At 68.4% G+C, this 55,843-nt stretch carries 51 protein-coding genes and 1 pseudogene; 21 read left to right on the forward strand and 31 right to left on the reverse strand.

All coding sequences use genetic code 11. From position 1 onward, the window contains the following. Positions 1-215: 215 nt before the first annotated feature. The 6 genes from AC1DYK_RS21905 to purT all read right to left on the reverse strand — a co-directional run bounded on the left by AC1DYK_RS21905 (position 216) and on the right by purT (position 6,186). Positions 216-1,028, reverse strand: a complete 813-nt coding sequence (locus tag AC1DYK_RS21905) for an ABC transporter ATP-binding protein (protein ID WP_478090746.1) — start codon at positions 1,026-1,028, stop codon at positions 216-218. Beyond that, positions 1,025-2,101: a branched-chain amino acid ABC transporter permease gene (locus AC1DYK_RS21910; RefSeq protein ID WP_478168236.1), complete on the reverse strand. Its 1,077-nt coding sequence runs from the start codon at positions 2,099-2,101 to the stop codon at positions 1,025-1,027. The genes AC1DYK_RS21905 and AC1DYK_RS21910 overlap by 4 nt, the downstream gene beginning before the upstream one ends. Positions 2,102-2,117: 16 nt before the next feature. Next, positions 2,118-2,993: a branched-chain amino acid ABC transporter permease gene (locus tag AC1DYK_RS21915; RefSeq protein ID WP_478090748.1), complete on the reverse strand. Its 876-nt coding sequence runs from the start codon at positions 2,991-2,993 to the stop codon at positions 2,118-2,120. A 98-nt stretch (positions 2,994-3,091) separates the two neighbouring features. Beyond that, a complete protein-coding gene (locus AC1DYK_RS21920) occupies positions 3,092-3,835 on the reverse strand; it encodes a helix-turn-helix domain-containing protein (protein ID WP_478168401.1) in 744 nt (247 codons plus the stop codon). A 165-nt stretch (positions 3,836-4,000) separates the two neighbouring features. Beyond that, the gene (locus AC1DYK_RS21925; protein ID WP_478168237.1) at positions 4,001-4,948 is read right to left on the reverse strand and encodes an alpha/beta hydrolase; all 948 of its coding nucleotides are present in this window, start codon (positions 4,946-4,948) and stop codon (positions 4,001-4,003) included. Positions 4,949-4,971: 23 nt separating this feature from the next. Then, positions 4,972-6,186 carry a formate-dependent phosphoribosylglycinamide formyltransferase gene (gene purT / locus AC1DYK_RS21930; protein WP_478168238.1) on the reverse strand — a complete coding sequence of 405 codons (1,215 nt, stop codon included), beginning with the start codon at positions 6,184-6,186 and terminating at the stop codon, positions 4,972-4,974. A 175-nt stretch (positions 6,187-6,361) separates the two neighbouring features. Here purT and AC1DYK_RS21935 point away from each other — a divergent pair, with 175 nt between their 5' ends. The 6 genes from AC1DYK_RS21935 (at position 6,362) to AC1DYK_RS21960 (ending at position 11,738) form a co-directional block, all read left to right on the forward strand. Next, positions 6,362-7,210: a 3-hydroxybutyryl-CoA dehydrogenase gene (locus AC1DYK_RS21935; protein WP_478168239.1), complete on the forward strand. Its 849-nt coding sequence runs from the start codon at positions 6,362-6,364 to the stop codon at positions 7,208-7,210. Positions 7,211-7,344: 134 nt separating this feature from the next. After that, positions 7,345-8,160 carry a crotonase/enoyl-CoA hydratase family protein gene (locus tag AC1DYK_RS21940; protein ID WP_478168240.1) on the forward strand — a complete coding sequence of 272 codons (816 nt, stop codon included), beginning with the start codon at positions 7,345-7,347 and terminating at the stop codon, positions 8,158-8,160. Between the two features lie 22 nt (positions 8,161-8,182). Beyond that, a complete protein-coding gene (locus AC1DYK_RS21945) occupies positions 8,183-9,379 on the forward strand; it encodes a serine hydrolase domain-containing protein (RefSeq protein ID WP_478168241.1) in 1,197 nt (398 codons plus the stop codon). 203 nt (positions 9,380-9,582) lie between these two features. Continuing rightward, positions 9,583-10,038 (forward strand): MarR family winged helix-turn-helix transcriptional regulator, encoded by a 456-nt coding sequence (locus tag AC1DYK_RS21950; RefSeq protein ID WP_478168242.1) that lies wholly within the window; start codon positions 9,583-9,585, stop codon positions 10,036-10,038. Positions 10,039-10,094: 56 nt separating this feature from the next. Continuing rightward, complete coding sequence (locus tag AC1DYK_RS21955; protein WP_478168243.1) at positions 10,095-10,520, forward strand: organic hydroperoxide resistance protein; 426 nt, start codon at positions 10,095-10,097, stop codon at positions 10,518-10,520. A gap of 114 nt (positions 10,521-10,634) precedes the next feature. Then, entirely contained in the window at positions 10,635-11,738 is a 1,104-nt protein-coding gene (locus AC1DYK_RS21960) for a DUF2855 family protein (protein WP_478168244.1), read from the forward strand. A 33-nt stretch (positions 11,739-11,771) separates the two neighbouring features. Here the strand turns inward: AC1DYK_RS21960 and dhaL are convergent, their stop codons facing one another. Next, complete coding sequence (gene dhaL / locus AC1DYK_RS21965; protein WP_478168245.1) at positions 11,772-13,532, reverse strand: dihydroxyacetone kinase subunit DhaL; 1,761 nt, start codon at positions 13,530-13,532, stop codon at positions 11,772-11,774. A 285-nt stretch (positions 13,533-13,817) separates the two neighbouring features. Here dhaL and AC1DYK_RS21970 point away from each other — a divergent pair, with 285 nt between their 5' ends. The 7 genes from AC1DYK_RS21970 to AC1DYK_RS22000 are packed head-to-tail and all read left to right on the forward strand — an operon-like array spanning position 13,818 to position 20,730. Beyond that, positions 13,818-14,324 carry an RpiB/LacA/LacB family sugar-phosphate isomerase gene (locus AC1DYK_RS21970; protein ID WP_478168246.1) on the forward strand — a complete coding sequence of 169 codons (507 nt, stop codon included), beginning with the start codon at positions 13,818-13,820 and terminating at the stop codon, positions 14,322-14,324. A gap of 12 nt (positions 14,325-14,336) precedes the next feature. Further along, a complete protein-coding gene (locus tag AC1DYK_RS21975) occupies positions 14,337-15,815 on the forward strand; it encodes a sugar ABC transporter ATP-binding protein (protein ID WP_478168247.1) in 1,479 nt (492 codons plus the stop codon). Beyond that, the gene (locus tag AC1DYK_RS21980; protein ID WP_478168248.1) at positions 15,815-16,801 is read left to right on the forward strand and encodes an ABC transporter permease; all 987 of its coding nucleotides are present in this window, start codon (positions 15,815-15,817) and stop codon (positions 16,799-16,801) included. Before AC1DYK_RS21975 ends, AC1DYK_RS21980 begins: the two co-directional genes overlap by 1 nt. A gap of 25 nt (positions 16,802-16,826) precedes the next feature. Continuing rightward, the gene (locus AC1DYK_RS21985) at positions 16,827-17,825 is read left to right on the forward strand and encodes a substrate-binding domain-containing protein (RefSeq protein WP_478168249.1); all 999 of its coding nucleotides are present in this window, start codon (positions 16,827-16,829) and stop codon (positions 17,823-17,825) included. Beyond that, entirely contained in the window at positions 17,822-18,610 is a 789-nt protein-coding gene (locus AC1DYK_RS21990; protein ID WP_478168250.1) for a GolD/DthD family dehydrogenase, read from the forward strand. The genes AC1DYK_RS21985 and AC1DYK_RS21990 overlap by 4 nt, the downstream gene beginning before the upstream one ends. Before the next feature lie 25 nt (positions 18,611-18,635). Continuing rightward, complete coding sequence (locus AC1DYK_RS21995) at positions 18,636-19,730, forward strand: alcohol dehydrogenase catalytic domain-containing protein (RefSeq protein WP_478168251.1); 1,095 nt, start codon at positions 18,636-18,638, stop codon at positions 19,728-19,730. 43 nt (positions 19,731-19,773) lie between these two features. Further along, entirely contained in the window at positions 19,774-20,730 is a 957-nt protein-coding gene (locus AC1DYK_RS22000) for a sugar-binding transcriptional regulator (protein ID WP_478168252.1), read from the forward strand. A 19-nt stretch (positions 20,731-20,749) separates the two neighbouring features. Here AC1DYK_RS22000 and AC1DYK_RS22005 read toward each other — a convergent pair whose 3' ends face one another. After that, the gene (locus tag AC1DYK_RS22005; RefSeq protein WP_478168253.1) at positions 20,750-21,733 is read right to left on the reverse strand and encodes an ABC transporter substrate-binding protein; all 984 of its coding nucleotides are present in this window, start codon (positions 21,731-21,733) and stop codon (positions 20,750-20,752) included. A 152-nt stretch (positions 21,734-21,885) separates the two neighbouring features. Between AC1DYK_RS22005 and AC1DYK_RS22010 the strand changes: the two genes are divergently transcribed. Then, positions 21,886-24,363, forward strand: coding sequence for a sensor histidine kinase (locus AC1DYK_RS22010; protein ID WP_478168254.1), 2,478 nt, complete (start codon positions 21,886-21,888; stop codon positions 24,361-24,363). A gap of 67 nt (positions 24,364-24,430) precedes the next feature. Continuing rightward, positions 24,431-25,555, forward strand: a complete 1,125-nt coding sequence (locus tag AC1DYK_RS22015; RefSeq protein WP_478168255.1) for an adenylate/guanylate cyclase domain-containing protein — start codon at positions 24,431-24,433, stop codon at positions 25,553-25,555. Here the strand turns inward: AC1DYK_RS22015 and AC1DYK_RS22020 are convergent. The 12 genes from AC1DYK_RS22020 to coxB form a co-directional block, all read right to left on the reverse strand. Continuing rightward, positions 25,503-26,495: a winged helix-turn-helix transcriptional regulator gene (locus AC1DYK_RS22020; RefSeq protein WP_478168256.1), complete on the reverse strand. Its 993-nt coding sequence runs from the start codon at positions 26,493-26,495 to the stop codon at positions 25,503-25,505. The two genes, AC1DYK_RS22015 and AC1DYK_RS22020, sit on opposite strands and share 53 nt — an antisense overlap. A 51-nt stretch (positions 26,496-26,546) precedes the next feature. After that, entirely contained in the window at positions 26,547-27,590 is a 1,044-nt protein-coding gene (locus AC1DYK_RS22025; RefSeq protein WP_478168257.1) for an NAD(P)H-dependent flavin oxidoreductase, read from the reverse strand. 11 nt (positions 27,591-27,601) lie between these two features. Next, complete coding sequence (locus tag AC1DYK_RS22030) at positions 27,602-28,588, reverse strand: Bug family tripartite tricarboxylate transporter substrate binding protein (RefSeq protein ID WP_478168258.1); 987 nt, start codon at positions 28,586-28,588, stop codon at positions 27,602-27,604. Continuing rightward, positions 28,585-29,310 (reverse strand): alpha/beta fold hydrolase, encoded by a 726-nt coding sequence (locus AC1DYK_RS22035; protein WP_478168259.1) that lies wholly within the window; start codon positions 29,308-29,310, stop codon positions 28,585-28,587. Before AC1DYK_RS22035 ends, AC1DYK_RS22030 begins: the two co-directional genes overlap by 4 nt. Next, a complete protein-coding gene (locus AC1DYK_RS22040) occupies positions 29,307-31,058 on the reverse strand; it encodes a class I adenylate-forming enzyme family protein (RefSeq protein WP_478168260.1) in 1,752 nt (583 codons plus the stop codon). The genes AC1DYK_RS22035 and AC1DYK_RS22040 overlap by 4 nt, the downstream gene beginning before the upstream one ends. Before the next feature lie 15 nt (positions 31,059-31,073). Next, positions 31,074-32,519 carry a carotenoid oxygenase family protein gene (locus tag AC1DYK_RS22045; protein ID WP_478168261.1) on the reverse strand — a complete coding sequence of 482 codons (1,446 nt, stop codon included), beginning with the start codon at positions 32,517-32,519 and terminating at the stop codon, positions 31,074-31,076. Positions 32,520-32,530: 11 nt separating this feature from the next. Then, complete coding sequence (gene paaN / locus AC1DYK_RS22050) at positions 32,531-34,246, reverse strand: phenylacetic acid degradation protein PaaN (RefSeq protein WP_478168262.1); 1,716 nt, start codon at positions 34,244-34,246, stop codon at positions 32,531-32,533. Further along, on the reverse strand, positions 34,243-34,698 hold the full coding sequence (locus AC1DYK_RS22055; protein WP_478168263.1) for a lipocalin-like domain-containing protein: 456 nt from the start codon (positions 34,696-34,698) through the stop codon (positions 34,243-34,245). Before AC1DYK_RS22055 ends, paaN begins: the two co-directional genes overlap by 4 nt. A 209-nt stretch (positions 34,699-34,907) precedes the next feature. Then, the gene (locus AC1DYK_RS22060) at positions 34,908-36,245 is read right to left on the reverse strand and encodes a ferredoxin reductase family protein (protein WP_478168264.1); all 1,338 of its coding nucleotides are present in this window, start codon (positions 36,243-36,245) and stop codon (positions 34,908-34,910) included. Next, positions 36,236-36,583: a hypothetical protein gene (locus tag AC1DYK_RS22065; RefSeq protein WP_478168265.1), complete on the reverse strand. Its 348-nt coding sequence runs from the start codon at positions 36,581-36,583 to the stop codon at positions 36,236-36,238. Before AC1DYK_RS22065 ends, AC1DYK_RS22060 begins: the two co-directional genes overlap by 10 nt. Beyond that, positions 36,580-39,120 carry a cytochrome c oxidase subunit I gene (ctaD, locus tag AC1DYK_RS22070; RefSeq protein WP_478168266.1) on the reverse strand — a complete coding sequence of 847 codons (2,541 nt, stop codon included), beginning with the start codon at positions 39,118-39,120 and terminating at the stop codon, positions 36,580-36,582. The genes AC1DYK_RS22065 and ctaD overlap by 4 nt, the downstream gene beginning before the upstream one ends. Then, entirely contained in the window at positions 39,117-39,827 is a 711-nt protein-coding gene (gene coxB / locus AC1DYK_RS22075) for a cytochrome c oxidase subunit II (protein ID WP_478168267.1), read from the reverse strand. Before coxB ends, ctaD begins: the two co-directional genes overlap by 4 nt. A 33-nt stretch (positions 39,828-39,860) precedes the next feature. Between coxB and AC1DYK_RS22080 the strand changes: the two genes are divergently transcribed. Continuing rightward, positions 39,861-40,370, forward strand: a complete 510-nt coding sequence (locus tag AC1DYK_RS22080) for a DUF2231 domain-containing protein (protein ID WP_478087610.1) — start codon at positions 39,861-39,863, stop codon at positions 40,368-40,370. Here AC1DYK_RS22080 and AC1DYK_RS22085 read toward each other — a convergent pair. Together AC1DYK_RS22085 and AC1DYK_RS22090 are read right to left on the reverse strand one after the other, a co-directional pair. Then, positions 40,334-40,846, reverse strand: a complete 513-nt coding sequence (locus AC1DYK_RS22085; RefSeq protein ID WP_478168268.1) for a CopD family protein — start codon at positions 40,844-40,846, stop codon at positions 40,334-40,336. The genes AC1DYK_RS22080 and AC1DYK_RS22085 overlap by 37 nt on opposite strands. Continuing rightward, positions 40,843-41,565 carry a cytochrome c oxidase assembly protein gene (locus AC1DYK_RS22090; RefSeq protein ID WP_478168269.1) on the reverse strand — a complete coding sequence of 241 codons (723 nt, stop codon included), beginning with the start codon at positions 41,563-41,565 and terminating at the stop codon, positions 40,843-40,845. Before AC1DYK_RS22090 ends, AC1DYK_RS22085 begins: the two co-directional genes overlap by 4 nt. Positions 41,566-41,800: 235 nt before the next feature. Here AC1DYK_RS22090 and AC1DYK_RS22095 point away from each other — a divergent pair, with 235 nt between their 5' ends. After that, on the forward strand, positions 41,801-42,892 hold the full coding sequence (locus tag AC1DYK_RS22095; protein ID WP_478168270.1) for a serine/threonine protein kinase: 1,092 nt from the start codon (positions 41,801-41,803) through the stop codon (positions 42,890-42,892). A 111-nt stretch (positions 42,893-43,003) separates the two neighbouring features. Here the strand turns inward: AC1DYK_RS22095 and AC1DYK_RS22100 are convergent, their stop codons facing one another. Next, a complete protein-coding gene (locus AC1DYK_RS22100) occupies positions 43,004-43,897 on the reverse strand; it encodes a LysR family transcriptional regulator (protein ID WP_478168271.1) in 894 nt (297 codons plus the stop codon). 105 nt (positions 43,898-44,002) lie between these two features. Here AC1DYK_RS22100 and AC1DYK_RS22105 point away from each other — a divergent pair, with 105 nt between their 5' ends. The 3 genes from AC1DYK_RS22105 (at position 44,003) to AC1DYK_RS22115 (ending at position 47,950) form a co-directional block, all read left to right on the forward strand. Then, positions 44,003-45,718: an acyl-CoA dehydrogenase family protein gene (locus tag AC1DYK_RS22105; RefSeq protein WP_478168272.1), complete on the forward strand. Its 1,716-nt coding sequence runs from the start codon at positions 44,003-44,005 to the stop codon at positions 45,716-45,718. A 33-nt stretch (positions 45,719-45,751) separates the two neighbouring features. After that, entirely contained in the window at positions 45,752-46,738 is a 987-nt protein-coding gene (locus AC1DYK_RS22110) for a Bug family tripartite tricarboxylate transporter substrate binding protein (protein WP_478168273.1), read from the forward strand. A gap of 90 nt (positions 46,739-46,828) precedes the next feature. Next, positions 46,829-47,950 (forward strand): CaiB/BaiF CoA transferase family protein, encoded by a 1,122-nt coding sequence (locus AC1DYK_RS22115; RefSeq protein WP_478168274.1) that lies wholly within the window; start codon positions 46,829-46,831, stop codon positions 47,948-47,950. 152 nt (positions 47,951-48,102) lie between these two features. Here the strand turns inward: AC1DYK_RS22115 and AC1DYK_RS22120 are convergent. Next, positions 48,103-48,378, reverse strand: a pseudogene (locus AC1DYK_RS22120) (metal/formaldehyde-sensitive transcriptional repressor); the annotation flags it as partial. On the opposite strand from AC1DYK_RS22120, the gene AC1DYK_RS22125 reads away from it, so the two are divergent. Beyond that, positions 48,336-48,629 carry a hypothetical protein gene (locus tag AC1DYK_RS22125; protein WP_478168275.1) on the forward strand — a complete coding sequence of 98 codons (294 nt, stop codon included), beginning with the start codon at positions 48,336-48,338 and terminating at the stop codon, positions 48,627-48,629. The pseudogene AC1DYK_RS22120 and the gene AC1DYK_RS22125 overlap by 43 nt on opposite strands. On the opposite strand, the gene AC1DYK_RS22130 is transcribed toward AC1DYK_RS22125, so the two are convergent. The 7 genes from AC1DYK_RS22130 to AC1DYK_RS22160 form a co-directional block, all read right to left on the reverse strand. Next, positions 48,574-49,038, reverse strand: coding sequence for an EVE domain-containing protein (locus AC1DYK_RS22130; protein ID WP_478168276.1), 465 nt, complete (start codon positions 49,036-49,038; stop codon positions 48,574-48,576). The two genes, AC1DYK_RS22125 and AC1DYK_RS22130, sit on opposite strands and share 56 nt — an antisense overlap. 23 nt (positions 49,039-49,061) lie before the next feature. Continuing rightward, positions 49,062-51,104, reverse strand: a complete 2,043-nt coding sequence (gene htpG / locus AC1DYK_RS22135; protein WP_478168277.1) for a molecular chaperone HtpG — start codon at positions 51,102-51,104, stop codon at positions 49,062-49,064. 120 nt (positions 51,105-51,224) lie between these two features. Beyond that, positions 51,225-52,259 (reverse strand): ABC transporter substrate-binding protein, encoded by a 1,035-nt coding sequence (locus AC1DYK_RS22140; protein WP_478168278.1) that lies wholly within the window; start codon positions 52,257-52,259, stop codon positions 51,225-51,227. Between the two features lie 55 nt (positions 52,260-52,314). Beyond that, positions 52,315-52,653 carry a hypothetical protein gene (locus AC1DYK_RS22145; protein WP_478168279.1) on the reverse strand — a complete coding sequence of 113 codons (339 nt, stop codon included), beginning with the start codon at positions 52,651-52,653 and terminating at the stop codon, positions 52,315-52,317. Positions 52,654-52,768: 115 nt separating this feature from the next. Further along, a complete protein-coding gene (locus AC1DYK_RS22150; RefSeq protein WP_478168280.1) occupies positions 52,769-54,121 on the reverse strand; it encodes a sensor histidine kinase in 1,353 nt (450 codons plus the stop codon). After that, positions 54,118-54,777 carry a response regulator gene (locus AC1DYK_RS22155; protein ID WP_478168281.1) on the reverse strand — a complete coding sequence of 220 codons (660 nt, stop codon included), beginning with the start codon at positions 54,775-54,777 and terminating at the stop codon, positions 54,118-54,120. The genes AC1DYK_RS22150 and AC1DYK_RS22155 overlap by 4 nt, the downstream gene beginning before the upstream one ends. A 99-nt stretch (positions 54,778-54,876) precedes the next feature. After that, complete coding sequence (locus tag AC1DYK_RS22160; protein ID WP_478168282.1) at positions 54,877-55,803, reverse strand: LysR family transcriptional regulator; 927 nt, start codon at positions 55,801-55,803, stop codon at positions 54,877-54,879. Positions 55,804-55,843 lie beyond the last annotated feature (40 nt).

The raw sequence follows: 55,843 nt of genomic DNA on the forward strand, positions 1-55,843 counted from the left end.
ATGCGGTGCGGGACGGGCGATCCCCTCTGCGCCGCTGAGCAGCGCAGCCTTTCGCGGATCAGGGCTCGCGACTGTCTGAGCCGAAGGCGAGTTTGAGCGAGACCCCGCGAAAGGCGAGCAGCGCAAGGCAGCCCGAAGGGCCGGCGCAGAGGGGTCGCTCGGCCCGTACCGCGTGCCGGGCGCGCTTCCAACGCCAACGAAAGACAACGAGAACATCAAGCCACCCTCCGCAAGCTGCTCACGTCATCGACAGTCCCGAGGTACGCCTCGATCACCCGCGCATCCGACTGCACCTGCGAAGGCGTCCCCGAAGCCAGCGCCTCCCCCATGTTCATCGCCAGCACCCGATCCGACACCTTCGACACCAGCGACATGTCGTGCTCCACCATCAGCACCGAGATGCCAAGCTCTTGCTGGATGTCCTGGATCCAGAACGCCATGTCGGCGGTCTCCTCCACGTTCAATCCGGACGACGGTTCGTCCAGCAGCAGCAGCTTGGGCTCGGTGCACAGCGCCCGCGCCAGCTCCACCACCTTGCGCACGCCATAGGGCAGCCCCGCGACCATCGAATCGCGGTGATGCTGCAGGTCGAGCAAGTCGATCACCTGCTCGGCCTTCTCGCGCGCCTGGATCTCGGCGCGGCGCGTGGCGGGGGTGAAGAACAGCTCGCTCCAGAAGCCGGTCTGGCGGTGCGTGTGGCGACCGATCAGCAGGTTGTGCAGCACGGTCGCGTGCTCGAACAGCTCGATGTTCTGGAAGGTGCGCGCAATGCCGAGCGCCGCGATCTCGTGCGGCGCCTGCTGCGTCAGCGCCAGCGGTTCGGCGCCACCGTGCCAGACGATCTCGCCGGTGGTCGGCGTGTAGATGCGGCTGATCAGGTTGAACACCGTGGTCTTGCCCGCGCCATTCGGACCGATCAGCGTGAAGACCTCGCCCCGCCGGACCTCGAAGCTGACCTTGTTGACCGCCAGCACGCCGCCGAAGCGCACGCTCAGGTCCTTGGCGGAAAGCAGGATGTCGGCGCTCATCTCAAGCGGTCCGATTTGGTGAACGACTTCTGCCGCTTGAAGAGGCCACGGCGATAGAACGGGAACAGCTGCAGCCAGGTGCGCACCTTGAGCCAGCGCCCGTAGAGGCCGAGCGGCTCGAACAGGACGAAGGCGATCAGCACCAGGCCGTAGACCAGGCCCTGCAGGCCCGGCGCCTGGCCGATGGCGGGGGGCAGCCAGTCCTTGGCCGATGCGATCAGCTGCGGCATCGCGATCAGGAAGATCGCGCCCAGGAAGGCGCCGTGCACCGAACCGAGGCCGCCGATCACCACCAGCAGCAGCAGGTCGATGGACTGCAGGATGTTGAACTGGTCCGGCGCGATGAAGCTCAGCTTGTGGGCGTACAGCGCGCCGCCGAGTCCGGCCAGCGCGGCCGAGATCGCGAAAGACATCGTCTTGTAGCGCGCCAGGTGGATGCCCATGCTCTGGGCCGAGATCTCGGAATCCCGGATCGCGACGAAGGCGCGGCCGGTGGCCGAGCGCAACAGGTTCAGGATCGCCAGCGTGCACAGCACGGCGATGACCAGGCACACCAGGTAGAAGCTCTCGCTCGAGTTCAGCTCCCAGCCGAGCAGGCTGGCCGACTTCACGTGCAGCCCCGAGTTGCCGCCGGTGACGCTCTCCCAGCGCGCGAACACCTCCTCGACGATGAAGCCGAAGGCCAGCGTCGCGATGCCGAGGTAGATGCCCTTCACGCGCAGCGCCGGCAGCGCCACCACCACGCCGACCGCGGCCGACAGCGCCGCGGCGGCAACCAGCGCGATCGGGAACGGCACCCCCATGTTGCTCAACACCGCCTGCGTGTAGGCCCCGGTGCCGAGGAAGGCCGCGTGCCCGATCGAGAACTGTCCGGTGAAGCCGGCCAGCAGCATCAGGCCGAGGCCGACGATGCCGTAGATCAGCACGAAGGTCAGCTGTGCCAGCCAGTACTCGGGCACCACCCACGGCGCCGCGATCAGCGCCACGCCGAGAAGGCTGTACCAGAACACCTGGCCGCCATGCTTGGCGAGATCGATGTCCTGGGCGTAGCTGGTCTTGAAGATGAAGCGCATGGGAAGTGATCGACCTTCAGACTTTCTTGCGCAGCTTCTCGCCGAACAGGCCATTGGGTTTGACCATCAGCATCACCAGCACCACGATGTACGGCGCCGTGTCCTTGAAGCCGTCGGGCAGGTAGAAGCCCGCGAAGGACTCGACGATGCCGATCACCAGCCCGCCGACGATCGCGCCCGGCAGGCTGCCGAAGCCGCCCACCACCGCGGCCGGGAAGGCCTTGAGGCCGATGAAGCCCATGTTGGCGTGCACGAAGGTGATCGGCGCCAGCAGCATGCCGGCGATCGCCGCCACCGCCGCGGCCAGCCCCCACACCAGGCCGTTGAGCCGCTTGACCGGGATGCCCATGTAGTAGGCCGCCAGCTGGTTCTGCGACGAGGCCTGCATCGCGATGCCGAGCTTGCTGTAGCGGAACATCGCGAACAGCAGGCCGCACAGCACCGCGGTGGCGACGATGATGGCCAGCTGCTCGAGGTTGACCACCAGCTCGCCCAGCTTCCAGATCTGGTCCTTGTAGGGCACCGGCAGCGTGTGGGTGTCGGTGCCGATGCCCGGGATCATCGTGACCAGCCCGCGCGCCACGTAGCCGATGCCGATCGTCAGCATCACGATCGAGAACTGCGGCTGGCCCAGGATCGGCCGGATCACCACCAGCTCGAGCAGCACGCCGAAGGCGACCATGGCGGCCACCGCCAGCAGCGCCGCGAGCCAGAACGGCAGCCCGAACAGCGACATGCCGGCGAAGGCGCAGAAGGCGCCGACCATCATCAGCTCGCCCTGCGCGAAGCTCACGGTCTCGGTGGCCTTGTAGATCAGCACGAAGCCCAGCGCGATCAGGCCGTAGATGCAGCCTTGAGCGATGCCTGAGAGCAGGAGCTGGAGTATTTGCAAGAGGGGGTCTCGTCCGGGTTTCGCGGTTTATAGCGGGGACTCGTGCGCGCGACGCAGAGGGTTGTCCCGCATCAGCGCCTCGCGGGCGGTCGCGCGCCTCATTGGTGCACGGCGAGCCGCCGCGATCCCGCGAGGATGTCGCTGGGTCGCAGGCCGTACACCTGGCGGATCGAATGGCTGAAATGGGTCGAGTCCGGATAGCCGGTGTCGAGCGCGATGTCGGTCAGCGTGGCGCTCTGCCGCACGTGGCGCAGCAGGCTGCGGGCGCGCTTCCAGGCCCGGAAGGCGCGGAAGGTCAGGCCGGTCTCCTGCTTGAAGAGGTGCAGGAAGCGCGAGAAAGAGAGCTTGACGGCGGCCGCGCATTCGTCGGCCGAGGTCGGCGCCGCGGGATCGGCGTTGATGCGCTCGATCACCCTGCGGATGCGCGCATCGAGCGGCCGCGGCGCGAGCGGGCCGCCGAAGAAGAGCGCGTCGAAGTCGAAGCGATCGAAGCTCTCGCGCCCCGAGGCTTCGGCCAGCTGCGCATGCACGTCGCGCACCCGCCGCACGAAGGCCGGCGCTTCCACCGGGCCGCAGCGCTGCAGGAAGTCCGGCATCTGCGCCGGATCGACGAATTCGGATTCGATCAGCAGGCTGAGGATGGTCCGGTGTTCGGTCTCCACCTGGTGCGGCACCTGCGGCGGCACCACGATCAGCTCGCCGCTCTGCCAGGCACCGCCGCCGATGCGGATGCGCAGCGGTGCGCCGGTGGGCGAGAGGTAGATGCCGTGGCCGCCCATGGTGCGTTCCGTCGCCGCGCCCAGAAGCCCGGCGTAGAAGACGCGCTGCGGTGTGATCCACATGAGGCGCTCGTCGCGGTGCTCGCCGCGCGGCGCATGCTTCGGTTGCCTGCTGACCAATGCCGTCTCCTCCGCTCGGCGACGGACGGCCCGGTGGCCGGCGTCGCCATCGGCTGATCGTAGCGGGGGACGCCGGCCCGGTGCCGGCGATTGCGCGGGGACTTTCCCTTAGCCTCGAGGCTCGAGCGCTCGGCGCAGCTCGGCCGCGCACATCGAAACGGCGGCATTGGCCTCGTCGAGCAGCCGGCCCATGGTGATGAAGCCATGGATCTGGCGCTCGAAGCAGACGTAGCTGGTGCGGTTGCCGGCGGCGCTGAGCGCCCGCGCGTAGTCCAGGCCCTCGTCGCGCAGCGGGTCGTAGCCCGCGGTCAGCACCAGGGCCGGCGGCAGGCCGGCGAGGTCCTCGCGCAGCAGCGGCGAGGCGCGCCAGTCGAGGTCGTGCGCCGCATCGGTGATGTACTGGTCGTGGAAATAGCGGATGGTGTCGCTGGTCAGCAGGTAGCCCTGGCCGTTGCTGGTGTGCGACGGATGGACGCAGCGCATGTCGGTGGCCGGATAGATCAGCAGCTGGAAAGCGACAGGCAGGTCGCCGGCATCGCGCGCCGCGATCGCGACGACGGCCGCCAGGTTGCCGCCTGCGCTGTCGCCGCCGACCGCGAGCCGAGCGGGATCGATGCCGAGCGCGGCGGCTTCCCGGCGAACCCAGCGCGTGGCCGCAAGCACATCGTCGACCGCCGCCGGAAAGCGGTACTCCGGGCCCATGCGGTAGTCGACCGCCACCACCGCGCAGCCCGACAGGTTGCAGAGCTCGCGGCACAGCGTGTCGTGGGTGTCGAGGTCGCCGATGGTCCAGCCGCCGCCGTGGTAGTACACGAGCACCGGCAGCACGCTGGCGGCAGCGGAGCCTCGCGGCCGGTAGAGCCGCATCGGGATCGGTCCGTGCGGCCCGTCGGCCTGCAGCTCCCGCACCTCGGCCACCTCGCCGGGCTCGGGCTGCGTGATGGCGCGCCGCTCGCGGTAGAACTTGCGCGCGTCGGCCGGCGTCAGCGTGTGCGTCGGCGGCACGCCGCGCTGCTCGAGGAGGTCGATGAAGGCCTTGGCTTGGGGATGCAGCATCAGTGGCTCCGAGGTTGAAGGAATCAGGCTTGGCGCGGCTTCACGCGCGACGCGGCTTCGCGGGCGTTGCGGCGCGCCGTGTCGACATCCGACGCGTGCGCCAGCGCCACGCCCATGCGCCGCTTCGTGAAACTCTCGGGCTTGCCGAACAGGCGCAGGTCGACGCCCGGCACCGCGAGCGCCTCGGCCACGCCGTCGAAGACGATGCCGGCGGCGTCGACGCCGCCGTAGACCACGGCGCTGGCGCCCGGGCTCTTGAGCGTGGTGTCCACCGGCAGCCCGAGGATCGCGCGGGCATGCAGCTCGAACTCGTTCTGCCACTGCGTCGCCATGGTCACCATGCCGGTGTCGTGCGGCCGCGGACTGACCTCGCTGAACCAGACCTGGTCGCCCTTCACGAACAGCTCGACGCCGAACAGCCCCTGGCCGCCGAGGTCGGCCGTCACGGCCTGCGCGATCTGCTGCGCCCGCTGCAAGGCGGCCGGCGCCATCGGATGCGGCTGCCAGCTCTCGACATAGTCGCCGCTCACCTGCAGGTGGCCGATCGGCTCGCAGAACTGCGTCTGCACGGTGCCGGTGCCGTCGAGCGCGCGCACCGTCAGCAGCGTGATCTCGTAGTCGAAGTCGATGAAGCCTTCGACGATCACCCGGCCGTGGCTGACGCGGCCGCCGGCCATCGCGTAGTCCCAGGCCTTCTCCACACCGGCCGGGCCGTCGATCTTGCTCTGGCCCTTGCCGGAACTGCTCATCACGGGCTTGACGACGCACGGGTAGCCGATCGCCTCCCCGTTGGCGCCGTCGATCGCCGCCTGCAGCTCGGCCAGCGAATCGCAGAACCTGTAGGGGCTGGTCGGCACGCCCAGCGTCTCGGCGGCCAGGCGGCGGATGCCCTCGCGGTCCATCGTGAGCCGGGCCGCCCGCGCGGTCGGGATCACGCGCACCACGCCGGCGTCCTCCAGCTGCTGCAGCATCGGCGTGGCGATGGCCTCGATCTCGGGCACCACGAGCTGCGGCTTCTCGGCCTCGATCAGCGCCTTCAGCTGGGCCGGGTCGCTCATGGTGATGGTGCGGGCGTGGTGCGCCACCTGCTGGCCGGGCGCGTTCTCGTAGCGGTCGACCGCGATGGTCTCGACGCCGAGGCGCTGCAGGGCGATCAGCACCTCCTTGCCGAGCTCGCCGGAGCCGAGCAGCATCACGCGGGTGGCGCAGGGGGACAGGGGCGTGCCGAGGGTGGTCATGGGTGCGGGTCCGTAGCTGAGGGAGTGAACGCGGCACTTTAAATCACTCGCGCGGCCTGCGGCGCTGTCACGGACGGGAACCCGGTCGGCCGCGCTCTGTTCCACAATCCCGGTCACGGTTCCTGCCCCGGGCGGGACCCTCCCCTTTCATTTTTCTGTTCAAGGAGTATTTCTCATGGCTATCCAGACCGTCGGCATCATTGGCGCGGGCACGATGGGCAACGGCATCGCCCAGGCCTGCGCGGTCGCGGGCGTCAACGTCGTCATGGTCGACATCGCGCAGGCCGCGGTGGACAAGGGTGTCGCCACCGTGGCCGGCAGCCTCGACCGACTGATCAAGAAGGACAAGCTCACGCCGGCCCAGAAGGACGCTGCCCTGGCGCTGATCAAGGGCTCGACGAACTACGACGACCTGAAGTCGGCCCAGCTGGTGATCGAGGCCGCGACCGAGAACCACGAACTCAAGCTCAAGATCCTCAAGCAGGTCGACGCGTTGCTGCCGCCCGAGGTGATCATCGCGTCGAACACCTCCTCGATCTCGATCACCCAGCTGGCCGCCACCACCTCGCGCGCCGACCGCTTCATCGGCATGCACTTCTTCAACCCGGTGCCGATGATGGCGCTGGTCGAGATCATCCGCGGCTACCTGACCAGCGACGCCACCCACGACGCGGTCAAGGCGCTGGCCGAGAAGCTCGGCAAGTCGCCGATCACGGTGAAGAACGCGCCGGGCTTCGTGGTCAACCGGATCCTGGTGCCGATGATCAACGAGGCCTTCTTCGTGCTGGCCGAGGGCCTGGCGACCGCCGAGGACATCGACGCCGGCATGAAGCTGGGCTGCAACCAGCCGATCGGCCCGCTGGCGCTGGCCGACATGATCGGGCTGGACGTCTGCCTGGCGGTGATGGAGGTCTACCTGGAGCAGTTCGGAGACTCGAAGTACCGCCCGTGCCCGCTGCTGAAGGAAATGGTGGCGGCCGGACAGCTGGGACGCAAGACCAAGCGCGGCGTGTACATGTACTGACCCCCAGGTTGGCTCACTTCGTGTAGCCGCCCCCCCTTCCAGGGGGCGCCGCCCTTCGGCCCGGCGAAGCCGGTTCCGAGGCGGCCCCCGAAGGGGAAGCGCCGGACCCGCAATGCCATCACAAAAGGAGACCCATGACCGCGACACCCAGCAATCCGCCCACCGAAGGCTGCATCGACACCCAGGTGCTCGACCACGTGCTGCTGATCGGCATCAACCGCCCCGCCAAGCGCAACGGCTGGACACCGGCCATGTTCCGGCAGCTGGCCGAGGCCTACACCCGGCTCGACGACGATCCGGCGCTGCGCGTGGGCGTGCTGCACGCCTTCGGCGATCACTTCACGGCCGGGCTCGACCTGCCGGCCGTGACCGAGTTCATGAAGCGCGGCGAGAAGGCGGTGCCGCCGGGTCTGGTCGAGCCGCACGACTTCGGCACGCCCGGCTATCGCCGCCGCAGCAAGCCGATGGTGGTCGCGGTCAAGGGCATCTGCTTCACCGTGGGGATCGAGCTGATGCTGGGCGCCGACATCGTGATCGCGGCCGACAACTGCCGCTTTTCGCAGATGGAAGTGCAGCGCGGCATCATGGCCACGGGAGGCGCGACCCTGCGCATGGCGGAGCGCGCCGGCCTGGGCAACGCCATGCTGCATCTGCTGACGGCCGACGAGTTCGGCAGCGCCGAGGCATTCCGGCTCAACTTCGTCCAGAAGGTGGTGCCGGCCGGCCACGAGCTCGACGAGGCGCTGGCCGTGGCGCAACGCATCGCCGCGCAGGCGCCGCTGGCCGTGGTGGCGACGCGGCGAAACGTGGTCAAGGCGATCGAAGAGGGGCCGCTGGCTGCCATGGCGGAGTTCATCGAGACGCAGAAGCAGCTCGCGAACAGCGAGGATGCCGCCGAGGGCGTGCGCTCTTTCATCGAGCGCCGGCCGGCGCGTTTCAGTGGCCGTTGATGAACTTCACAGGAGCTTTCCGATGCCTTCGTCTTTCCGTTTCGCACCTGCGGCGCTTGCCGTCGCCTTCAGCCTGACCGCCATGAGCGCCCTTCACGCCCAGACCGCCGCGGCCCCTGCGGCGCCCGCATTGCCCGATCCGGCAGCCACTTCGGTCGGCACTCTCGGCTGGATGCAGGGCTTCCCGCCGGCGGCCGACAAGCAGATCACCTTCGACAACCCGGCGGGCGGCGTCTACCCGCGCACCCGCTGGTCCTACTCGCACGTGCGCGAGACCGTGCCCACCGCCAACGTCTGGCGCGGCAGCGGGCTGCCGAGCCCGCAGCCGGCGACGCCGCGCGCTCAGCGGCCGCACCTCGGGATGTCGGTCACCAAATCCTTCGTCGGCACCCTTGCGGCCATCCTGGTCGCCGAAGGCAAGCTCGACCCGTCGGCGCCGGTCACCCAGTACCTGCCCGAACTCAAGGGCACGGCCTACGGCGACGCCACGGTGCGCCAGGTCATGGACATGACCATCGGCGTGCACTACTCCGAGAACTACGCCGATGCCAAGGCCGAGGTCTGGGACTATGCGCGCGCCGGCGGCATGCTCTCCCGGGGCCCGAACTACACCGGCCCCAAGTCCTTCTACGAGTTCCTCGTGACGCTCAAGAAGGAGGGCGCCCACGACGAAGCCTTCGCCTACAAGACGGTCAACGCCGAGGTGCTGGCCTGGATCCTGCGCCGGGCCAGCAACCAGTCGCTGGCCGATCTCATGAGCGAGAAGATCTGGCGCCGCATCGGCGCCGAGCAGGACGCCTACTTCATGGTCGACCGCATCGGCACCGAATCGGGCGGCGGCGGCCTCAACACCACGCTGCGCGACCTGGCGCGCTTCGGCGAGACGATGCGCAACGGCGGCCGCGCGCCCAACGGGCAGCAGGCAATCCCCAAGGCGGCCGTGGCCGACATCACGCGCGGCGGCGACCCGGCCAAGTTCGCGAAAGCCGGCTACACGCTGCTGCCTAACTGGTCGTACCGGAACATGTGGTGGATCACGAACAACCCGAACGGCGCCTTCATGGCGCGCGGCATCCACGGCCAGAGCATCTACGTCGATCCGAAGGCCGAAATGGTGATCGTGCGCTATGCGGCGCATCCGGTAGCCGCCAACGGCGCCAACGATCCGCTGACCCTGCCCGCCTTCCAGGCCGTGGCCGAGGCGCTGATGCAGCCTTGAACTTGGCCCCCACGCTCCCTCACTTCGTGTGGTCGCTGCCCCCCGAGGGGGCTGCAGGCCGCCTTGGGGCGGCCCGGCGCCGGCCTGAACTGGCCCCCACGCTCCCTCACTTCGTGTGGTCGCTGCCCCCCGAGGGGGCCGCAGGCCGCCTTGGAGATTTATTTATATTGCACACAATTTAATTGCTCGCTACAATTCGCTCCATGCCCTCCGCGCCGCTCTCCGCCGACGACCTGCTGAAGCTGGACAACCAGCTCTGCTTCGCGATGTATTCCGCCTCGCTCGCGATGACGCGGCTGTACAAGCCGCTGCTCGAGAAGCTCGGCCTCACCTATCCGCAGTACCTCGTGCTGCTGGTGCTGTGGGAGCGCGACGGCCTCACGGTGTCCGAACTCGGCGAGCGGCTGTCGCTCGACTCGGGCACGCTGACGCCGCTGCTCAAGCGACTCGAGGCCAACGGCCTGGTGGCCCGCATCCGCGACGTGGCCGATGAACGCCGCGTGCATGTGAGCCTCACGGCCGCGGGCCGCAGGCTCAAGGCACGCGCCGCCCAGGTGCCCGGCTGCCTGATGGCGGCCTCGGAATGCTCGGTGCCCGAACTCGTCGCACTCACGCAGCAGATCCAGTCCTTGCGCGACCGCATAAAAAACGCCGCCTGAGGCTCCCGCTTTCGTTCCGTTTCCCTCCCTCCCACCACCCCAGCAAAGGAATCACCATGACCACCAAGCTCGACAAGGTTCTCTACACGGCGCAAGCCCACACCATCGGCGGCCGCGATGGCGCCGGCAAATCCAGCGACGGCGCGATCGACGTCAAGCTCAGCTCGCCCGGCTCGGGCAAGCCCGGCACCAACCCCGAGCAGCTGTTCGCGGTCGGCTACGCCGCCTGCTTCATCGGCGCCATGAAGGCCGTGGGCCCGAAGATCAGCGTCAAGGTGCCGGACGACGTGGCGATCGATTCCAACGTCTCGCTCGGCCCGATCAACGAAGGCAAGGCCTACGGCATCGCGGTCAAGCTCGCGATCACGCTGCCGGGCCTTGACGCCGCGCAGAAGCAACTGCTGGTCGACACCGCGCACCAGGTCTGCCCGTACTCGAACGCCACGCGCGGCAACATCGACGTCGAACTCTCGATCGTCTGATCGGCAGCGGCGAGCGCCACGCCAGCCGTCGAAGCCCGGCAAGGAGTCGCCCGAGCGACCCGTTGCCGGGCTTTTTCTCGTGCGTTCGGCAAACCTCTGCGCTAAGGTTCCCCGATGAGCACCACCACCCTGCTGGTCCGCAAGGACGACCTTTCCTCCACCCGCCTGCAGACCGCCGCCGACGCGCGGCTGGCCGACGGGCAGGTCCGCGTGCGCATCGAGCGCTTCGCGCTGACCTCGAACAACATCACCTACGCCGCCTTCGGCGAAGCGATGAGCTACTGGCAGTTCTTCCCGAGCGGCGAAGAAGGCTGGGGCATCATCCCGGTATGGGGCTTCGCGAGCGTGTCGCACTCGCTGCATCCGGGCGTGGCGGTGGGCGAAAGGCTCTACGGCTACTTCCCGATGGCCTCGGCCGCGGTGCTGACACCCGAGCGCCTCTCGCCCGATCGGCTCAGCGACGGCGCGGCGCATCGCAGCGCCCTGCCCGTGGTCTACAACCAGTACCAGCGCACGCGTTCCGACCCGCTCTACACGGCCGACACCGAAGACCTGCAAGCGCTGCTGCGGCCGCTCTTCATCACCTCGTGGCTGATCGACGACTTCCTCGACGACAACGATTTCTTCGGCGCGCGACCGGGTGCCGCGCTGCTGTCCAGCGCGTCGAGCAAGACCGCCTACGGCACGGCCTTCCAGCTGAAGCAGCGCAAGGGCATCGAGGTCATCGGCCTGACCTCGGCCGCCAACCGGGCGTTCTGCGAAAGCCTGGGCTGCTACGACCGCGTGCTGGCCTACGAGGAACTCGACCAGGTCGCCGCCGACACGCCCTGCGTCTACGTGGACTTCGCGGGCAACGCAAGCCTGCGGCGCGAGATCCACACGCGCTTCGGGAATTTGAAGCACAGCGCGTCGATCGGCGGCACCCATGTCGACCAGCTGGCGGCCAGCGGCGCGGGCAAGACCCTGCCCGGACCGCGCGCCACGCTGTTCTTCGCGCCGGCGCAGATCAGGAAGCGCATCGGCGACTGGGGCGGCGAGGTGTTCGGACAGCGGATGGTCGAAGCCTGGCAGGCGTTCGCTGCCCGGGCGGCGAATCCACGCACGCCCTGGCTGCGCGTCGAGCACCATGCGGGCGGCGCGGCAGTGCAGGCGGCCTATGCGGGGGTGCTGGCGGGGCGAGGGGATCCGCGGGTGGGGCACATCCTGTCGCTTTCCTGAACTCATTCGAACGCACCTCAGCTGCCGCGGCGCTCAACCCTCCGCGAGCCGCCGCTGCACCGAGGCTGCCAGCGTCTGCAGAATCAGGCAGCAACTGGTCGCCCCCGCGTCCAACACGCCGATCGATCGTGCGCCCAGGCGCGCAGCGCGTCCCACCTTCGCCTGCAGCGACTTCGTCGAATCCCTGCCGGCGGCGGCGCCTGCGCTCATCGCGCGCAGCGCGGCTGCGAAATCCGCGCCGCCGGCCAGCGTCGCGCGATAGGCTTCGAGCGCCGGCACGAGCGTGTCGATCAGCGTCTTGTCGCCCACCTTGGCATGGCCCACGCGCTGCACCCCGAGAACTCCGGCCGACAAGGCGTCACCGAACAACGCGGCGTCCAACTGCGAATGGGGCGCCAAGGTGGCGGCCATTTCACCGAAGAAACTGCCGTAGAGCGGGCCCATCGATCCGCCGATGTCATCGCGCAATGCCTGAGCGAGCTGGTCGAGCGCAGCCGGAAGCTCGTTCGCCTGTGGGCCGAGCGCATCGAGCCGCGCAGCGCAGTGGCCGAAGCCCTTGGCCATGTTGACGCCATGATCCCCATCGCCGATCAAGCCGTCGATCTCGCTCAGGTGCTGGCGGTTGGCGATCACCGCATCGATCAGGTCGCGCACCCATCCGCCCGATCGGGCAAGCGTCAATGCGGCCCCCACCACAGCCCGTGGCACTGCAGCAGCGATCGCGCCAGTTTCGGACGCAGCCAATGACGCCATCGAGTTCGCATAGGCGCGGCCCGTCGACATGCTTCCAGCGACAGTCAACGCGACGCTGCTGCATGGGTAGCTCAGGCAGGCTTCGAGTTCTTCGTCCAGCTTCATCAAGGTCAGTGTCACGCCCATCATCTCGAGCGAGGTGAACAGGTTGCCTACGCGATTGAATGCGATCGCGATGCCGTGGGCCTCGAGCCGTCGTGCCACCTCTCCGTAGAGGATGTACGACTCCATCACGGGCGTGGCGCCCAACCCGGAGACCAGGACGGCCACACGGTCGCCGGCCCCGAACGGCAAGTCGGGCAGTACTGCGCCGAGCATCATCTCGGCCATCTCGGCGGCCGAGACCGTGGGACGCACGGCGATGCCGGGCTCGCCATGATGGCCGATGCCGACCTCCATCGTTCCATGCTCGACGATGAAATTGGCCTTGCCGACCGCCGGAATGACGCAGGCCGAGAGCCCGACACCCACGCTGCGGGTGTTCGAGATCGCCTTCTGGGCGGCGGCGATCACCTCCGCCAGCGCCCCGCCCATGGCGGCTTTGGCAGCACCGACCTTCCACATCAGGATTTCGCCCGCCACGCCCCGGCGCTTGGCCTCGTCACCGCGCGGCGCGGACGCGACGTCGTCGTTCGCGGTGACGGTTCGAACCGTGATGCCTTCTCGCGCGGCCAGCTCGACGGCCATCTTCACGTTCATGTTGTCGCCGGCGTAGTTGCCATAAAGACAGGCCACGCCGGCGCCCCCGTCCGCGCCACGTATTGCATCAAGGAAGCTCCTGGCCGTTGGCGACGAGAAGATTTCCCCAATGGCGACCGCGTCGAGCATGCCGTCGCCGACATAGCCGAGGAAAGCCGGCTCATGGCCCGAGCCGCCACCCGTCACCACACCGACCTTTCCCGGCTCTGGCGATTGCCGGCGTTGGACGACCCGCGGGTTGCCGACGCACGCGCGCATCGAACTGCCATGCGCTTGGAGCCAGCCGACGAGCATGTCGTCGACCACCTCGTCCGGACTGTTGATGACGCGGTTCGAAGCCATGTTTTCCCCCTCCACTGCTTGGTCAAGCGGCAGATTCTAGGCAACAGATAGCTCAAATGATCATTTTTTGCTCATTTGATCTTTTGATACGTCAACAAGAAGGTCTTACGTTCTACCAATTTGAGATTTGATGGAGTTTTCAACTGTCAATTTCAGTAAATCCAATCAATATCATGAAAACCCAATAGATCATTCGACCTTTCAATTGACAAATGATCATTTGTGGCAATACTCCCGACCGAAGCGGGCGATCGACTTCCGCTCATGAGGTCAGGGAGAACAAACATGAATGTGGCCATTGGCTGCGACGAAGCAGCTCGCGAACTGAAAACCGTGCTCAAGGACCACCTCCGCGCGCAGGGCCATGCGGTCACGGACTTCGGCACGCACGGCGATGAATCGGCGCTTTACCCGGACATCGGCATCGCGGTCGCCGAAGCCGTGGCGGGCGGAAAGCACGAGCGCGCGGTGCTGCTGTGCGGCACAGGCATCGGGATGGCCATCTCGGCCAACAAGGTCGCCGGCATCCGTGCGGCTCAGGCACACGACACCTACTCGGCGGAGCGTGCCAGCCGCAGCAACGATGCCCAGGTCATCACCATCGGGTCGCGGGTGGTCGGACCGGAACTGGCCAAGGCCATCGTCGACCGCTATCTGGGCGCGCGCTTCGAAGGCGGGCCGTCGAGCGTCAAGCTGGCCGTGATCGCCGCCTACGAGGGACGCAAGGCCCAAGCAACCGGCCGCCCGTCGACCGCGATAGACGAGGGTCAACACGCCGGCAACGACCGCTGAGCTCAGAGCCCCATGAACCCGCCCCTGCTGAAGGCCGAAGGCGTCGCCAAGAGCTTCGGCGGCGTGCCCGCCCTGATCGACGGCCGCCTCACGCTGGAACCGGGCAGCGTCCACGCCCTGTGCGGCGGCAACGGCGCCGGCAAATCGACCTTTCTCAACATCCTCATGGGCATCCTCCAGCGGGACGGCGGCGCCATCCAGGTCAGGAACAAGCTGGTCGACTTCGATGGCCCGGACGACGCCCTGCGTGCGCGGATCTCGATCATCACGCAGGAGCTTTCGCCCATCCCGGGAATGACGGTCGCCGAGAACATCTACCTGGGCCGCGAACCCCGGCGCATCGGCATGGTCATGGACTACCCGCGCATCTTCGCGACCACCGGGCGGTTGCTGGAGCGGCTCGGGTTCGACATCGACCCTCGAGCGCCGATGCACCGCCTGAGCCTGGCGCAGACCCAGCTCGTCGAGATCGCCAAGGCCTTCAGCCGCGACAGCGAGATCATCATCATGGACGAGCCGACCTCGGCCATCGGCGAGCGCGAGACGGAGGTGCTGTTCGATGCCATCCGCAACCTGACGGCCCATGGCGCCGGCATCGTCTACGTCTCTCATCGCCTGTCGGAAATCTTCCGGATCGCCGATCGATACACCGTGTTTCGCGACGGCCGCTTCGTCGAAAGCGGCCTGATCGGCGAGATCGATCGTGGCCACCTGGTCAGCACCATCGTCGGGCGACAACTGAAGCCGGCCGAAAAGGCGCGCCGCGCACCCGGGGCCCCGGTACTTCAAACGATCGCGCTCGGGCGGCGCGGTGAGTTTTCGGACATTTCGCTGACCGTACACAAGAACGAGGTTCTGGGGATCTACGGCCTGATGGGTGCTGGCCGAAGCGAATTCCTCAACTGCATCTACGGCCTGAGTACGCCGGAGCACGGCGAAATCAAGCTGCGCAACAAGACGCTCGCCATCGGCAGCCCCGCCAGGAGCATCGCGGCCGGACTCTCGCTGGTCACCGAGGACCGCAAGGAAACAGGACTCGTCCTGACCAGCTCCATCGCCATGAACATCGCCCTGTCGGCCTATCGGCGCATGACGACCCTCTCGCTGATCAACCACCGCGCCGTCAGGAAACTGGTCGCGGCGATGGCCGAGCGCATGCGGATGAAGACCCGCTCGACGGCGCTGCCGGTCTCGTCCATGAGTGGCGGCAATCAGCAGAAGGTGGTGCTGGCGCGCTGTTTCTCCACCCAGCCGCTGTGCCTGATGTGCGACGAGCCGACACGGGGCATCGACGAAGGCGCCAAGCAGGAGGTCTATCAACTGCTGCACGAATTCGCATTGTCCGGCGGCGCGGTCCTGCTGGTGTCTTCGGAGGCACAGGAAGTCCTGGACGCCAGCGACCGCATCGCGATTTTCAAGGCGGGTTGCCTGGTTGCCGTCGTCGACGCCAGCCGCGCGACCCAAGAGGAACTCCTGCACCTGGCTTCATGATGACGAACAACGCCCTTCACCTGCCCCAAGGCTCCGGCCGTTCCTCGCTGGACCTGCGCGAGCTCTATGGCCGCTACGGCATCCTTGCGGCCCTGCTCGTCGTCTGCATCTCGCTGTCGTTCGCCACAGAGTTCTTCGTGACCTGGGGCAACTGGGCCGACATCCTGCGCCAGACCTCCATCAACGGCATCCTGGCGGTCGGGATGACCTACGTGGTGCTCACCGGCGGCATCGACCTGTCGGTGGGTGCCATCCTGGCCTTCTCGGGGATCGTCAGCGCCTGGCTGGTCGCGAGCGGCGGATCCTACGGCGTGACCGGCAGCGTCCTCGCGGGACTGGGCGTGGGCCTGTTGCTGGGCGCCGTCAACGGCTTGCTGATCGCACGCTTCTCGGTGCCGCCGTTCGTGGCGACCCTGGGCATGCTGAGCGCCGCTCGCGGCTTCACCTACATCTTCAACGACGGCATGCCCGTCTCCGACCTTCCGCCCGGCTTCCTCGCGATCGGCGACGGTCGCCTTGGCGGCGTGCCGTTGCCGATCGTCATCTTCGCGGTCGTCATGGGGGTGTTCTGGTTCGTGCTTCGCTACACGATCTACGGGCGCTACATCTATGCGGTCGGCGGCAACGTGAAGAGCGCCAAGACCAGCGGCATCGGCACGCGCAAAGTCGTGTTCGCGGTCTACGCGGTGAGCGGGTTGCTGGCAGGTCTGGCCGGCATCCTGCTCGCGGCCAGGACCACCGCCGCCCTGCCCCAGGCCGGCATCTCCTACGAACTCGATGCCATCGCCGCCGTGGTCATCGGCGGCACCAGTCTTTCGGGCGGCACCGGATCGCTGGGCGGCACCCTGCTGGGTGCGCTGCTGATCGGCGTCATCAACAACGGCTTGAACCTGCTGGGCGTTTCTTCGTACTACCAGCAGGTGATCAAGGGCGTGATCATCGTCGGCGCCGTGCTGCTCGACACGTCACGCAAGAAGAACACATAGGCAGTTTTTCACACAGGGAGACAACATGACACGACTGAAGAATCTGGCTCTGGCCCTCACTCTGGCGACCTCCGTGGCCGCGCATGCACAAGACAAACCCTTGCGCGTCGGGGCCGCGATCTATGGCCTCAAGGGCGAGTTCATGCAGATGTGGAGCGCACAGCTGAAGGCGCACCCTTCCGTGCAGGACGGCTCCGTGAAGATCACGATCTTCGACGGCAACTACGACGCACTCACGCAGAGCAACCAGTTCGACACGATGATCACGCAAAAATACGATGCGATCATCTTCGTGCCGATCGACCTCAAGGCCGGCGCCGCACCGGTGCAGAAGGCGATCCGGGCCGGCATCCCCGTCGTCGGCTCCAACACCCGCGTCGCCGGCGATGTCCTGACCTCCTACGTCGGCAACGACGACGTCGTCGCCGGCCGCATGGAAGCCGAAACGCTCATGAAGAAGATCGGCGGCAAAGGCAACATCGTCGTCATCGAAGGGCCGATCGGCCAGTCCGCCCAGATCGAGCGCGCCAAGGGCAACGACGAAGTGCTGGCCCGACACCCCGAAGTCAAGGTGCTGGCACGCAAGACCGGCAACTGGTCGCGCGCCGAATCGATGGCGCTGATGGAGAACTGGCTCACGGCGTTCCCCGGAAAGATCGACGGCGTCATCGCGCAGAACGACGACGAAGCGCTGGGGGCCGTGCAGGCGATCAAGTCCAAGGGGATGGACATCCGGAAGATCCCCGTGGTCGGCATCGACGGCATCGCCGCCGCCATCGGTGCAGTGCAGCGCAACGAGATGACGACCAACTTCCAGGACGCCCAGGCCCAGGCGCAGGGCGCGATGGACGTTGCGCTGCGCGCGATCAAGGGACCTTCCTACACACCGCGCTCGACCATCTGGGCCGAGTATGCGCAGCAGATGCCCTGGGGCGACGGTACGGCGAAGTCGTACACGGTGCCCTGGACCGAGATCACGCCGGCCAATGCAGCGCCCTTCCTGAACAAGGTCAAGGCGCCATGACGCGCGAGGACACCGCCGCGAGCTCCCACTGGACCCACGGCTTCGATCTCTCGGGGCAGGTGGCGGTGGTCACCGGCGCCGCCAGCGGCATCGGGCTGGCGGCCGCCGAGCTGCTGTCGCAGTGCGGCGCCCGCCTCGCCCTGCTGGATCTTCGCGGCGAGGTGGCCGGCGTCGCAGCCGACCTCGAAGGCGGTCTCGATCGCCATCTGGCATGCGCTGTCGATCTGGAGGAACCCGCCGCGATCGCCGAGGCGATCGCGCAGGCGCACGACCGCTTCGGTGCCGTCGACATCCTGGTGAACAACGCCGGGGTCGCGCTTCTCGATGAGGCGGAAGACCTTTCCGAATCGGCGTGGGACAGGACGATGGCCATCAACCTGAAGGCCCCCTTTCTGCTCGCGCAGGCGGTCGGGCGCGGCATGAAGCAGAGAGGCTACGGACGCATCATCAACCTGGCCTCGCAGGCCAGCGTGATCGCACTGGACCGCCATGCGGCGTACTGCGCCAGCAAGGCCGCACTGATCGGCCTGACCAAGGTGCTGGCACTCGAGTGGGCCCCGCACGGCATCACCGTCAACGCCATCTCGCCCACGGTGGTCGACACCGACCTGGGCAGGAAGGCATGGGCCGGCGAAACGGGCGCCGCCATGCGAACGCGGATTCCGGTGGGCCGCTTCGCCAGGCCGGACGAGATCGCCGGCGTCATCCTGTTCCTCGCGAGCGACGCCTCGGCCATGGTCACAGGAGAAAACATCATCGTCGATGGCGGCTACACAGCCCAGTGATCGGCACTCCAGGGAGAACGAGACAATGAACTTTCACGACGCGGACATGCTGGCGGTCGTCTGCCATGCGCCCCGGGACTATCGTCTCGAGCGGGTCAAGCGACCGGCGGCCGGCGCCAACGAGGTAGTGATCAAGATCGCCGCCTGCGGCATCTGCGCCAGCGACTGCAAATGCCACTCGGGGGCGGCCCGCTTCTGGGGCGACCCATCAAGGAACAAGCCGGCCTACGTCAAGCCGCCCGTGATACCCGGCCATGAATTCTGGGGCCACGTGGTCGAGATCGGCGCAGGCGCCGAGGCGTTCCACGGCGTCAGGCTCGGCGACCGGGTGATCGCCGAACAGATCGTTCCCTGCACCCGATGCCGCTACTGCAAGACGGGCTTCCGCTGGATGTGCGAGGTGCACGACGTCTACGGCTTCCAGCGGCAAGTGGCGGACGGCGGCATGGCGGACTACATGCGCTTGTCGGCACGCGCCGTGATTCACAAGATCCCCGGGCACATCTCGTTCGAGGATGCCTCCATGACCGAGCCCTTGTCCTGCGCGATCCACGCGGTCAACCGGGCCGACATCCAACTGGACGACGTGGTCGTCATCGCCGGCGCCGGGACGCTCGGCCTGCTGATGGTCCAGGTCGCGCGCCTCAAGACACCGAAGAAGCTGATCGTGATCGACATGATCGACCAGCGCCTCGAATTGGCGCGGGGCTTCGGCGCCGACGTGGTGATCAACCCGGGCCAAGAGGATGCCGAGGCCATCGTTCGCTCGTTGACGGACAGCTACGGCTGCGACGTCTACATCGAATCGACGGGTGCGCCGGCCGGTGTCACGCAGGGCTTGAACATGATCCGCAAGCTCGGTCGCTTCGTCGAGTTCAGTGTCTTCGGGCGCGACACCACGGTCGACTGGTCGATCATCGGCGAGGAGAAGGAGCTCGACCTTCGGGGCGCCCACCTGAGCGGCGACTGCTATCCCGTTGCGATCGACCTGCTCGCCCGCGGCCTCGTCAAGTCCGCGGGCATCGTGACCCACACCTTTGCCTTGTCCGAGTGGGATGCGGCGATCAAGCTCGCGGATTCGACGGACTCCATCAAGGTGCTGCTGAAGCCGGCACCTTGAGCCTGCCGGCGCCGGGCGGGTGGCGCGCTGATATAACCGCTGCATGACGGAAAACGACCTGGCTCAGCTCGCCACGCTGTATTACATCGATGGGCAGACCCAGGAAGAGCTTTCGAAACGCTTCGCGATCTCGCGCGCCACCATCGGCCGCCTGCTGCGCAAGGCGCAGAAGACCGGCATCGTCGAGATCCGCGTGCGTCCGCATGCAGCGCTCACGTCCGACCTGGAAAAGCAGTTGGTCGAGCGCTTCGGCATCCAGCGCGCGCTGATCTCCGTGGACCACAAGGAACCCGAAAGCCAGCGCGCGCTGCTGGCGGGCGTCGTGGCAGGTTACCTCGACCGCATCCTGGTCGACGACAGCGTGGTCGCGGTCGGCATGGGGCGCAACGTCAGCGCGGTCAGCGAACACGCGATCTCGGCGACGCGCCGCAGTTGCGTCTTCGTGAGCGCCATCGGCGGCAGCTACCGGGGTGGCGAGACGATGAACGCCGACCACATCGCGCGGCGGTTGGCGGCGCGTTTCGGCGGCGAATCCGAATCGCTCTACGCGCCCGCGCTGGTCGGGGACCCCGCCGTGCGACAAGCCTTGCTCGAGAACGACACCGTCCGCCACACGCTCGACCGCGCGCGGCGCGCCGACATTGCCGTGATCGGCGTCGGCGACGTGAGCGAGGACAGCAACATGGTCCGCATGGGCTGGTTCTCGGCCCGCGAGATCAGCGACGCCAAGCGCACCGGGACGGTCGGCGACATGATGGGCTACGACTTCATCGACATCCACGGCCGGCCGGCGATGACGCCGATACAGGGGCGGGTCGTGGGGCTCAATCGCAACGACCTGGAACGCATCCCCGACGTGATCGCGATCGTGGCCGAATCGAGCAAGGTCACGGCGATGCTCGGCGCACTGCGCACGCGCACGATCAATACGCTGGCGACCACGGCGAGCAACGCGATGGCGGTCTTGCAGCTGAGCAGCGCGACGCCTGGGGAGAACTGACCGCTCGCGCGTCGAACAATCACTGGATCACCTTGTCCGCCCGGTTCAGAACCGACTGAGGGACCGCGAACCCGAGCCGCTTCGCCGTCTTCAGGTTGATCAGCAATTCGAACTTCGTCGGCTGCTCGATCGGAAGGTCCGCGGGCTTGGCGCCTTTCAGGATCCGGTCGACGTAGCGGGCGCCGTCCTTGCCCTCGGTGCCGTAGCCGGGTCCGTAGGCCATCAGGCAGCCGTTTTCCGCATAGTCGCCCCGCGCGCAGATCGATGGCAACCCATTTTCGATGGCCAGCTCCGCGATCAGCTTCTGGTTTGAATTGGCCACCGGGTTCAGCGTGACCCACACGGCGTTGCTGCGCGCCTGGACGGCTTCCTTGAACGCTGCCGCATAGCGGTCGGCGCTGCCGGCCTCCATCGAATAGAGCTCCAGGCCGAGTTTCTCGGCCGGCAGCCGGCTGGCCTCCCACTGCGGGACGGAGCCGGGCGCCTGGGGGTCCCACAGCACCGCCACACGGGCGATCCTGGGGTTGATTTCCTTGAGAAGCTCCAGCCGCTTGCCGGTGAGGATGGCCGCCACGTTGGTGATGCCCGTGCTGTTTCCGCCGGGCCGCGCAAGGCTCTCGGCCAGCCCGGTGGCGATCGGATCCGTGACGCCCATGAAGACGATGGGCACCGTCGTGGTCGTCTTCCTGGCGGCCTGCGCCGCGTTGGTCGTCACCGTGACCAGCACGTCGATGTCCAGGCGGATCAGCTCGGCCGCCAGGCTGGGGAGCCGCCGCAGATCCTGGCTCTCGTGGCGGTAGTCGATCAGGATGTTCTGCCCTTCGACATAGCCGAGATCCCGCAGCCCTTGCCGAAACGCTTCCAGGCGCGGCGCGTCGGCGCTGGCCGAAACGGCCGCCAGATAACCCACGCGCGCGACCTTCTTCGGCTGCTGGGCCCGGGCCAGGGAACCGGCAACCGCCAGCACGGTGCAAAGAAGAAGCCACAGGATCTTGCTGCGCATCGGACATCTCCTTGTTGCCAGCGTCTGCAGAAGGCGATTTTGCGCCGCTTCCGGCCCGCCGCCTGTGCCTCGTGCGTGGGGTCCGGGTCGGCCGATCGGCCTACGCGCCCGGTCTTCCCATCGGGTGGGCGGCGATGTCCAATGGGCAGGCCATGATGCCCCCGGATTCGTCCCCTGTTTCACCGACGGGCGAGCTCGCACCGCCGGCCGATGGCCGACGCCTCGCGGTGTCGTCACAGGCCACGCGAGATGTCCACCGCGGGCGCCTGTTTCGCAAATACCTGCTGCTGATCCTCTCGCTGGTGACGACGGTGCTGCTGGCGTCCAGCGCGATCAGCCTCTATTTCTCCTATCAGGAGAACAAGGCGGCCCTGGCCAGCTTGCAGCATGAAAAGGCCGTCGGCGCGGCCTCCCGGATCGAGCAGTACGTCCAGCAGGTGTCCCAGCAGCTGGCCTACGCGTCCCTGGCCCAGCTCGACGCCTCGGACCTGGAGTCGCGGCGCGCGGAATTCTGGCGGCTGCTGCGCCTGGCGCCGGAAGTGACCGACATCGCGCAGCTCGACCGTGCGGGTCGCGAACAGATCGCGGTATCGCGGCTGGGCATGGACGTCGTGGGCTCCGGCAGGGATCGGTCGTCGGAGACGCCGTTCCGCGACGCCGAGCCCGATGCGGCGTGGTTCGGGCCGGTGTATTTCAACCGGGACACCGAGCCCTACATGACGGTGGCGATCCGGTCCGGCGGCGCGAAGGGGCCGGTCACGGTGGCCGAGCTGAATCTCAAGTTCATCTGGGATGTCGTGTCGCGCATCGAGATCGGCCACGCGGGCAAGGCCTATGCGATCGACGGCAACGGCCTGCTCGTGGCAGACCCCGACATCGGGCTGGTGCTGCGCAAGACCAGCCTGGCATCGTTGCCGCATGTCCAGGCTGCCGCGGCGGCCGACGGCCCGTCGGGGAAGCCGCAGGCGATGGTGTCGCGCAACCTCCAGGGGGCCTCCGTGCTGACCTCGATGGCGCCGATCGATGCGCTGGGCTGGAAAGTGTTCGTCGAACAGCCGATCGCGGAGGTGTATGCCAAGCTGAACGCGTCGATCCTGCGCGCCGCCGTGCTGCTGCTCGCGGGCCTGGCGATCTCGGCGCTGGCGGCATCGGTCCTCGCGCGCAGCATGGTGCGGCCGATCCGCACCCTCGCCCGCGGTGCGCGGCGCATCGGCCGGGGCGATCTGAACCCGGAGATCGTGGTCGACACGGGCGACGAGCTCGAAGGCCTGGCCCAGCAGTTCAACCGAATGTCGGCGCAGCTTCGCGAGTCGTACGGCGAGCTGGAGCGCAAGGTCGAGCAGCGCACCGCCGAACTGACGGCGTCGCTCGAGTACCAGACCGCGACAGCGGAGATTCTCAGGGTCATCAGCCGTTCGCCGACCGAGCTCCAGCCCGTCCTGTCGGCCGTCGCCGAGCGTTCCGCGGTGCTGTGCCGGGCGCACGGATGCCGGGTCTGGCTGCCGGAGGACGATCACCTGCGCGCCATGACCGGCTACCAGGGCGCCAGCGACGGCGCCGAATCGGGCCGTGATGAAGTCCTGCCGCTGACGCGCGGATCGGTGGTGGGACGCGCCTTCCTGGAGCGCCGGACCGTCCACGTCGAGGATGTCGCCCGCCTGATCGACTCCGACTACCCCGATTCGCGCGACCCCCAGACGCGCCACGGATTCCGCACCGTACTGGGCGTTCCCATGGTTCGCGAAGGCGCATCGCTCGGCATCATCGCCGTGGTTCGCAGGGAGGTGCGGCGCTTCTCGGAGGCCGAAGTCCGCCTCGTCGAGACCTTCGCCGACCAGGCGGTGATCGCGATCCAGAATGCGCGCCTGTTCCAGGAGATCGAGGACAAGAGCCGCCAGCTCGAAGTGGCGAACCGCCACAAGTCGGAGTTCCTGGCCAACATGTCGCACGAACTGCGCACGCCCCTGAACGCCATCATCGGCTTTTCCGAGGCGCTGACCGAGCAGATGTTCGGCGACGTCAATGCCAAGCAGATGGAATACCTGCGGGACATCCACTCGTCCGGCCAGCACCTGCTGACGCTGATCAACGACGTGCTGGACTTGTCGAAGATCGAAGCCGGACGCATGGAGCTGGACCTGAGCTGCTTCGATCTCGGCCTGCTGCTGGACAACGCCCTGACCCTGGTGCGCGAGCGCGCGCAGCGCAACGGCCTGTCGATGTCGCTGGAGGTGGGCGAAGGGCTGACGGAATGGGTGGCGGACGCACGAAAGGTCAAGCAGGTGGTGGTGAATCTGCTGTCCAATGCGGTGAAGTTCACGCCGGCCGGCGGCCGCGTGCGCCTGGACGCCCGCCGCATCGAGACGGCAGCCGGCCCGGCCATGGTCGAGGTGAGCGTGACCGACACCGGCGTGGGCATCGCGCCCGAAGACCACTCGCTGGTGTTCGACGAGTTCCGACAGGCCGGCGGCGACTATCTGCGCAAGGCCGAGGGCACCGGGCTGGGGCTGTCGCTGTCCAAGCGCTTCGTGGAGCTGCACGGTGGCACGTTGCGCGTCGACAGCCGCCCCGGCGAAGGCTCGACTTTCACCTTCCAGCTGCCGCTGCAGAGCCTGGAGGCCATCGGATGAACAGGGTCCTGATCGTCGAAACAATGCTGGCCGCCGCGCTTCGGCTGCCGTGCGGGGGGCGCTGGAAATGAGTCCGCATATCCTGGTCGTCGACGACGTCGCCAAGAACGTCCGGCTGCTCGCGGACGTCCTGACGGCACGCGGCTACCGGACCAGCACTGCGGCGTCCGGCGAGGAGGCCCTGGCATGCATCGCGGCCGACCCGCCCGACCTGGTGCTGCTGGACGTGATGATGCCGGGCATGAACGGCTACGACGTGTGCCGCGCCCTCCGCGCCGATCCTGCCTGCGCGGTGCTGCCGATCGTGCTGGTGACCGCACTCGATCCGGAGCAGGAGCGCGTGAAGGGCCTGGAGGCCGGCGCCGACGACTTCCTGGGCAAGCCCATCAACCAGGCGGAGCTGATGGCGCGCGTGCGCTCCCTGTTGCGGGTCAAGACGCTGTACGACGAAGTCCAGCAGCAAAAGGCCTTGCTGCAGGCCTGGAACGCCACGCTGGAACAACGCGTGGCGGAAAGCGTGCGGCAGCTGGAACGCGTGGGGCAGCTCAAGCGCTTCTTCTCGCCGCAGCTGGCCGAGGCGATTCTTGCCGGCGGCGCCGACGACCCGCTCAGGAGCCATCGGCGCGAGATCACCGTCGTCTTTCTCGACCTGCGCGGCTTTACCGCGTTCACCGAAACGGCCGAGCCCGAGGAAGTGATGGCCGTGCTGGCGCAATACCATGCCGCGATGGGGCAGCTGGTGCTTGCCCACGAGGGCACGCTGGAGCGCTTCTCGGGCGATGGCATGATGATCTTCTTCAACGACCCGCAGCCCGTGGCCGATGCGCCGGCGCGCGCGTTGCGCATGGCGGTCCAGATGCAGCGCGAGATGGCGGCCCTCAGCGGCCAATGGCGCCGCCGCGGCTATGACCTGCACATGGGCATCGGCATCGCGCAGGGCTTCGCGACGCTCGGCGGCATCGGCTTCGACGGGCGCATCGACTACGGGGCCATCGGCACGGTCACCAACCTGGCCGCGCGCCTGTGCGGCGAAGCGGCCGGTGGCGAAATCCTGATCTCGCAGCGCGTTCAGGCGGCCTTGCAGGACGTCGCACCGAAGACCGCCGAATGGTCGATCGAGGGGGCGGGTGAACTGGAGCTCAAGGGGTTTCAGCGCCGGGTGGTGGCGTGGCGGGTCGTGGCCGCGTCTTGACCTGATGCGCCGCAGGGCCTTCCGCCCGCACCTCGCGCGCCAGCAAGGGCTGCTGGCAGTGGCTGCACACCACTTGCGGCGCGAACGCATGTCCGCAGGCCCGGTGCGTCGGCCGGATCGAGCTCGGTTCGATGAAGTGATGGCGGCTGGCCCAACTCGAAAAGCACAGGATGTAGCCGAACAGGTCGCGGCTCGCGGGCGTCAGCCGGTAGATCCTTCGCCGGCCGTCGGCCAGGTCGGCCTGGCTCAGCAGCAGCCCCGTGTCGACCATGCCCGCCAGCCGGCGCGTGAGCACGCTGCTGCCGATGCCCAGCACATGACTGAGTTCGTCGAAGTGATGGCAGCCGAGCAGCACGGCCGAGATGATCAACAAGGCCCAGCGGTCCACCCGAAGGCCCAGGCCGGGTTCTCGGCCTTCGGCCTGCGCGAGCCGGGGGGCGCGACCGCGCGCGGGCGGGTGTTCGCGCAGCGCGTCGACAGCCTCCAGCGTGAAGCTCAGGTCGCCGATGCCGACCTTGTCGCCGCAAGCCCCGCAGGCCAGCCAGGGCACGAAGGGCTGGCCGCAGCCTATGTGGACCAGGCGCTCGGGCAGGTCTGAGGCACGAGCCCCCCAGCGCCGCTCCCACGACCACATCATGAGCACATGCGGGTAGAGCGTGAGCCCCTTGGCCGTGAGGTGGTAGCCATGCCGCAGCGGGCGCTGCTGGTAGGGGCGCTGGCGCAGCAGGCCGAGCGCGGTGAGCGCGCGCAGGCGCTGGGCCAGCGTGTGGCGCGGGATGCCCAGGCGGCTCTGCCATTCGTCGAAGCGACGCACGCCGAGGAAGGCGCCGAGCACGACCGCCATGGTCCAGCGGTCGCCCAGCAGTTGCAGGCCGTGGTCGAGGGTGCTGGTGGCCAGCGCGTCGCGACGCAGGTCGAGTTCTTCGGGAGTCAGTGGCACCGGGTGATTGTCAGCTCGTGGGTCGTGCGCCGCCGCGCTCAGCCACGAAGCTTACGACGGTTGCGCACATCTCGCCGAATTCGAGCTCTCAGGCGTGGGTCGCGGATCCTTCGGGGCAGCGCGCACAGCAGGCTGCGCCATGCCGGCGAATCGTGCACTGGCCTGCACATACTCGCGCTCGAGCCGGTCGACCACCGCGGTCACGGTCTCGACCTCGCGGATCGCACCGACGCCCTGGCCGGCGGCCCACACATCCTTCCAGCGCCGGGCCGCCATCGGCTGGCCGCTGTCGTACTGGCGCTGGGGCGCACTCGGCATGTTGTCGGGATCGAGGCCGTTGGCCCGCAGCGACGCTTTCAGCCAGCTCGCGGGCGTCCCGGTGACGCCCGCGCTCACCACCAGGTCGTCGACCGTGCTGTCGACCAGCATCTTCTTGTAGGCGTCCGGCGCCAGGCTCTCGGCCACCGGGATGAAGCGCGTGCCCATGTAGACCAAGTCGGCACCCGAGGCGATCGCGCCGGCCACGCCCCAGCCGTCGCTGATGCCGCCGCCGGTGACCACCGAGCCGTCGAAGAACTCGCGCACCGCGCTGACGAAGGCGAAGGGCGACAGGAAGCCGGTATGGCCGCCCGCGCCGGCCGACACGCAGGCCAGCCCGTCGGCGCCGGCCGCCACCGCCTTTTTCGCGAGCTGCAGGTTGATGACGTCCGCGAACACGCGGCCGCCATAGCGGTGCACCACCTCGATCGCGGGCTTGGGGCTGCCGAGCGCCGTGACCACGATCGGCGGCTTGTAGCGAGCGACCAGGTCGAGATCTTCGGCCAGCCGCGTGTTCGACGAATGCGTGACCAGGTTCGCGCACCAGGGGCCGATAGTGGCGGCCGGCTGCGCGTCGCGCGCCCGCGCCAGGCCTTCGGTGATCTCGCGCATCCAGGCGTCGAGCATCTCGATCGGCCGCGCGTTGGGCGTGGGGAAGGCGCCGACGATGCCGGCGCGGCAGGCGGCCAGCACCAGTGCCGGCCCGGAGATCAGGAACATCGGCGCCGCGATGACCGGCAGCCGCAGCTGGAAGGCAGAGGTCGAATTCGTCGTCATGTCGCCGTGCCTCATTCGCTGGCCTTGAAGCCCGAGATCCGCACCGCTTCGGCCCAGCGTTTCGAGTCGGCCTGGGCGAAGCGGGTGAATTCCTGCGGGGTCGAAGGCAGGGTCTCGAAATCCATGGTCTTCCATTTCTCCTTGAGTTCGGCCGAGCGGAGGATCTTCACGAACTCGCCGTTGAGCCTGGCGATGACCGCATCGGGCGTGCCGGCCGGCGCCGCGATCGCCGCCCAGATGTAGATCTCGAGATCGGGGTAGCCCTGCTCGCGGAAGGTCGCGACCTGCGGCATCAGCGCCGAGCGCTGCGGACTGGTCACGGCCAGCACCTTGACCTTGCCCGCGTCCACCTGCGGCTTGACCGCCAGCAGCGGCAGGAAGGCCGCATCGACCTGGCCGCCGACCAGGTTCGTGACCGCCGGCGGCGTGCCGTTGAAAGGCACATGCACCATGTCGATGCCGGCACGCTGGTTCAGCAGAACGCCGGCGAAATGCGAGGAGTTGCCGGCCGTGAAGGAAGCAAACGACACCTTGCCCGGATGCGCCTTGGTCCAGGCGACGAATTCCTTGATGTCGTTGGCGGGCACCTGGTTGTTGACCGCCATCACCATCGAGGCGCCCAGGAAGTTGCTGACCGGCCTGAAGTTCTTCTCGGGGTCGTAGGGCAGCCGCGCGAAGGTGTGCGGGTTGACCGTGAACATGCTGGTATTGGCCAGCAGCAGCGTGTAGCCGTCGGGCGGCGCGCTCATCACGGTCTGCGCCGCGATGATGCCGGAGCCGCCGGGCTTGTTGTCGATCAGGAGCGGCTGGCCGGCGTTCTTCTTGAACTCCTCGGCCACCTGGCGCAGCGCGGTGTCGAGGGTGTTGCCGGGCGCGAAGGGCACCACGATGCGCAGCGGCCTGTCCGGGAAGGCAGCAGGGTCCTGTGCGCGGGCCCACGGTGCGGCGCKCGCGMGCGCCAGGCCGCCGAGCTGCAAACAGGCGATGCGTCGGTTCATGTCTTGTCTCCTGTAGAGGGGTCTAGCAGCGAGCCGATCGCGGCCGCCACCTGCGCCGGCGCTTCCAGCGGCGTCATGTGGCCCGCGCCCTCGATCCATTCGAGCCGCGCGGACGGCATCAGCGCGGCCAGTTCCTGCGACAGCTCGGGCGGCGTGATGCGGTCGCTTCGGCCGCACACCACGCGCACCGGAATCCGCAGCGCGGCCAGCGCTTCGCGATGGTCCGCGCGGCCGACGATCGCGCGGTTCTGGCGGATCGCCGCCTCGGGGCCGACCTCGCGCAGCAGCGTGCGCAGCGCGGCCATCCAGGGCTCGTCGACATGGCGCGCATCGTCGGTCGCGAACTGCGCGACACCGGCCGTGACCTTGTCGAAATCGCGGCCGATCGCGGCAATGGTCTTCTCGCGCAGCGCCGCGCCCTCGGCCGTCTCGGGCCGGCCCGAGGTGTCGAGCAGCACCAGGCCGTCGACCCGCCGGCCCTGCCCCGCGATCATCTCGATCGCCACGTAGCCGCCCATCGAGAAGCCGCAGACCCGCACCGGCACGCCGGGGGGCACATCGGCCACACGGGCCCAGGCGTCGCGCGCCATCTCGGCGATGCTGGACTGGGTCTGTACGTCGGCGATGCGGACATCGAAGCGCGGCGCCAGCAGCGGCACCACCTCGCGCCAGACCGCGGCCGTGTTCAGCATGCCGGGGATCAGCAAGAGCACCGGCTTCATGCAACGACTCCCGGCGCGTCGGCGAGTGCGCGCGCGCGCAGCCGCAGCTCGCGCTTGAGGATCTTGCCGACCGGATTGCGCGGCAGCTCGGCCAGCGGCAGCAGGTACTCGGGCAGCTTGTAGACCGCCACGCGCTTGTGCTCGCGCAGGAAAGCGCTGATCGCCTCGAGCGTGACCGGCGCGGCGGCATCGGCCGAGACGACGCAGGCGCAGAGCTTTTCTCCGAGCACCTCGTCGGGCACGCCGACCACCGCCGCCTCGCGCACACCGGGGCAGGCCATTAGCAGGCTCTCGATCTCCTCCGACGAGATGTTGACGCCGCCGCGGATCACCAGGTCCTTGGAGCGGCCCACATAGCGGTAGTACTGCAGGCGATCTCCGGCGATCTCGAACAGGTCGCCGGTCTTGTAGAAACCCTGTTCGTCGAACGCGCGCCGGCTCAGCCCGGGCGCGTTCCAGTAGCCGCTGAAGATGGTCGGGCCGTCGAAGCGGATCTCGCCGGGGCGGCCGCCGTCCTCGATGTCCTCGCCGGTCTCGCAGTCCACCAGCCGGGTGCGGATCTTGCGCGTGGTCGAGATGCTCCAGGCATGGCCCGGCACGCCGGCGCGCGGAAAGAACTGGGCGCGCAGCCCCGGGTCCGGGATGTCGACATGGTTGCCGGACAGCGCGGCGCCCTCGTTGGAGCCGAAGTAGTTGACGATCTGCACCCCGCGCTTCTCGGCGAAGCCGCGCACCATCCAGTCCGACAGCGGCGCCGAGCCCGAGCCGATGCGCGCCAGCCGCCCGAAGTCGATGCCCTCGAGCAGTTGCTCGTTCTGCAGCAGCATGTTGAGAATCGCCGGCGGCGCCACCGTGTAGTCGATGCGCTCGTCGCGCAGTTGCTGCAGGAACACCGGCAGCGCGAAAGGCTGGTGCTGCACCACGGTGCCGCCCAGCACCAGCCAGGCGGCGAAGGCGGTGGAGATGCCTGCCATGTTGACCAGCGGGAACGGATTGAGCAGGCGCGCCCGCTCGCGGATCTCGCCGGCCTCGATGATCGACGGCGCGATCACCAGCCACTCGTTGTGGCTGCGCGGCACGCCCTTGGGGCTGGCCTCGGTGCCCGAGGTCCAGCAGATCGTGAACACGTCGTTGGCCGTGACGGCAGCCTCGCGCTCGGCCTGCGCGAGGCGCTGCAGGTCGCCGGTGCCCGGCGGCAGGCGCAGATGCGCCGCGACGTCGACCATGCCCTCGTCCACGTCGTCGCCCCAGGCGAGCACCGTGCGCAGCGAAGGGTGTGCGGCACGCAGGCCGGCAAACATGCGCGCGGCCGCATGCCCGCCCTCGGCCTTTCCGATGCGCGAGAAGCTCAAGGCCGCGCTGGCCTGCGTGATCTCGAGGATCTGCGCCAGCTCGTGCTCGCGGTACTGGGTCGGCACCGGCGTCGCGATGATGCCCAGCCGCGCACAGGCGAGGTAGACGACGAACTGCTCGATGCAGTTGGGCAACTGCACCACCATCACTTCGTCGCGGCGGATGCCCTCCGCCACCAGCATGAGGCAGAAGCGGTCGATCTCGTCGCCGAGCTGCGACCATGTGAGCCGGCGCGGCGCGCCGTGCGCGAAGTCGGCGCGGTTCGGTGCATCGACCACCGCCTCGTCATCCGGATGTGCCGCCAGGTTGTTGCGGAACAGCTCCCACAAAGTGATGCTGCCCCACCAACCACGCGCGGTGTAGTCGTCGATCTTGTCTTGCGGCACGAGAATCATGGCGGCGTCCGTTTCTCAGTACCCGCGCTGGAGGCGCTCGCCGCTGACCCAGGTGGCATGGAAGCCGTTGGGCACCCGGTGCGGAATGCGGATGCGTGCCACCGGGCCCTGCGCGACGTCGCTGGCGTCGAACACGGTGACGAAGGACGCCTTTTTCTCGTCGTCCCACATGAAGCCCACCAGGTAGCCGTCGTCCTCGGCTTTCCAATGGTCCTTCGGCGCGAAGGGCGCTTCGCTGAACCACTTGTGCACGCCCTCGTGGTAGCTGGTGCTGATGCCGCGCTCGAGGTCCTGGCGCACGAAGCCGCAGAAGCGCGGATCCTCGGCGCGGTTGCTGCGACCCATCAGCACGTTCCACGAGTAGCGCGTCTTGTGGCCCTGCATCCACGAGTTGATGACCGGGAACTCCTGGTTGACGATGTCGTCGAGCACCCGCTCGCGAGTCTGTCCGGTGCGCAGGTTGAAGCGCCATTCGTAGAACATGAAGTCGTGCTCCAGGTTCGCGAGCATCTTGGGGAAGCGGTCCACCTCGACGTTGCCGCGCCAGTCGCGCGGCAGGCGGAAGGGCGTGCCGGTCATCACGATCTCGATGCCGCCGTGGCCATCGGCTTCTTCCCACGCGTTCGACACGTGGTACATGTAGGTCGGGCTGGCCTCGAACCAGCGGATCTGCTCGGGTGTGCCATGGCGCGGAATGACGCCGAAACGCGAGGGCAGCGTGTGATGGAACTTGAGCTTGTGGCGGCCGGCCGCAAAGGCGTCCATGTCGTAGAAGAGCGGCAGGTCGTGCACGATCGTGTAGTTGGGCGTGATCGCCATGTCGTGCGGCAGGCGCGGGCCGGGCAGCTGCACCGGCATGAAGGTCTGCAAGGCGCCGTGACGGTCCATCACGCCGTAGTGCATGTAGGGCGACTCCTTGCCGTAGGCGAAGAACAGGAACTCGCCGGTGCGCTCGTCCACCTTCGAATGCGCCGACACCGGCAGGCCCTTCATGCGCGGATCGAACTCCAGCTTGCCGACGGTCGACAGGTCGTTCGGCCGGCACTGGTAGACCGAGCCGCCCAGGTACCACATCGAGACCAGGTGGCCGGCGTAGAACTTGACGTCGGTGTTCGAGGTGTTCTTCACCGGCATGTCGGGCCGGTCCTTGCGCGGCGGGTCCTTGATGCCCTGCCACAGCGCCGAGCCGGCCGCGAGTTCCTCGTTCAGGCTGTCGGTCATGACCCAGCGGTTCTGGTAGTGCGCTCGGCCGCCCTCGAAACGCACGGCATGCAGCATGCCGTCGCCGTCGAACCAGTGGTAGCGGCCCGGGGCCTCGAAGCGCCGGTTGGGACCGTTGCGCACGTGCATGCCGGTGAGGTCGCGCGGGATCTCGCCCTCGACTTCGGTGAGTTCGAGCGTGACTTCGTCATCGATCGGCGCGAAGCCGCCCGTGAGGACGGGTATGTCGTTCTGTCCCATGTCGTTCTCCTTCAGTTCGAGGGGTGCGCGCTGCGCGAAGGCCGGCGCGATTGCGAGATGCGGAAGCGGCCGGCGACGAAGGCCAGGTCGGTGAGGCTGGCGTTGCCCGCCGGATTCAGGCCGGTCACGTGGTAGTCGCTGTAGGCGGCCGCGAAGTTGAGCGGCATCGGCCCGGTGAGGTTGATCGTGAGCTGCGCGCCGGCCCTCGCGTAGGCCGCTTCGGCGCGGGCAACGAAGGCCTCGTCGGTGGAATAGACAAAGGCCGTGAGCCCACCGAACTCGCGCACGTCACGCGTGGCCTGGGCCAGTGCATCGGCCGCGTCGTCGCAGGCGATCACGAAGCTCACCGGGCCGAAGCGCTCTTCGCCGTAGAGGTCGCGCTCGCCCTTGCCGACCTGGAGCATCAACGGCGTGCGCGTGCGCGCCTCGGGAAACTCGGGGTGCACGTAAGACGCCGGCCGCAGCAGCACCCGGCCGCGGGTCTCGCCCTCGCGTTCCAGGCGATCGAGCAAGGCGATGCTCTGCGGCGACTGCAGCGCGGCGAGGATCATCGCGGCCTTCTTCGGCTCGCCCGCGATGGCTGCGACCGCAGCGGCCAACCGGCGCGCGACCTCGTCGAGGCTCACGACACCCTGCGGCGTGCGCACGCCCTGCGCCGGCAGGTAGATGTTCTGCGGGCTGGTGCACATCTGGGCGCCGAACATGCACAGCGTGGTGGCGAGGCTGCGCAGCACGGCGTCGAGATCCTCCACCGACTCGATCACCACCGTGTTGCAGCCGGCGGTCTCGGTGAAGACCAGCGCCGGATGCGCATGCTGCTCCACCCACTGGCCGAAGGCGACGCTGCCCGTGAAATCGACGATCGCGGTCTGCGGATGCCGAACCAGCTGCTTGCCGATCGGCGAGGCCTGCGTATCGAGGGCCAGCGTGACCAGGTTCGGATCGAAGCCCGCCGCCTCCAGCACGCCGCGAAAGGCGCGCACCGTGATCGCCATCGGCAGCACGGTCGCCGGATGCGGCTTCACGATCACCGCATTGCCGGTGGCCAGGCTGGCGAGCATCGAGGGCCAGGCGTTCCAGGTCGGGAAGCTGGCGCAACTGAAGCAGACCGCGACGCCGCGCGGCACCAGCCGATAGGTCTTGTCGAGCGCGATGCGCGCGGCGCCGAAGTTGCGCTCCCAGCGCGCGCTCGGCGCGATCGCCTTCATCGCCTGGCGGGCGTGCACCAGCACCTCGATGCCACGGTCGAGCGCGTTGACGCCCGAGCCGGCGTAGGCCATGTTGAAGCTCTGGCCGGCCGTGTGCATCACCGCGTGCGCGATCTCGAACAGGTGCTCGCGGTAGAGCGTGTCGAGCGCCTCCATCAGGACGCCGATGCGGGTGTCGATCGCGGCGTCGGCCCAGGCCGGGATCGCGGCTTCGCCGGCGTCGAACAGGCGGTCGATGTCGGACTGCGGATAGAGGATGCCAAGCGGCTGCTGGGTGTAGGGGGAGATCTCTTCGCCGACTTCGGCTGTGATGCCGGGCTGGTCCAGCACGAAACGCTGACCCAGTTGCCTGCGGAAGGCCTCGACGCCGGCGGCCTGCGCGCGGGCGGCGTCCGGATATTGGCCAGGCATCTCGGGATAAGGGCTCCAGCAGTGGCGCTGACGGCAGGCCAGCACCGCGCGTTCGAAGGTGGCCCGATGCTTCTCGTACAGCATCGGCGCCGCCCGTGCGTCGCTCATGCAGCGGCCCTCTTCCACATCAGCCGGTGATGGCGCGCCACGGCCGTACCGGGCACCGTGTCGGAGGCCGACAGCGTGAGCCGTCCTTCGGCATCGAAGTGCATGTCCCGCACCTGCTGCGTGCCGACGAAGTTCGGATTCAGCGACTGCGTGACCGAATGCACCACCTGCTGCGCGCCGGGCTCGCCCCGGATCTCGTAGCGGCCGGCGTACTGGAAGTAGCTCTCGAAGGCCGCCAGGCGCTCCCGCTCCGGGGCGCTTCGCACGCTGTCGCTCGACAGCCTGGGCCGGTCGGGCCGCGCGATGCAGGCGTTCATCCAGCCGTCGGTGCTGTAGAGGATCAGCCCCACCGCCGCTTCGCCATAAGGCAGCGTGGCGGGCCGGCCGTCGCCGTAGCTGATCTCCCAGCGGACGAGCTGCCACGTGCCGAGCAAGGGATTGCGTTCCTGCATGCAATGTCTCCTTTTCACTTTCTTAATTGAACTCAGTTTAGACAACTCGAATCGCGCATGCAAGAGGGGCTTCGAGCCCCCCCGAGGGAAAAGGTTCAGGTGCTCACGCGCCAGAGGGCGAACACGATGGCCACCAGGACCACGACGACGCCCGTGGCGAGAAGCAGTCGATCGGCGAACAAGCGGCGCATCGGGATCTCCTAGACGACTTAGACGAAGCTGTAGCGCTCCGAGTGGTACTTGGACAGCGGCACCTTCATCTCGCCCAGCGCCGCCTCGATCGCGTCCATCATCACGTTCGGGCCGCAGATGAAGTACTCGTGGTCGGCGTAGCGCGGCGGCAAATGGCGCTTGAACACCTCGGCGCCGATGTAGCCGCGCTCGCCGGTCCAGCCTTCCGGCGGCTGCGACAGCACGTAGACCACCGTCAGGTCGATCCGCGTTGCCAGCGCGTCCAGCTCCTCGCGGAAAGTCAGGGACTCCAGGTCCTTGCCGCCATAGAGCAGGATCAGCGGGCGCTTGTCGCCGCGGTCGGCCAGCGTGCGGATCATGCTCACCATCGGCGTGATGCCGATGCCGCCCGCGATCAGCACGTGCATGTCCGCCGGGCGGCCGATGGTGAAGGCGCCGTAGGGCCCGTCGAGGTAGACGCGCTGTCCCACCGGCACCTTGGCGATCCCGCTCGTGAAGTCGCCGAGGTTGCGGATCGTCATCTCGACGCGCCCGTCCGCGGCCTCCGCGCTCGACGAGAAGGAAAACGGATGGCCGGTGATCTTGAACGGGCTCCCCCACAGCGTCAGCCATCCGAACTGGCCGGGCCTGAATCGGAAGCCGGCGTGGCCGTCGGGCCGCATCACCAGCGTCGTCGTGTCGCCGCGCTCCTGGCGCACCTCCGCCACGCGGTACGGCCGGCGCAGCATGAACAGCGGCTTGACCACGCGCACGTAGCAAAGCAGCGCGATCCAGAAGACCGTCATGCCGATCCACAGCGCGCGCTTCAAGGGGTCGGCGAGGTAGAAGCCCCAGCCGACCATGTGGAGCAGCCCGCCGCCAACGGCGATGAGCGCCAGCAGGATGTGCGTGGCATGCCAGAGCTCGTAGCTGATCTTCAGTCGGGTGCGCCACAGCGCCATCACCACCAGCGCCACCAGCGCGCCCAGCGACAGCACCGCGAACACCGCGCCCAGCGGCACGTCCGCCAGCGACTCGGGCGGCGCCAGCTTGTCCGACCCGGTCGCCAGCAGGATCAGCGGATGCACCACCACCAGGGCGACCGCGATCAGCGAGACCCGGCGATGGAAGTGATAGATGACGTCCTCGCCCCAGGGCTCGGTGACGTGGCGAAAGCGCGCCGTCAGGCCGAACTGCAGCCCCATCATCGCCAGGCCCGAGTAGCCCAGCGCGACCGAGAACTCGGTCCAGAAGTCGCGCGCGGGCGGCAGCGCACCCGCCAGCAGCGCGAACAGCGGCGCCAGGATGAACAGCAGGTAGACCGCGATCCAGACGCTGCGGCGCACGAGATCGCGGTGGCGCACGCTCAGAGGCATGTGGAGAGCAGCAGCGGCGGGCCGAAGGTCAGGAGCGTGGCGGCAAAGGCGGCGATGGTGGTCCAGACGATCGCCGCATGCAGGAAGCTGCCGGTCGGGCCATGGTCGTGATCGGGGCGTGCCCTGGCGAAATTGCGCCACATCCATCCGACCGCCGCAAGATGCGCGAGGAACACGAGAACCAGGCTCCAGCGCAGCGCGCCGGCCGGCCAGCCGAAGGCGCAGCCGATCGCATGGAGCGCATAGAGCACCACGAGCGCGCTGCACCAGACGGCGAAGCCGCCCGCGAGCCACCAGACGCGCCGGGTCGGGATCGTCAGCACATTCGTCACGCTCATGGCCGTCCTCCAAGCACCGTGACCAGCGCAGGCAGCGCGAGCACCAGACCCAGCGCGATGATGCCCGTCACCAGGGTGTAGTCGAGCCAGAGCCGGGTCAGGCGCAGGTCGGTGCAGCGACGCCGCGAGATGTAGCCGCTGCGGACACGCTGGAAGTTGCTGATGAGAAACAGCAGCCCGGCGCCGGCATGCAAGGCCACGTAGCCCAGCAGCACCGACGCGGTCGCGCCGAGCGCATGCGCGCGCGGATGCGGCGCGACGCCCATGATCAGCTCCACCACCGCTGCGACGGCCGCGATCAGCGCGATCGCGGTGAGCGCCATCCAGCCCGAGGCCTTGCCGCTGGCGATCACGACCCTGAGCGAAGCGCGCGCCGCCAGCGCAGCGACCAGCAGGCAGGCGATGGCGCCGAGGGCCTGCAGCCGGCTCGGCTCGGGCGGCGTCATCTTCTGCCAGTCCCCGCCGGCCAGCCAGAGATAGAAGGTACCGAACACCAGCGACGTGAACAGCGTGCCGTTGGCCACCAGGGCGCAGATCAGCGCCAGCCAGGACGGTGCACTCGCGGCCTCGGTGTGCGGCGGCACCTCGACACCGAGGCCGACCGGCAGCGGCCCATAGTCGCGCGGCAGGCCGGCACGCCGCCCCGCGAAGACGAACAGGCCCAGCGTGACCAGGGCCAGCACGAGCGACACCCAATAGGCCTTGAACAGGAAGCCGAGCACCACCCCGCCGGTGAAGAGCGCCGTGACCAGCGGCAGGTAGGTCGGGTTCGGCAGCACGATCAGCTGCTCGGGCTTGCCGCTCGTGATGTGCACGCCCAGCGTCTCCTGCCAGCCGTTGCGCGTGGAGCCCAGGTAGCCTTCGCCGCGTGCCAGCGAGACGGCGAGTTCGCCCTTCGGGATCTTGTCGGTCTGCGGGCCCAGGTGCGGAATCGAGGCGAAGGCATACGGCGCCGGCGGAATCGGCATCGCCCATTCGAAGGTCGTGGCCCGCCAGGGGTCGCGCCGCACGCGGCGTCCGTAGCGCAGCTGAACCACCACGTCGATGACGAGCAGTCCGAAGCCGATGGTCATCACGAAGCCGCCCACCGAGGACAGCAGGTTGAGCCAGTTCCAGCCTTCGTCGCCGCGGTAGGTGTAGACGCGCCGCGGCATGCCGAGCAGGCCGGTCAGGTGCATCATGAAGAAGGTCATGTTGAAGCCGATGAAGATCAGCCAGAACGCGAGCACCGACAGCCGCTCCACCGCGGCGCGCCCGGTCAGCAGCGGCAGCCAGTAGTACAGCGCGGCCACCATCGGGAAGGCGAGCGCTCCGGCCACCACGTAGTGCATGTGGGCGACGACGAAATAGGTGTCGTGGGCCTGCCAGTCGAAGGGCACCATCGCGAGCATCACGCCGGTCAGCCCGCCCATCGCGAAGACGAAGAAGAAGCCGAAGACGTAGAGCATCGGGACGTCCCAGCGCGGCTTGCCGTGCGACAGCGTGGCCAGCCAGGCGAAGACCTGCACCGCCGTCGGCACCGCGACGATCGCCGAGCCGGCCGAGAAGAAGGCCAGCGCCAGATGCGGAATGCCCACCGTGAACATGTGGTGCACCCAGATGCCGAAGCTCAGGAAGGCCAGCGCGATGATGGCGACCACGATCGCCCGGTAGCCCACCAGTTGCCGGTTGGCGAACACCGGGATCATCGTCGACAGCACGCCCGCCATCGGCAGGAAGATGATGTAGACGTCCGGATGGCCGAACAGCCAGAACAGGTGCTGCCACAGCAGCGAGTCGCCGCCGCGCGTCGGATCGAAGAAGGGCAGGCCGAAGGCGCGCTCGAGCTCGAGCAGGATCGAGCCCAGGATCAGCGGAGGAAAGGCCACGATCATCATCAGGGCCGTGACCAGGATGTACCAGCCGAAGATCGGCATGCGGTCGAGCGACATGCCCGGCGCGCGCATCTTGAGGACCGAGACGATGATCTCGATGGCGAGCGACAGCGCGGAGATCTCGACGAAGGTGATGCCGAGCAGCCAGATGTCGGCGTTGACGCCCGGGGTGTAGACGTTGGAGCTCAGCGGCGTGTACATGAACCAGCCGCCATTGGGCGCGACGCCCAGGACCAGCGACACCGTGACGATCGAGGCGCCGAACAGGTAGCACCAGTAGCCGTAGGCGGTCAGCCGCGGGAAGGCGAAATCGCGCGTGCCGAGGATCTTCGGCGTCAGGTAGACCGCGAAGCTCTCGACCATCGGAATGGCGAACAGGAACAGCATCATCGACCCGTGCACCGTGAAGACCTGGTTGTAGGTCTCGGGGTCGAGAAAGGCCGAATGCGGCGTCGCGAGCTGCACGCGCGTCAGCATGCCCAGCACGCCGGCGATGAGGAAGAAGACGAAGGACGTGATGAACATCCGCATGCCGATGACCGAATGATTGACGGCGGCCAGCCGCTGCCATCCCGGTCCGGTGGCCCAGATCTTGTTCAGCTGCCGGTGCAGCCGCAGCGCGCGGGCGCCGCCTTCCGGCTGCGGGTCGACGGATCCACTCATTTCTTCGCCTCCGGCGCTGCGAGCGCCTGCGTCAGGGCAGCGGAAAAGTCCTCCGGTCGGTGGACGATGACGACGAAGCGCATGCCCGCGTGGCCGAGGCCGCAGAATTCGTCGCAGGTGCCTTCATAGCGGCCCGGCTGGTCGGCCTGGATGCGCAGCCGGTTGACCCTGCCTGGCACCGCATCGATCTTGCCCGCGAAGCGCGGCACCCAGAACGCATGGATCACGTCCTTGCTCGTCACGACCATGTCGACCGGCTTGCCCGCAGGCACAAGCAGGACATTGCGCGTCTCGACGCCGCCATGTTCGGGATAGCGGAAGGTCCAGACCCATTGCGCCGCCACCGCCTCGATGCGCTGCGGCGGCGCGCTGCCCGGCAGCGGCAGCAGGCGCTCGCCGGTGACCAGCCCATAGGCCAGCAACGGCAGCAGGACGATCGCCGGCAGCACCAGCCCACCCAGCACGATCCAGCGCGTCGGCGACACGCTGGAGCCCCAGCCCGGACGCCTCATCACCTGGAGGAAGATGCCGATGACGAGCAGGAAGAGCACGGCCGAGCCGATCAGCATCACCCACCACATCGTGGCGATCGAGGCCGCGGCCGGCCCCGAAGGATCGAGCGTCGACAACGGCCCGCTGCAACCGGACAACGCCGCCAGCGATCCGGCTTGGAGCCCCACGCGCAAGACGCTACGATCGCCGCTCACCGGATGCAACATCCGCTGCAAAGGAGAAGAACCATGGCGGACACAGGCGACAGGTCTCAACCCCGGAGCGAAGTTCTGCTGGAACTGCAGCGGCTCGACGTCGGCTCCGCGGTCGCGCTGGTCGGCCATCCGTTGCACGTGATGCTGGTGCATTTCCCGGTCGCGTTCGTGGTCGCGACCCTCGGCGTCGACGTCTTCTACTGGTGGTCGGGCGATGTCTTCTGGCTGCGAGCAGGCCTGTGGTCGGCCGGCATGGCGTTCTGGAGCGGCGTCGCCGCGAGCCTCGTCGGCACCGGCGAGCTGCTGCTGGTGCGCGGCATCCGCCTGCACGAGGCCAGCTGGTCGCACGCCATCGCGGCGATGACGCTGGTCGCGATCGCCGGGGCCAGCTGGGGCCTGCGACTGACCGATCCGGCCTCCGTGCTGCCGCACGGCCTGGTGCTGTCGGTGCTGGCTTCGGTCATGGTCGGCTTCGCCGGCTGGCATGGGGGCAAACTGGTGTTCGATCATGGGATCGGCATCCTCGTGTCGCCGAAGGACTGATGCCACAGGCGTGAGAGCCCGCCGGGCTCGAACAGGTGCGCCGCGAACTGGTTCGAGTCGATCTGGGGCTTGGCCAGCACGACCCAGACGATGGCGACGATCAACACCGCGTAGGTGCCCGACAGCGCCACGAACGAGAACCGCCCGAAGCGGCCCTTGGGCGAGAACAGCTGGTGCACCACCAGGCCGGCGACCACATGCAGCATCGCCATGATGCCCACCAGCACCATCTTGATGGAGAACCATTCCTCGAAGGTGGCCTGAAGGAAGATCAGCGCCGTTCCGCTGGCGATGGCGAAGAAGGCGGCCGGCGAGGTCAGCTCCACATACACGAGCCGGACGATCCGGTGCAGCCGGTCCAGATCCGCACCGGCCTCGAGTGCGCGGCGCTGCCAGAACAGGAAGGGCAAGGCGAGCAGGCCGCCCGACCAGATCGCGATCGCGGCCAGGTGAATGAACTTCAGGGCCGTCGTCACAAGGCGGCCTCGGTGGGCCGCAGGCTCGACCAGGCAAGCCAGAGACCGGCGGCCAGGTAGGGCAGCATCGCCGGCACCCACATCAGGAGCCCGGCGAGCTGCTGGTCGGCCAGCGGCGTGAAGCCCCAGGCCAGGGTGCTCGCGAAATGCACCGGGTAGAGCGGCACCGAGGCGAAAACGATCAGGGCGCCGAGCAGGCCCATCTGCCCGATGGTCACCCCGAGCGCCACCAGCGCGGTGCCCGATGGCGTGGCCGGCGACAGTATCGCCCGCCACATCAGCCAGCCGCTGCCCAGCAGCGACAGCTGCATCAGCCAATAGCCGGGCACGCTGGCGAGACCCCAGGCATAGGGCCCCGGCGCGTGCCAGAGCCACAGGGTGACCGCATGGGCCGCGACCCACATGGCGAGCGGAACAGGGCCCGCGCGCCGCTGAGGAAAGGCGAGCGCCAGCAGAGGTGCCACGGCGCTCACGAGAATGACGTGATGCAGGACGCGCACCGAGAAGAGCGCCGACGACAGGGCGCACAGGGGCGAGACGAAGACCACGGCCATCAGCGCGATGGCGCCCCAGCCTGCGCGAGCATCGGACGACCGACTGCGAGCGATCACGAAGGCCAGCGCCGCAAGCGCGGCGATCAGCAGCGGATCGGCATTCCAGCGCGACCACACATCGTCAGGGACCGCGGCGGCGCCGCAGTAGGCGATCATTGAATTCATCATGGCTCGCTTGTTCTTCCGCCGTTCCGCAACTGCGGATACGAGGCGGGCTGCCCGGCTTGAAAAAATACTAGCGCAGGCCGCGGCGCCTGTCGCAGGGTTCGACACGCATGACAAACGCCCACTTCTGTGCAATGCCTGTGGCGCGACGCCTCACGGGTCGCCACGGTTCAACGGCAGCCACCCAGGCGACGCTGCACTGTCGTCCCAAGCAGGGCAAAAATCAAGCTGCGGCATGAAGGCCGAGCACTCACCCGCCAGGCCCGACAATGTCGGGGTGTCTCCCTCCCCCACTCCTTCCCCGCCATCGGCCTCGGCCGGTCATCCCTACGAGAGCCTCACGCCCGACGTGGTGCTCGATGCGCTCGCCACACTGGACATGCATGGAGACGGGCGGCTCACCGCCCTGAACTCCTACGAGAACCGCGTCTACCAGGTCCATCTCGAAGACCGCAGCGCGGTGGTCGTCAAGTTCTACCGGCCTGGCCGCTGGGACGATGCCGCGATCCTCGAGGAGCACGGCTTCGCGCTCGAGCTCGCCGCGGCCGAGGTGCCCGCCGTGGCGCCGCTGGCGGTCGATGGCCATACCTTGCACCGGCATGGCGGCTTCGCCTTCAGCGTCAGCCCGTACCGCGGCGGACGGGCGCCGGAACTCGAGGACTTCGAGGTGCTCGAGTGGGTCGGCCGCTTTCTGGCGCGCATCCACGCCATCGGCGCGCAAAAGCCCTTCGAGGCGCGTCCGGCACTCGACCTCCAGACCTTCGGCATCGCCTCGCGCGACTGGCTGCTGGGCCACCAGATGGTGCCGCTCGATGTCCAGCGCGCATGGGAGACGGCCTGCAACGCGGCCCTCGAGATGATCGCGGCCACCGCGCTCGGCACCCGCCACGACGGCGACAACGCCTCGGCGCTGAAGAAGCTGCGGCTGCACGGTGACGTGCACCCCGGCAACATCCTCTGGACGCCCACCGACCGGCCGGACGGCGGCCCGCATTTCGTCGACCTCGACGATGCCCGCACCGGCTTCGCGGTTCAAGACCTGTGGATGCTGCTCTCCGGCGACCGCGCCCAGCGCACGGCGCAGTTGAGCGGACTGCTCGACGGCTACGAGCAGTTCCGCGACTTCGATCGCCGCGAGCTGGCGCTGATCGAGCCGCTGCGCACGCTGCGCCTGATCCACTACAGCGCCTGGCTGGCACGGCGCTGGGAAGACCCGATCTTCCCGATCAACTTCCCGTGGTTCGGCTCGAGCGACTACTGGAAGGGCCAGATCCTGATGCTGCAGGAGCAGTGCGAGCAGATGGCCGAAGAGCCGCTGTATGCATAGGGCCCCCACGCTCCCCCACTGCGTGTGGGTCGCTGCCCCCCAAGGGGGGGATCGCAGGCCGCCCGTCTGCGCGAAGCGCGGACTTCGCCGCGCTGGCGGCCCGGCGCCGGCCTAGTCGCTCGGGGCCGGGTGGCCTGCCTGCACCGCGCGCAGGAAGCCCTGCACCACCGCGTTCTCGGGCCCCTCGCGCCAGACGCAGTAGGCGTCGGAGCGCGACACCTCTTCCTCCAGGGGCCGGAACACCGCGCCGCGCAGCGCCGCGTGCCGCAAGGCGCTCGGCACCAGCGCCACGCCCATGCCCTGCGACACCAGCGACACGACCGAGAGCCAGTGGCGCACCTCGTGCCGCACCTCGGGCCGGAAGCCCGCATCGGCGCAGATCGAGAGGATGCGCTCGTGGTAGTCGGGCGAGGCATTGCGAGAAAACAGCACGAAAGGTTCGTCGCGCAGGCTCGCGGTGGCGACCTTGCGCCGCCGTGCCAGCCGGTGCCCGACCGGCAGACAGGCCACGAAAGGCTCCGACACCAGCAACGCATGGCTCAGCTCCGCGGGCATGCGGCTGGTGTGGACGAAGCCGACATCGAGCCGGTCGTGCAGCAACTCGGCGATCTGCTCGCCCGAATTGAGCTCGGCCAGCGTGATGCGCACTGCAGGGTGTTTCGCCTGGAACTTGGCGAGCGCCTGCGGCAGGCCTCGGTAGAGCATGGCGCCGACGAAGCCGATGCGCAGGCGGCCCGCCGAGCCCTGCGAGACGTCGCGGGCCTCCAGCGCGGCCTCCTCCGCCTGGCGCAGCAGCAGGCGCGCCGAGATCTGCAACACGCCGCCGGCGGGCGTGAGCCGCACTTCCTTGCTGTTGCGCTCGAACAGCCGCGCGCCGACGGACTCTTCCAGCTGGCGGATCGCGACGCTCAGCGGCGGCTGCGAGATCGCGAGCCGCCGCGCCGCCCGGCCGAAATGCAGCTCCTCGGCCAGGACGACGAAATAACGCAGGTGACGCAGTTCCATGCGGCTCAGTTTTTCACAATAGGCAAATCAAATCAATCAAGTCATATCTGATATTGGACAGGAATCGTCAACGGCGGAAAGATCCGACCGACAAGGAGACCCGACATGTCCAGTACCGCTGCGCCCCGCGTCGATGCCGCCGCCCATCCCGTGCCCGACCGCCACGGGCAGAACCTCTTCACCACCGACGCCGAGCTGCACAAGCTGCTGGCGCTCTACCTGCCGCCCGAGCTGCTGCAGCACATGCGACCGCACTTCGAGCGCCTGGGCGCCCTGGCTGGCGGCCCGCTCGACGAACTCGCGCAGACCGCCGACAAGAACCCGCCGACGCTGTCGCTGCGCACCCGCACCGGCATCGACGACCAGAAGGTGATCAAGCATCCCGCCTACATCGAGATGGAGCGGCTCGCGCTGAGCGAATTCGGCCTGGCCGCGATCTCGCACCGCGACGAGACCCTGGGCTGGAAGGGCCAGATGCCGCCGCTGGTCAAGTACGTGCTGACCTACCTCTTCGTGCAGGCCGAGTTCGGCCTGTGCTGCCCGGTCTCGATGACCGACTCGCTGGCGCGCACGCTCAAGAAGTACGGCAGCCCCGAACTGGTGGCGCGCTTTCTCCCGCGCTTCCAGTCGCTCGACTTCGACACGCTGGCCCAGGGCGCAATGTTCATGACGGAGCAGGCGGCCGGCTCCGACATCGCAGCGACCGTCACGCGCGCCTGGCAGGACGAGGCGGGCCAATGGCGCCTCGGCGGCGACAAGTGGTTCTGCTCCAACCCCGACGCCGACTTCGCGATGGTGCTGGCGCGCGCCGACGACGCCCCGGCCGGCATGAAGGGCGTGTCGCTGTTCCTGCTGCCGAAGCGGCTCGACGACGGCAGCGCCAATCACTACCGGATCCTGCGCCTCAAGGACAAGCTGGGCACGCGCTCGATGGCCAGCGGCGAGATCCGCCTCGAAGGCGCGGTGGCCTACCTGGTGGGCGAAGCCGGCCGCGGCTTCCAGCAGATGGCCGACATGGTCAACAACTCGCGCCTGTCGAACGGCGTGCGCGCCGCCGGCCTGATGCGCCGCGCGGTGGCCGAGGCCGAATACGTGGCCGGCGAGCGCCGCGCCTTCGGCCGCCGGCTGGCCGACATGCCGCTGATGCAGCGCCAGTTGCAGAAGCTCAGGCTGCCGGCCGAGCAGTCGCGCACCATGGTGTTCCAGACCGCGCTGGCGCTGGCGCGCTCGGACGGCGGCGACAAGACGGCCTACCCGCTGCTGCGCATCCTGACGCCGCTCATCAAGTTCCGCGCCTGCCGCGACGCCCGCAAGGTCACCGGCGACGCGATGGAAGTGCGCGGCGGCTGCGGCTACATCGAGGAATGGAGCGACCCGCGCCTGGTGCGCGACGCCCATCTCGGTTCGATCTGGGAAGGCACCAGCAACATCGTCGCGCTCGACGTGATCCGCGCGGTCAAGCGCGAGGAATCGCTGCCGGCGCTGCAGGCGCACTTCGGTGCGCTGCTGGACGACCTGCCCGTGGCGCCGGCCTTCGCCCAGGCCCTGCGCGAAGCCCTGGTGCGGGCGTCGGCATTGACCGCCACCGCGGCGCACGAAGGTGGCGACGTGCTCGCACGCCAGGCGGCCTCGGCGCTCTATCACACCTGCAGCGCGATCGCGATGGCCTGGGAGGGCGTGCGCGGCGGCTCGGCGCAGCGCGTCGAGTGGGCGCAGCTGGTGCTGCTGCACCGCGTGCTGCCGCGCGACCCTCTGGCGCCGGATGGGGTGCCGGCGTCCTGGAGCGCCGCGGCACCAGAGAAGCGCGCGGCCACCGCCTGACGCGCGACGAAGACAAGAAATCAAGGAGACCACATGAAACTGCTCAAGACCCTCATCCTCGCCGCCGGCGTCGCCGTGCTGCCGGTGCTGCCCGTACTGTCGACGGCACAGGCGCAGGGCTTCCCGACCAAGCCCATCTCGCTGATCATCCCGTTCCCGCCGGGCGGACCGACCGACGCGATGGCACGCACGCTGGCGGCCGAGATCCGGGACCAGCTCGGGCAGCCGGTGATCGTCGAGAACCGCGCCGGCGCCGGCGGCAACATCGGCGCCGACTTCGTGGCGCGCGCCGAACCCGACGGCCACACGCTGATGTTCGGCACCTCGGGTCCGCTGGCGATCAATTCGAGCCTCTACCGCAAGATCAGCTACGACCCGGTCAAGAGCTTCACGCCGGTGATCCAGGTCGGCCATCTGCCCAACATCCTGGTCGTGAACCCGGCGGTGCCCGCGAAGGACGTGCGCGAGCTCATCGCCTACGCCAAGGCCAACCCGGGCAAGCTCAGCTATGCATCGTCGGGCAACGGCGCCTCCTCGCACCTGGCGGGCGTGCTGTTCAACGGCATCGCCGGCACCGACCTGCAGCACATCCCCTACAAAGGCACCGGCCCCGCGCTCAACGACCTGCTGGGTGGCCAGGTGTCGATGAGCTTCACCGACGTCCTGACCGCACTGCCCTACGTCAAGGCCGGCAAGCTGCGCGCGCTCGGCATCGCCACCGCGCAGCGCTCGCGGGCGCTCCCCGACCTGCCGACATTGGCCGAACAGGGCGTCACGGGCTACGACGTCAGCGTGTTCTTCGGCATCGTGGCGCCGGCCGGCACTCCGCCGGCCACCGTCGCAAAACTCAACAAGGCCTTCGCCGATGCGCTCGCCACGCCCAAGGTGAAGCAACTGTTCGCCTCCCAGGGCCTGGAGCCGGCCGCGGACGGTTCGCCGGAACAGCTCGGCCGCTTCATCGTGTCCGAAACCGCGAAGTGGAAGGACGTGGTGAAGAAGTCCGGCGCGCAACTGGACTGACGTCATCGACGACCTTCAAGCTGGTAGAGCGTGTCGCGACCCGCTTGAACGCGACGGCCTGCCTCTCCCCTCTCACCCAAGGAACAACCAATGACCGCGACTGCCAACACCGGCGCACTGGCCGGCATCCGCGTGCTCGACATCTCGCGCATCCTCGGCGGCCCGTACTGCGGCCAGATCCTCGGCGACCATGGCGCCGACGTGCTCAAGGTCGAGCCACCGCAGGGCGACGACACGCGCACCTGGGGCCCGCCCTTCAAGGACGGCGTGGCTTCCTACTACCACGGGCTCAACCGCAACAAGCGCACGATGGCGCTCGACCTGGGCAGCGAGGCCGGGCGCGAGGCGCTGCTGGCGCTGCTGGCCGAGGCCGACGTGCTGATCGAAAACTTCAAGACCGGCACCATGGAACGCTGGGGCATCGGCTACGACGCGCTGTCGAAGCGCTTCCCGCGGCTGGTCTGGTGCCGCGTATCGGGCTTCGGCGCCGACGGCCCGCTCGGCGCACTGCCGGGCTACGACGCCGCAGTGCAGGCGCTGACCGGCATCATGAGCATCAACGGCGAGGCCGATGGCGGGCCGCTGCGCGTCGGGCTGCCGGTGGTCGACATGGTGACCGGGCTCAACGCGGTGATCGGCGTGCTGCTCGCGCTGCAGGAGCGCCAGCGCAGCGGATGCGGCCAGTTTGTCGAGGCGGCGCTGTACGACAGCGGCCTGTCGCTGCTGCATCCGCACGCGGCCAACTGGTTCCTCGACGGCCAGCCGCCGCGCCGCACCGGCAACGCGCATCCGAACATCTATCCCTACGACGCGCTCAAGACCGGCACCGATCCGATCTTCCTGGCGGTTGGCAACGACCGACAGTTCGCGAACTTCTGCAACTGCATCGGCCTGCCCGAGCTCAGCGACGATCCGCTCTACCGCGACGCCGGTCTGCGCTCGGTCCATCGCGAAAGCCTGAAACAGCGTCTCGAGGCGCAGCTGGCGACCTTCGACGGCCGCCAGCTGGTCGACCAGCTCATGGCCGCGGGCGTGCCGGCGGCACCCGTGCTGTCGGTCGATGCGGCGCTCGAACACCCGCACACGGCGCACCGCGGCATGGTGGTCGAGATGGAAGGCGGCTACCGCGGCATCGCATCGCCCGTGAAGCTGAGCCGTACACCGGCCAGCTACCGGCATGCGCCGCTGACGCCGGGAGAGAAGTTCGCCTAACGTGCGGCGACCGGCCGAAGGCGTCCACGGGCACCTCCTTGACGTCGAGGCGATAGACCGTGCTGCCGTCGTTCTTCGCCGGCGTGACGTTGAGATAGCGAGGGCGCCGACATACGGGTCGGTTTCCGCCCGCACGAAGTTGTCGGCCGTGACAGCGACACCACCGCCTCCGTGTCCTCGGCGCGCTGCGCCTCGTCGCTCGCGTTCGCGCCCAGATGCTCCCGGATGTGGCCTTCGAGCACCTCCAGCATCAGCCCGCTGACGGCGCCGCGTATCGCCGCGATCTGCTGCAGGATCGCCATGCACTCGGTTCCCTCGCCCAGCGAACTCTCCAACGCGGCCGTCTGGCCCCTGATGCGGCGCACCCGCGCGAGCAGCTTCGCGCTTGCTGATCGTCGCCCTGTTCGGCGGCAAGCTGTGGGGTGCAAGCTGGCTGGACCCGGTGCCGGCGATCCTCTGCGACCTCCACGTCTGGAGCGTGGGCAAGGGCAAGTACGCCTGCATCGTCTCGCTCGCCAACCACGGCGACGTGGGGCCCGACTACTTCAAGCAGCAGTTGCGCATCCACGAAGAACTGGTCCACATCTCGGTCGAGGTGAACCATCCGGACGCGGCAGCGGACGTCAAGCCAGCATCCGCTCGGCAATCAGCTGCCAGTGGGCCGCATCGACCGGCGTGATCGACAGGCGGTTGCCCTTGCGCAGCACGAGCATGTCGGCCAGCGCGGGCGTCGCGCGCAACTCCGGCAGCGACAGCAGCCGGGTCTTGCGCAAGGCCTGCACGTCCAGCAGCAGCCAGCGCGGTTGTTCGGGCTTGGACGCCGCATCGAAGTAAGGCGAGTTCGGATCGAACTGCGTCGGATCGGGCCGCGTGCCCGATGCCACGCGCGCGATGCCCACGATGCCGGGCTCGGGGCAACTGGAGTGATAGAACAGCACGCCGTCGCCGACCTGCATCGCATCGCGCATGAAGTTGCGCGCCTGGTAGCTGCGCACGCCGGTCCAGGGCACGGTCGCGCCGGGCGCTGCGAGCGCGTCGTCGATCGAGCACTCCTCAGGCTCGGACTTCATCAACCAGTATCCGGACATGGCGGCGTGGTGCGGCGCGCGTGTCAGACCAGCAAGGCGTTGACCCGGCGCACGTAGGCGGCGGGATCGGCCGGCAGGCCCCCTTCGGCCAGCAGCGCCTGGTCGAACAGGATGTGGGCCAGGTCGTCGAAATGCGCCGAGCCCTCCAGCTTCCTGACCAGCGGATGCTCGGCGTTGACTTCGAGCACCGGCTTGAGATCGGGCGCGGGCTGCCCGGCCTGCTTGAGCATGCGCGCGAGCTGGGTGCTCATGCCGCCGTCCTGCACCACCAGGCAGGCCGGCGAGTCGACCAGGCGGGTGGTGACGCGCACGTCCTCGGCCTTGTCCTTGAGCGCCTCCTTGAGCCGCTCCAGCAGCGGCTTGAAGGACTCGGCCGCTTCCTCGGCCGCCTTCTTCTCGGCCTCGTCCTGCAGCTTGCCCAGGTCGACCGCGCCCTTGGCCACGCTCTGCAGCGCGGTGCCGTCGAACTCGGTCAGGTAGTTGAGCGCCCACTCGTCGACGCGATCGGTCATCAGCAGCACCTCGATGCCCTTCTTCTTGAAGATCTCGAGCTGCGGGCTGTTCCTGGCGGCGGCCAGCGTGTCGGCCGTGATGTAGTAGATCGCGTCCTGGCCTTCCTTCATGCGCGACTTGTAGTCGGCGAAGCTCACGCTCTGGGTGTCGGTGGTGCTCGAGGCGAAGCGCAGCAGTTTCGCGATCCGGTCGCGGTTGCCGAAGTCTTCGCCCAGGCCTTCCTTGAGCACCGAGCCGAATTCGGCATAGAACCTGGCGTACTTGCCCGACTCGTCGGCGTACTCGGCCGCAGCCTCGGCCGCCGGCATGCGCTCGGCGGCCTTCTTGTCGACCACGTCGGTGACCCCTTCGGTCGGCTCGGGCGCGGGCACGGATTCGCCGGAGCCGACGTCGATCTTGCCTTCGCTGCTCTCGGACGCCGTCTTCTGCTTCTTGGCCAGGTCCTCGAGCATGCCGAGCACGCGCTTGGTGCTGCCCTCGCGGATCGCCTTGACGTCGCGGCTCTCCTGCAGCAGCTCGCGGCTGACGTTGAGCGGCAGGTCGGCCGAATCGATCACGCCCTTGACGAAGCGCAGGTAGCTCGGCAGCAGCGCCTCGGCGTCGTCCATGATGAAGACGCGCTTGACGTAGAGCTTGACGCCCGCGCCCTTGTCGCGGTTCCACAGGTCCATCGGCGCCTTGGCCGGGATGTAGAGCAGCTGCGTGTATTCGGTGTTGCCTTCGACCCGGTTGTGGCTCCAGGCCAGCGGGGCCTCGAAGTCGTGGCTGACGTTCTTGTAGAACTCGACGTACTGCTCTTCGCTGATGTCCTTCTTCGGCCGGCTCCAGAGCGCGTTGGCCTGGTTGACCGGCTCCCACTCGCCGGTCTTGACCATGGCGCCGCCCTTGTTCTCCTCGCCTTCCTTCCACTCTTCCTTCTCCATCAGGATCGGGAGCGAGATGTGGTCGGAGTACTTGCCGATGATCGACTTGAGCTTCCAGGCGTTGAGGTATTCCCCGGCATCGTCGCGCAGGTGCAGGGTGACGCTGGTGCCGCGCTCGGGGCGGGTGATGGTGTCGACCTCGAAGTCGCCGGCGCCGCTGCTGACCCAGCGCACGCCCTCTTCGGCGGCCAGGCCGGCGCGGCGCGACTCGACCGTGATCCTGTCGGCCACGATGAAGCCCGAGTAGAAACCGACGCCGAACTGGCCGATCAGCTGCGCGTCGGCCTTCTGGTCGCCCGACAACCTGCTCATGAATTCCTTCGTGCCGCTCTTGGCGATGGTGCCGAGGTGGTCGATGGCTTCCTGCTGGCTCATGCCGATGCCGCTGTCGGTGATGGTCAGGGTCTTGGCCTCGGCATCGAAGGCGACGCGCACTTCGAGCTTGGGCTGGTCCTCGAACAGCGCGGGCTGGTCGATGGCTTCGAAGCGCAGCTTGTCGCAGGCATCCGAGGCATTCGAGATCAGCTCGCGCAGGAAGATTTCCTTGTTCGAGTAGAGCGAATGCGTGACCAGGTGCAGCAACTGGGCGACTTCGGCCTGGAACGGGAGTTTGGTCTTGGAGAGGGTCATGGCGCGAGAACAATCAAAGGGGGACAAACGGTTCGCCAGCGGCGAACGTTCAACTTTACAAGACCTGGGGTTGCCCGGCCCGTTTCGCAAGGGCCGGCCGGTTTCAAAGGCTTACGAGTCTCAGCGCGGCTGCGACTCCACCTCGCGCGTCCAGCGGTCGATCAACCGCTTGCGCTCGGCCGCCTGGCCGTACTTCTCGAAGTCGTACTTGATGAGCTTGACCCCGTCCATCGACGGGATTCGCGGATCCGGCTTGAAAGTCCTGTTGGCCGGCGACTGCAGGCTGCCGGCCCTGGCGCCGATCGACTGCCCGGCCGGGCTCATGAGCCAGTCGTAGTAGCGCAGCGCGTTGGCACGGTTGCGCGCGCCCTTCACCAGCGCGATCCCGCCGACCTCGTAGCCCGTGCCCTCGCACGGCGCCGCGGTCTTGACCGGGTACTTGTCGTGGCGCCACTTGTCGAAGCCGAAGATGAAACTGATGCCGACCGCGACCTCGCCCTTGGCCACATTGGGCGCCTGGGCCTGGCCGCTGCGGGTGTAGGCGGTGGTGTTGCGGTGCAGCCTCTTCAGGTAGTCGAAGGCGGCGTCCTCGCCCATCAGCTGCACCAGCCCGGCGATGATGGTGTAGCCGGTGCCGCTGGTGGCGGGATGCGACATCTCGATCTCGCCCTTGTACTCTGGCTTGATCAGGTCGGCCCAGCAGCGCGGCTCGGGCAGCTGCTTCTTCCTGAGCACTTCGGTGTTGAAGCCGAAGCCCATCGCGCTGGTGTAGAAGCCGCCGACCCGGTTGCCCGACATCGCGTACTGCCGCACCGACCAGTCGTACAGGTCGTTGACGTAGGCCGGGCGGTAGGGTTCGAGCAGGCCTTCCTCGGCCGCCTGCAGGAAGGGGTCCCCGGTGCCGCCCCACCAGAGGTCGGTCTTGGGGTTGGCCGCCTCGGCCCGCAACTGGGCGCCGATCTCGCCGGTGCCCTTGTGCGCCTGCAGCACCCGGATGCCGGTGGCGCGCGTGAACTCCGCGGCCGCCGCCTCGCACCAGCCGGAGTCGGTGCTGCAAAGCGCGTTGACCGTGCCTTGCGCGCGGGCGTCTGTCGCCGCCAGGAGTCCCAGCAGGGCGCCGACGACGGCAAGAGGTCTGGAAACGAAGCGGCGCATGGCGTATCCCGGGTTTCACGAAGGAAACCGCAGGATAGCGCCTGGCGGCGCCCGCTCAGCGCGGCGTGCCCGAGGTGATGCCGGCCATCCCGGTCGACTGGCCGATCGACTCGGTGTTCGTCGGGTGCGACGCCTCGACCGCGCCCTTGTAGACCTCTTCGCGCGTGAGCTGCGACCTGACCGGCGCCGCCGCGGTGGACTCGCCGACGGACTCCGTGGCAGCCGGGCGTGCCGCCGCCCTGGCGCCCGCGCTCACCTGGGGATCGGGCGCCGAGTTGTTGGTCTGCATCGGACGATAGTCCGAGCCGTCCGACTGCGCGCTCGCGGTCATCGAAGCGAAGGCAGCGAGGGTTGCGAAAGCGCCAAGAGCGATGACTTTGACGGATGCATGCATGAGGATCTCCTGGAGTTGCACAGGCCCCACGCCCCGCGCCGTGCCATGGGCGGCGCGTGGAGCCTGTTGCCACTCTAGGCCGCCAGTCTGAGACGGGAATGAGCGAAGAATGAGTTCAGGATGAGCCCGGCAGGTACACCCGCGCCCGCAGGCCCGCGCCATCGGACCGGTTCGCGAGCACGATGCGCAGGCCATTTCGCAGCGCGGCCGCCTGCGCGATGGCCAGGCCCAGTCCGCTGCCGCCGGCCGGCGCGCCCGCCACGCGGAAGAAGCGGTTGAAGACACGCTCGAGCTGGTCGGCCGGAATGCCCGGCCCGTCGTCGAGCACGTCGACCACCGGATGTCCATCGACCAGGTGCAGCCGGACGTCGACCACGCCGCCTTCCGGCGCATAGCGCACGGCGTTGTCGATGAGGTTGTCGAACACGCTGCGCAGCTCGGCCGGGGGCGCCAAGATGAGCGGCGCGATGCCGCCTTCGAAGCCCACGTCGATGCGCCGCTGGTCGGCCAGGACCATCAGCTGGCCCACGCTGTCGCGCAGCAGCGTCGCCACGTCGACCGGTCCACGCGCGCTCGCCGCGGGCGCATCCTGGCGCGACAGCCGCAGCAATTGCTCGATGAGATGCTGGGCGCGCTTGACGCCGCTTTCGAGCTGGGCGAAGCGTTCGACAGCCACGCCGGCCGGCACGTGGGCGCGCAGATTCTCGATCTGCAGGCCGATCGCGGCCATCGGCGTGCGCAGCTCGTGCGCCGCGTCCTGCATGAAGCGACGCTGCGTCGAAAGCGCATTGCGCAGCCGGCCGAGAAGGCTGTTGAAGGCGATGACCAGCGGCGCGATCTCCTCCGGCACGCTGGCGATGGGGACCTCGGCCGGATCGCCCTCGTTCTGCGCCGCCACATCGCGCGCGACGGCGCGCAGCGAGCGCGAGGCGGCCGACACGATGAACAGCAGGATCAGCAGCGTGACGGGCAGCATCACCAGGATCGGCAGGCTCTCCAGCAGCGCGCGGCGCACGATGCGGTTGCGGCGGAAGCTGTCGTTCTGCACCACCTGCACGCGCGGCATGTCCGCGAGCGTTCCGGCCTCGGCGGTGTAGACGCGCCAGGCGTCCTCCCTCCGGGTGCCGGTGCGCACGTCGCTGAAACCCGGCTCCGCCTGCAGCGCCAGGTCGAGCCCGGGCCACGAGGAGTCGAGCAGCGTGCGGTCGTCCGCGCTCCAGATCTGGACGACGAAGCTGCCGCGGCGGATGGCGTCATCGCCGGAGGCAGGCTGCAAGGCCGGAGGCCGGCCGTGGCTCGCGTGCGAATCGGCCACCAGGCGCATCTGGTCGTCCATGAAGTTGTTGACCAGCCGGCCGTAGGCCCCGTACGAGAGCCAGACCGTGGCCGCGATCGCCACCAGGTGCAGCGCAACGAGCCACAGCAGCAGCCGTCCGCGCAGCGACCGGAGCCGAAAGGGCGCCCTCACGCCGGAACGACCCGCCAGCCGAGCCCGCGCACGTTGCGTATCGCCTCGGCGCCGAGCTTGCGCCGCATGCCGTGGATCACGACGTCGATCGCATTGCTGGTGACCTCCTCGCCCCAGCCGTAGATGCGGTCCTCGAGCTGCTCGCGCGACAGGATCGCGCCGGGGCGCTCCAGCAGCGCGTGCAGCAGCGCGAACTCGCGCGCGGTCAGGACCTCGCGCACGCCGTTGACGATCACGTCGCGCGTGGTGAGGTCGAGCTGGAGCGCCGCGGTGCCGATCACCGAGTGCGCCGCGCCATCGCGGCGCCGCACCACGGCGCGCATGCGCGCCAGCAGCTCGCGCAGTTCGAAGGGCTTCAGCAGGTAGTCGTCGGCGCCGAGGTCGAGGGTCTGGATGCGGTCGTCGAGCCCGTCGCGCGCGGTGAGCACCAGCACCGGCGTGGCGTCGCCGCGCTTGCGCGCGCGGCGCAGGACTTCGGTGCCGTCTTCCTGGGGCAGACCGAGGTCGAGCAGCACGCAGGTGTAGCCGCCGTCGGCCAGGGCGCTGTGCGCCAGCGCACCGTCGCGCACCCAGTCGACCGACCATCCGGCGTTGTCGAGCGCATGCACGAGGCTGCGGCCGATCATTTCGTCGTCTTCCACGAGCAAGGCGCGCACAGGGTCTCTCCTTGGGTCCGACACACCGTTCCTGTCGAGACTACGCCTGATTTCTTAGGCATGCATGAGGGCTAGCTTCCATCCGAATGCCACAGGCTTTCAAGGCAGCGCAAGCAACGGCGGCAGCCGCTCGGCGAGCGTGTCGATGACCACCCGCGTCTTCTGCGGCAACGCGCGCGCCTGCGGCCACACGGCATTCAGTTCGTAGCCATAGGGCTGCGCCTCCTCGAAGACACGGACCAGCGCACCGGCGGCCAGTGCCTCGGCGGCCAGCCAGATCGGCAGGCGCGCCAGCCCCACACCATCGATGGCGGCCATGGCACTGACTTCCAGGCTGTCGCAGCTGAAGGGGAAGCGGGCCGGCACCTCGAACTCGACGATGCGGCCCTGCGCGTCGTGGAAGCGCCAGGGATGCGGCCAGCCCTCCCGCGCATAGCCGACGAAGCTGTGCGCCGACGCGCTGGCCACCAGTTCCGCGAAGCCTGAGGGACGGCCGTGCTTCGCGAGATAGCCCGGTGCCGCATAGATGCCGATCCACTGCCGGCCCAGCAGCCGCGCCGACAGCGTGGCGCTGTCGCCCAGCGGGCCGCTGCGGATCGCCAGGTCCATGCCTTCCTCGACCAGATCGACGCGGCGGTCGCTGAACGACACGTCAAACGCCAGCTCCGGATGCTGCCGGCCCAGTTCGAGCAGCAGCGGTGCGATGCGGGCCCGGCCGATCAGCGCCGGCATGGTGATGCGAACGCGCCCCTTCGGCGTCCGCCGACCGGCCTCGACCGCCGCATCGGCCGCATCGAGCTCGGCCAGCGCGCGGCGGCAGCGCTCGTAGTAGGCCTGGCCGTCTTCGGTGAGGCTCTGGCTGCGCGTGGTGCGGTGGAACAGCCGTGTGCCCAGCCGCGCTTCGAGCCGCGCCACGCTCTTGCCCACCGCGGAACGGGTCAGGTGCAGGCGCTCGGCTGCCAGCGCGAAATTGCCGGCATCGACTGCCGCCACGAAGGCCTCGACGCCATTCAGACGTTCACTCATTGGTTCCCTTTAGTCCCCATTCAATAGAAAAAATGGCGTC

It is taken from the genome of Variovorax sp. P2_H12, from assembly GCF_056403395.1.

What these genes read in the sequence shown, in the direction of transcription:
- AC1DYK_RS22010 (WP_478168254.1), top strand. Translation starts at nt 21,886, where the DNA reads ATGATGCCCCCGGATTCGTCCCCTGTTTCACCGACGGGCGAGCTCGCA.
- AC1DYK_RS21995 (WP_478168251.1), top strand. Translation starts at nt 18,636, where the DNA reads ATGAACTTTCACGACGCGGACATGCTGGCGGTCGTCTGCCATGCGCCC.
- AC1DYK_RS22105 (WP_478168272.1), top strand. Translation starts at nt 44,003, where the DNA reads ATGTCCAGTACCGCTGCGCCCCGCGTCGATGCCGCCGCCCATCCCGTG.
- AC1DYK_RS22045 (WP_478168261.1), bottom strand. Translation starts at nt 32,519, where the DNA reads ATGGGACAGAACGACATACCCGTCCTCACGGGCGGCTTCGCGCCGATC.
- purT (WP_478168238.1), bottom strand. Translation starts at nt 6,186, where the DNA reads ATGACCACCCTCGGCACGCCCCTGTCCCCCTGCGCCACCCGCGTGATG.
- AC1DYK_RS21945 (WP_478168241.1), top strand. Translation starts at nt 8,183, where the DNA reads ATGCCTTCGTCTTTCCGTTTCGCACCTGCGGCGCTTGCCGTCGCCTTC.
- AC1DYK_RS21980 (WP_478168248.1), top strand. Translation starts at nt 15,815, where the DNA reads ATGACGAACAACGCCCTTCACCTGCCCCAAGGCTCCGGCCGTTCCTCG.
- AC1DYK_RS22145 (WP_478168279.1), bottom strand. Translation starts at nt 52,653, where the DNA reads ATGCATGCATCCGTCAAAGTCATCGCTCTTGGCGCTTTCGCAACCCTC.
- AC1DYK_RS21975 (WP_478168247.1), top strand. Translation starts at nt 14,337, where the DNA reads ATGAACCCGCCCCTGCTGAAGGCCGAAGGCGTCGCCAAGAGCTTCGGC.
- AC1DYK_RS21925 (WP_478168237.1), bottom strand. Translation starts at nt 4,948, where the DNA reads ATGCTGCATCCCCAAGCCAAGGCCTTCATCGACCTCCTCGAGCAGCGC.
- AC1DYK_RS22060 (WP_478168264.1), bottom strand. Translation starts at nt 36,245, where the DNA reads ATGCCTCTGAGCGTGCGCCACCGCGATCTCGTGCGCCGCAGCGTCTGG.
- AC1DYK_RS22090 (WP_478168269.1), bottom strand. Translation starts at nt 41,565, where the DNA reads ATGAATTCAATGATCGCCTACTGCGGCGCCGCCGCGGTCCCTGACGAT.
- ctaD (WP_478168266.1), bottom strand. Translation starts at nt 39,120, where the DNA reads ATGAGTGGATCCGTCGACCCGCAGCCGGAAGGCGGCGCCCGCGCGCTG.
- AC1DYK_RS21990 (WP_478168250.1), top strand. Translation starts at nt 17,822, where the DNA reads ATGACGCGCGAGGACACCGCCGCGAGCTCCCACTGGACCCACGGCTTC.
- paaN (WP_478168262.1), bottom strand. Translation starts at nt 34,246, where the DNA reads ATGAGCGACGCACGGGCGGCGCCGATGCTGTACGAGAAGCATCGGGCC.
- AC1DYK_RS22115 (WP_478168274.1), top strand. Translation starts at nt 46,829, where the DNA reads ATGACCGCGACTGCCAACACCGGCGCACTGGCCGGCATCCGCGTGCTC.
- AC1DYK_RS22035 (WP_478168259.1), bottom strand. Translation starts at nt 29,310, where the DNA reads ATGAAGCCGGTGCTCTTGCTGATCCCCGGCATGCTGAACACGGCCGCG.
- AC1DYK_RS22110 (WP_478168273.1), top strand. Translation starts at nt 45,752, where the DNA reads ATGAAACTGCTCAAGACCCTCATCCTCGCCGCCGGCGTCGCCGTGCTG.
- AC1DYK_RS21950 (WP_478168242.1), top strand. Translation starts at nt 9,583, where the DNA reads ATGCCCTCCGCGCCGCTCTCCGCCGACGACCTGCTGAAGCTGGACAAC.
- AC1DYK_RS22100 (WP_478168271.1), bottom strand. Translation starts at nt 43,897, where the DNA reads ATGGAACTGCGTCACCTGCGTTATTTCGTCGTCCTGGCCGAGGAGCTG.
- AC1DYK_RS22080 (WP_478087610.1), top strand. Translation starts at nt 39,861, where the DNA reads ATGGCGGACACAGGCGACAGGTCTCAACCCCGGAGCGAAGTTCTGCTG.
- AC1DYK_RS22160 (WP_478168282.1), bottom strand. Translation starts at nt 55,803, where the DNA reads ATGAGTGAACGTCTGAATGGCGTCGAGGCCTTCGTGGCGGCAGTCGAT.
- AC1DYK_RS21960 (WP_478168244.1), top strand. Translation starts at nt 10,635, where the DNA reads ATGAGCACCACCACCCTGCTGGTCCGCAAGGACGACCTTTCCTCCACC.
- AC1DYK_RS22140 (WP_478168278.1), bottom strand. Translation starts at nt 52,259, where the DNA reads ATGCGCCGCTTCGTTTCCAGACCTCTTGCCGTCGTCGGCGCCCTGCTG.
- AC1DYK_RS21905 (WP_478090746.1), bottom strand. Translation starts at nt 1,028, where the DNA reads ATGAGCGCCGACATCCTGCTTTCCGCCAAGGACCTGAGCGTGCGCTTC.
- AC1DYK_RS22025 (WP_478168257.1), bottom strand. Translation starts at nt 27,590, where the DNA reads ATGACGACGAATTCGACCTCTGCCTTCCAGCTGCGGCTGCCGGTCATC.
- AC1DYK_RS21920 (WP_478168401.1), bottom strand. Translation starts at nt 3,835, where the DNA reads ATGTGGATCACACCGCAGCGCGTCTTCTACGCCGGGCTTCTGGGCGCG.
- AC1DYK_RS22095 (WP_478168270.1), top strand. Translation starts at nt 41,801, where the DNA reads ATGAAGGCCGAGCACTCACCCGCCAGGCCCGACAATGTCGGGGTGTCT.
- AC1DYK_RS21970 (WP_478168246.1), top strand. Translation starts at nt 13,818, where the DNA reads ATGAATGTGGCCATTGGCTGCGACGAAGCAGCTCGCGAACTGAAAACC.
- AC1DYK_RS22005 (WP_478168253.1), bottom strand. Translation starts at nt 21,733, where the DNA reads ATGCGCAGCAAGATCCTGTGGCTTCTTCTTTGCACCGTGCTGGCGGTT.
- AC1DYK_RS21955 (WP_478168243.1), top strand. Translation starts at nt 10,095, where the DNA reads ATGACCACCAAGCTCGACAAGGTTCTCTACACGGCGCAAGCCCACACC.
- htpG (WP_478168277.1), bottom strand. Translation starts at nt 51,104, where the DNA reads ATGACCCTCTCCAAGACCAAACTCCCGTTCCAGGCCGAAGTCGCCCAG.
- AC1DYK_RS22065 (WP_478168265.1), bottom strand. Translation starts at nt 36,583, where the DNA reads ATGAGCGTGACGAATGTGCTGACGATCCCGACCCGGCGCGTCTGGTGG.
- AC1DYK_RS22000 (WP_478168252.1), top strand. Translation starts at nt 19,774, where the DNA reads ATGACGGAAAACGACCTGGCTCAGCTCGCCACGCTGTATTACATCGAT.
- AC1DYK_RS21935 (WP_478168239.1), top strand. Translation starts at nt 6,362, where the DNA reads ATGGCTATCCAGACCGTCGGCATCATTGGCGCGGGCACGATGGGCAAC.
- AC1DYK_RS21940 (WP_478168240.1), top strand. Translation starts at nt 7,345, where the DNA reads ATGACCGCGACACCCAGCAATCCGCCCACCGAAGGCTGCATCGACACC.
- AC1DYK_RS22015 (WP_478168255.1), top strand. Translation starts at nt 24,431, where the DNA reads ATGAGTCCGCATATCCTGGTCGTCGACGACGTCGCCAAGAACGTCCGG.
- AC1DYK_RS21985 (WP_478168249.1), top strand. Translation starts at nt 16,827, where the DNA reads ATGACACGACTGAAGAATCTGGCTCTGGCCCTCACTCTGGCGACCTCC.
- AC1DYK_RS22055 (WP_478168263.1), bottom strand. Translation starts at nt 34,698, where the DNA reads ATGCAGGAACGCAATCCCTTGCTCGGCACGTGGCAGCTCGTCCGCTGG.
- AC1DYK_RS22130 (WP_478168276.1), bottom strand. Translation starts at nt 49,038, where the DNA reads ATGTCCGGATACTGGTTGATGAAGTCCGAGCCTGAGGAGTGCTCGATC.
- AC1DYK_RS22040 (WP_478168260.1), bottom strand. Translation starts at nt 31,058, where the DNA reads ATGATTCTCGTGCCGCAAGACAAGATCGACGACTACACCGCGCGTGGT.
- AC1DYK_RS21910 (WP_478168236.1), bottom strand. Translation starts at nt 2,101, where the DNA reads ATGCGCTTCATCTTCAAGACCAGCTACGCCCAGGACATCGATCTCGCC.
- dhaL (WP_478168245.1), bottom strand. Translation starts at nt 13,532, where the DNA reads ATGGCTTCGAACCGCGTCATCAACAGTCCGGACGAGGTGGTCGACGAC.